This window comes from Mycobacterium palustre (assembly GCF_002101785.1).
In the GTDB taxonomy this organism is placed as follows: Bacteria; Actinomycetota; Actinomycetes; order Mycobacteriales; family Mycobacteriaceae; genus Mycobacterium; species Mycobacterium palustre.
Genome location: NZ_LQPJ01000116.1, coordinates 1 through 57671, shown reverse-complemented (window position 1 = coordinate 57671; position 57671 = coordinate 1). Strand labels below are relative to the sequence as shown.

At 61.7% G+C, this 57671-nt stretch carries 52 protein-coding genes and 1 pseudogene (1 of these 53 running past the window's edge); 25 read left to right on the top strand and 28 right to left on the bottom strand.

Features of this window, described 5'->3' with window-relative positions; translation table 11 throughout:
- Positions 1-758, bottom strand: partial view of a PDR/VanB family oxidoreductase gene (locus AWC19_RS18895; RefSeq protein ID WP_085079530.1) — the 5' portion only. It extends 208 nt beyond the left edge of the window; the window shows 758 of its 966 coding nt (coding positions 1-758); the start codon lies at positions 756-758; its stop codon lies beyond the left edge, outside the window.
- A 194-nt stretch (positions 759-952) separates the two neighbouring features.
- Between AWC19_RS18895 and AWC19_RS31425 the strand changes: the two genes are divergently transcribed.
- Together AWC19_RS31425 and AWC19_RS18885 are read left to right on the top strand one after the other, a co-directional pair.
- Positions 953-3547, top strand: coding sequence for an aldehyde dehydrogenase family protein (locus AWC19_RS31425; protein ID WP_085079529.1), 2595 nt, complete (start codon positions 953-955; stop codon positions 3545-3547).
- A 137-nt stretch (positions 3548-3684) separates the two neighbouring features.
- The gene (locus tag AWC19_RS18885; protein ID WP_085079528.1) at positions 3685-4113 is read left to right on the top strand and encodes a GlcG/HbpS family heme-binding protein; all 429 of its coding nucleotides are present in this window, start codon (positions 3685-3687) and stop codon (positions 4111-4113) included.
- 608 nt (positions 4114-4721) lie between these two features.
- Here AWC19_RS18885 and AWC19_RS18880 read toward each other — a convergent pair.
- On the bottom strand, positions 4722-5300 hold the full coding sequence (locus tag AWC19_RS18880) for a TetR/AcrR family transcriptional regulator (protein WP_085079527.1): 579 nt from the start codon (positions 5298-5300) through the stop codon (positions 4722-4724).
- Between the two features lie 439 nt (positions 5301-5739).
- A complete protein-coding gene (locus AWC19_RS18875; RefSeq protein ID WP_142281295.1) occupies positions 5740-6756 on the bottom strand; it encodes an HpcH/HpaI aldolase/citrate lyase family protein in 1017 nt (338 codons plus the stop codon).
- A 148-nt stretch (positions 6757-6904) separates the two neighbouring features.
- Here AWC19_RS18875 and fabG point away from each other — a divergent pair, with 148 nt between their 5' ends.
- On the top strand, positions 6905-7645 hold the full coding sequence (fabG, locus tag AWC19_RS18870; protein WP_085079525.1) for a 3-oxoacyl-ACP reductase FabG: 741 nt from the start codon (positions 6905-6907) through the stop codon (positions 7643-7645).
- A 40-nt stretch (positions 7646-7685) separates the two neighbouring features.
- Complete coding sequence (locus AWC19_RS18865; RefSeq protein WP_085079524.1) at positions 7686-8900, top strand: acetyl-CoA C-acetyltransferase; 1215 nt, start codon at positions 7686-7688, stop codon at positions 8898-8900.
- A gap of 200 nt (positions 8901-9100) precedes the next feature.
- Here the strand turns inward: AWC19_RS18865 and AWC19_RS18860 are convergent, their stop codons facing one another.
- Genes AWC19_RS18860 through AWC19_RS30100 form a run of 3 tightly spaced genes read right to left on the bottom strand, consistent with a single transcriptional unit; the run spans position 9101 to position 11687 of the window.
- Entirely contained in the window at positions 9101-10330 is a 1230-nt protein-coding gene (locus tag AWC19_RS18860; RefSeq protein ID WP_245849130.1) for a CaiB/BaiF CoA transferase family protein, read from the bottom strand.
- A complete protein-coding gene (locus tag AWC19_RS18855; protein ID WP_245849128.1) occupies positions 10327-11421 on the bottom strand; it encodes an NtaA/DmoA family FMN-dependent monooxygenase in 1095 nt (364 codons plus the stop codon). The genes AWC19_RS18860 and AWC19_RS18855 overlap by 4 nt, the downstream gene beginning before the upstream one ends.
- A 23-nt stretch (positions 11422-11444) precedes the next feature.
- The gene (locus tag AWC19_RS30100) at positions 11445-11687 is read right to left on the bottom strand and encodes a hypothetical protein (protein ID WP_211284951.1); all 243 of its coding nucleotides are present in this window, start codon (positions 11685-11687) and stop codon (positions 11445-11447) included.
- 182 nt (positions 11688-11869) lie between these two features.
- Here AWC19_RS30100 and AWC19_RS18850 point away from each other — a divergent pair, with 182 nt between their 5' ends.
- The 7 genes from AWC19_RS18850 (at position 11870) to AWC19_RS29305 (ending at position 20875) form a co-directional block, all read left to right on the top strand.
- A complete protein-coding gene (locus tag AWC19_RS18850; RefSeq protein WP_085079523.1) occupies positions 11870-13093 on the top strand; it encodes an amidohydrolase family protein in 1224 nt (407 codons plus the stop codon).
- A gap of 53 nt (positions 13094-13146) precedes the next feature.
- Positions 13147-13599 (top strand): hypothetical protein, encoded by a 453-nt coding sequence (locus AWC19_RS18845; RefSeq protein ID WP_085079522.1) that lies wholly within the window; start codon positions 13147-13149, stop codon positions 13597-13599.
- A 261-nt stretch (positions 13600-13860) separates the two neighbouring features.
- Entirely contained in the window at positions 13861-15069 is a 1209-nt protein-coding gene (locus tag AWC19_RS18840; protein ID WP_142281294.1) for a cytochrome P450, read from the top strand.
- Between the two features lie 164 nt (positions 15070-15233).
- Entirely contained in the window at positions 15234-16157 is a 924-nt protein-coding gene (locus AWC19_RS18835) for an HpcH/HpaI aldolase/citrate lyase family protein (protein ID WP_264072544.1), read from the top strand.
- 161 nt (positions 16158-16318) lie between these two features.
- Entirely contained in the window at positions 16319-18271 is a 1953-nt protein-coding gene (locus AWC19_RS18830; protein WP_085079519.1) for an AMP-binding protein, read from the top strand.
- 278 nt (positions 18272-18549) lie between these two features.
- Positions 18550-19713, top strand: a complete 1164-nt coding sequence (locus AWC19_RS18825; RefSeq protein WP_142281293.1) for a thiolase family protein — start codon at positions 18550-18552, stop codon at positions 19711-19713.
- Between the two features lie 667 nt (positions 19714-20380).
- A complete protein-coding gene (locus AWC19_RS29305; RefSeq protein WP_142281292.1) occupies positions 20381-20875 on the top strand; it encodes a cupin domain-containing protein in 495 nt (164 codons plus the stop codon).
- Between the two features lie 262 nt (positions 20876-21137).
- Here the strand turns inward: AWC19_RS29305 and AWC19_RS18820 are convergent, their stop codons facing one another.
- The 3 genes from AWC19_RS18820 to AWC19_RS29300 form a co-directional block, all read right to left on the bottom strand.
- Positions 21138-21839, bottom strand: a complete 702-nt coding sequence (locus AWC19_RS18820) for a TetR/AcrR family transcriptional regulator (protein WP_085079517.1) — start codon at positions 21837-21839, stop codon at positions 21138-21140.
- 253 nt (positions 21840-22092) lie between these two features.
- Entirely contained in the window at positions 22093-23022 is a 930-nt protein-coding gene (locus tag AWC19_RS18815) for an alpha/beta hydrolase (protein ID WP_085079516.1), read from the bottom strand.
- Between the two features lie 222 nt (positions 23023-23244).
- Positions 23245-23718, bottom strand: a complete 474-nt coding sequence (locus AWC19_RS29300) for a cupin domain-containing protein (protein ID WP_142281291.1) — start codon at positions 23716-23718, stop codon at positions 23245-23247.
- Between the two features lie 622 nt (positions 23719-24340).
- Here AWC19_RS29300 and AWC19_RS18805 point away from each other — a divergent pair.
- Positions 24341-25186, top strand: a complete 846-nt coding sequence (locus tag AWC19_RS18805) for an amidohydrolase family protein (protein WP_085079547.1) — start codon at positions 24341-24343, stop codon at positions 25184-25186.
- Positions 25187-25242: 56 nt separating this feature from the next.
- Complete coding sequence (locus tag AWC19_RS18800) at positions 25243-28416, top strand: ATP-binding protein (RefSeq protein ID WP_085079514.1); 3174 nt, start codon at positions 25243-25245, stop codon at positions 28414-28416.
- Between the two features lie 52 nt (positions 28417-28468).
- On the opposite strand, the gene AWC19_RS18795 is transcribed toward AWC19_RS18800, so the two are convergent.
- From AWC19_RS18795 to AWC19_RS18740, 14 genes are all read right to left on the bottom strand, one after another.
- Positions 28469-30754, bottom strand: coding sequence for an MMPL family transporter (locus AWC19_RS18795; protein ID WP_245849126.1), 2286 nt, complete (start codon positions 30752-30754; stop codon positions 28469-28471).
- Between the two features lie 789 nt (positions 30755-31543).
- Entirely contained in the window at positions 31544-32023 is a 480-nt protein-coding gene (locus AWC19_RS29295) for a hypothetical protein (RefSeq protein ID WP_142281290.1), read from the bottom strand.
- Between the two features lie 111 nt (positions 32024-32134).
- Complete coding sequence (locus tag AWC19_RS18790) at positions 32135-32527, bottom strand: hypothetical protein (RefSeq protein ID WP_245849132.1); 393 nt, start codon at positions 32525-32527, stop codon at positions 32135-32137.
- Between the two features lie 144 nt (positions 32528-32671).
- Entirely contained in the window at positions 32672-33136 is a 465-nt protein-coding gene (locus AWC19_RS29290) for a hypothetical protein (protein ID WP_142281289.1), read from the bottom strand.
- Between the two features lie 126 nt (positions 33137-33262).
- Positions 33263-33955, bottom strand: coding sequence for a hypothetical protein (locus AWC19_RS18785; protein WP_245849124.1), 693 nt, complete (start codon positions 33953-33955; stop codon positions 33263-33265).
- 26 nt (positions 33956-33981) lie between these two features.
- Positions 33982-34722, bottom strand: coding sequence for a hypothetical protein (locus AWC19_RS18780; protein ID WP_245849122.1), 741 nt, complete (start codon positions 34720-34722; stop codon positions 33982-33984).
- 46 nt (positions 34723-34768) lie between these two features.
- Positions 34769-36004: an MlaD family protein gene (locus tag AWC19_RS18775; RefSeq protein ID WP_245849120.1), complete on the bottom strand. Its 1236-nt coding sequence runs from the start codon at positions 36002-36004 to the stop codon at positions 34769-34771.
- Positions 36005-36027: 23 nt separating this feature from the next.
- Positions 36028-37020 carry an MlaD family protein gene (locus tag AWC19_RS18770; protein WP_085079510.1) on the bottom strand — a complete coding sequence of 331 codons (993 nt, stop codon included), beginning with the start codon at positions 37018-37020 and terminating at the stop codon, positions 36028-36030.
- Positions 37020-38105 carry an MlaD family protein gene (locus AWC19_RS18765; protein WP_245849118.1) on the bottom strand — a complete coding sequence of 362 codons (1086 nt, stop codon included), beginning with the start codon at positions 38103-38105 and terminating at the stop codon, positions 37020-37022. Before AWC19_RS18765 ends, AWC19_RS18770 begins: the two co-directional genes overlap by 1 nt.
- A 23-nt stretch (positions 38106-38128) precedes the next feature.
- Positions 38129-39070 (bottom strand): MlaD family protein, encoded by a 942-nt coding sequence (locus AWC19_RS18760; protein ID WP_245849116.1) that lies wholly within the window; start codon positions 39068-39070, stop codon positions 38129-38131.
- 17 nt (positions 39071-39087) lie between these two features.
- Positions 39088-40089 (bottom strand): MlaD family protein, encoded by a 1002-nt coding sequence (locus AWC19_RS18755; protein ID WP_085079508.1) that lies wholly within the window; start codon positions 40087-40089, stop codon positions 39088-39090.
- Positions 40086-41063, bottom strand: coding sequence for a Mammalian cell entry related domain protein (locus AWC19_RS18750; RefSeq protein WP_245849114.1), 978 nt, complete (start codon positions 41061-41063; stop codon positions 40086-40088). Before AWC19_RS18750 ends, AWC19_RS18755 begins: the two co-directional genes overlap by 4 nt.
- 54 nt (positions 41064-41117) lie before the next feature.
- On the bottom strand, positions 41118-41900 hold the full coding sequence (locus AWC19_RS18745; protein WP_245849112.1) for an ABC transporter permease: 783 nt from the start codon (positions 41898-41900) through the stop codon (positions 41118-41120).
- 65 nt (positions 41901-41965) lie between these two features.
- Positions 41966-42889 carry an ABC transporter permease gene (locus AWC19_RS18740; protein WP_085079542.1) on the bottom strand — a complete coding sequence of 308 codons (924 nt, stop codon included), beginning with the start codon at positions 42887-42889 and terminating at the stop codon, positions 41966-41968.
- An 848-nt stretch (positions 42890-43737) separates the two neighbouring features.
- Here AWC19_RS18740 and AWC19_RS18735 point away from each other — a divergent pair.
- Positions 43738-44136 carry a hypothetical protein gene (locus tag AWC19_RS18735; RefSeq protein WP_142281288.1) on the top strand — a complete coding sequence of 133 codons (399 nt, stop codon included), beginning with the start codon at positions 43738-43740 and terminating at the stop codon, positions 44134-44136.
- Between the two features lie 148 nt (positions 44137-44284).
- Here AWC19_RS18735 and AWC19_RS18730 read toward each other — a convergent pair whose 3' ends face one another.
- A complete protein-coding gene (locus AWC19_RS18730) occupies positions 44285-45154 on the bottom strand; it encodes an SGNH/GDSL hydrolase family protein (protein ID WP_085079505.1) in 870 nt (289 codons plus the stop codon).
- The gene (locus AWC19_RS18725; RefSeq protein WP_085079504.1) at positions 45151-45894 is read right to left on the bottom strand and encodes an SDR family oxidoreductase; all 744 of its coding nucleotides are present in this window, start codon (positions 45892-45894) and stop codon (positions 45151-45153) included. Before AWC19_RS18725 ends, AWC19_RS18730 begins: the two co-directional genes overlap by 4 nt.
- A gap of 292 nt (positions 45895-46186) precedes the next feature.
- On the opposite strand from AWC19_RS18725, the gene AWC19_RS18720 reads away from it, so the two are divergent.
- The 4 genes from AWC19_RS18720 (at position 46187) to AWC19_RS18705 (ending at position 51330) form a co-directional block, all read left to right on the top strand.
- The gene (locus tag AWC19_RS18720) at positions 46187-46777 is read left to right on the top strand and encodes a TetR family transcriptional regulator (RefSeq protein ID WP_085079503.1); all 591 of its coding nucleotides are present in this window, start codon (positions 46187-46189) and stop codon (positions 46775-46777) included.
- Between the two features lie 159 nt (positions 46778-46936).
- Positions 46937-47986 (top strand): zinc-binding alcohol dehydrogenase family protein, encoded by a 1050-nt coding sequence (locus tag AWC19_RS18715; RefSeq protein ID WP_085079502.1) that lies wholly within the window; start codon positions 46937-46939, stop codon positions 47984-47986.
- A gap of 106 nt (positions 47987-48092) precedes the next feature.
- Positions 48093-49694, top strand: coding sequence for a CocE/NonD family hydrolase (locus AWC19_RS18710; protein ID WP_158090909.1), 1602 nt, complete (start codon positions 48093-48095; stop codon positions 49692-49694).
- Positions 49695-49785: 91 nt separating this feature from the next.
- A complete protein-coding gene (locus AWC19_RS18705) occupies positions 49786-51330 on the top strand; it encodes an acyl-CoA synthetase (RefSeq protein WP_085079500.1) in 1545 nt (514 codons plus the stop codon).
- A gap of 424 nt (positions 51331-51754) precedes the next feature.
- Here the strand turns inward: AWC19_RS18705 and AWC19_RS18700 are convergent, their stop codons facing one another.
- The gene (locus AWC19_RS18700) at positions 51755-52456 is read right to left on the bottom strand and encodes a hypothetical protein (protein WP_142281286.1); all 702 of its coding nucleotides are present in this window, start codon (positions 52454-52456) and stop codon (positions 51755-51757) included.
- Positions 52457-52575: 119 nt separating this feature from the next.
- Here AWC19_RS18700 and AWC19_RS18695 point away from each other — a divergent pair.
- Together AWC19_RS18695 and AWC19_RS18690 are read left to right on the top strand one after the other, a co-directional pair.
- A pseudogene (locus AWC19_RS18695) lies at positions 52576-52769 on the top strand (hypothetical protein); the annotation flags it as partial.
- Positions 52770-52879: 110 nt separating this feature from the next.
- Positions 52880-53518 (top strand): TetR/AcrR family transcriptional regulator, encoded by a 639-nt coding sequence (locus AWC19_RS18690; RefSeq protein WP_085079498.1) that lies wholly within the window; start codon positions 52880-52882, stop codon positions 53516-53518.
- Positions 53519-53757: 239 nt separating this feature from the next.
- On the opposite strand, the gene AWC19_RS18685 is transcribed toward AWC19_RS18690, so the two are convergent.
- Entirely contained in the window at positions 53758-54243 is a 486-nt protein-coding gene (locus AWC19_RS18685) for a MarR family winged helix-turn-helix transcriptional regulator (RefSeq protein ID WP_085079497.1), read from the bottom strand.
- Between the two features lie 110 nt (positions 54244-54353).
- On the bottom strand, positions 54354-54608 hold the full coding sequence (locus tag AWC19_RS18680) for a carbonic anhydrase (protein WP_085079496.1): 255 nt from the start codon (positions 54606-54608) through the stop codon (positions 54354-54356).
- Between the two features lie 205 nt (positions 54609-54813).
- Here AWC19_RS18680 and AWC19_RS18675 point away from each other — a divergent pair, with 205 nt between their 5' ends.
- From AWC19_RS18675 to AWC19_RS18655, 5 genes are all read left to right on the top strand, one after another.
- Complete coding sequence (locus tag AWC19_RS18675) at positions 54814-56322, top strand: aromatic/alkene/methane monooxygenase hydroxylase/oxygenase subunit alpha (RefSeq protein ID WP_085079495.1); 1509 nt, start codon at positions 54814-54816, stop codon at positions 56320-56322.
- 5 nt (positions 56323-56327) lie between these two features.
- On the top strand, positions 56328-56573 hold the full coding sequence (locus tag AWC19_RS18670) for a toluene-4-monooxygenase system B family protein (RefSeq protein ID WP_085079541.1): 246 nt from the start codon (positions 56328-56330) through the stop codon (positions 56571-56573).
- A complete protein-coding gene (locus tag AWC19_RS18665) occupies positions 56566-56901 on the top strand; it encodes a Rieske 2Fe-2S domain-containing protein (protein ID WP_085079494.1) in 336 nt (111 codons plus the stop codon). The genes AWC19_RS18670 and AWC19_RS18665 overlap by 8 nt, the downstream gene beginning before the upstream one ends.
- Positions 56898-57209: an MmoB/DmpM family protein gene (locus tag AWC19_RS18660; protein WP_085079493.1), complete on the top strand. Its 312-nt coding sequence runs from the start codon at positions 56898-56900 to the stop codon at positions 57207-57209. Before AWC19_RS18665 ends, AWC19_RS18660 begins: the two co-directional genes overlap by 4 nt.
- A 3-nt stretch (positions 57210-57212) precedes the next feature.
- The coding region (locus AWC19_RS18655; protein ID WP_483869937.1) for a ferritin family protein at positions 57213-57671 on the top strand (459 nt) is incomplete at its 3' end.

Below are 57671 nucleotides of genomic sequence, written 5' to 3'. Positions count from 1 at the left end.
TTGTCTGCCGGGATGGTCACTCGCTTACCCGACTTGGAAAGGACGAGCTCAAACGGTTCATTGTGTTCATCCCGGTCGCAACCAATCGGTTGGGCACGCGCCTTGAAGCGCTCGACGTGTGGTTCCGCGCGCCCCAATTCGGAACAGGTGGCTTCAACCGCGGCGATCAGCGGCTCTGGCCCACAGCAGTAGACCGCAGCATGAGTCGGAAGTGGATCGATCGCAGCCTTGAGGTCGAGCAGCCCGCATTCGTCTTGCGGGGTGACCACCACTTTCGAGCCGTACTGGCTGAGTTCGTCGAGGAATGCCATCGATGCTCGGCGCCGTCCCCCGTAGAGCAGGGCCCAGTTTTTGCTTTGGCGCTCGACCTCCGCGACCATGGGAAGTATTGGGGTGATGCCGATTCCGCCAGCGATGAAAAGATACTGCTCGGCGTCAACGAGCGGGAAGTTGTTTCTGGGACCAGTAGCAGAGACGAGCATCCCGGGCCGAAGGACGCTATGCACATACGTTGAGCCGCCCCGACTCTCGCGCTCGAGCAGCACAGCGATCGTCCACTCCGTTTTCTTGGCCGGGTCGCTGCACAGTGAGTACTGGCGGATGAGATCGGGCCGCAAAATCAGGTCAATATGAGCTCCGCAGGAGAAGGGCGGTAGATCCGCTCGGTCGTCGGAGCCCAGCACGATCGAGAGCACGTCGTCGGCTTCCCAACTCATCCTGCGGACACGTAGCGCCTGTGTCTGCGGGTCCGATTCCATACGACGCTCCTCACCATCGGGTTGTGGTGTCGGTCAGGACGATGGGGTTGCGCATCTACTGCATAGTATAGAAACCATCGTTAACGCGATGCTACAGTGCCGAGAAGACTCCTCTAATCTGGGGTGGAGTCCATGCCGAGCCAACACCGGCTGAACTGATGTTAACAACCTCTACGACGGATGAAGGGACTCCCATGGCGAATCGGAGCGCTTTCTACATTGGCGGCAGCTGGACGGCGCCGTCTTCGAAGAAGAAGATCGAGGTCATATCCCCTCACTCCGGGCAAGTCATCGCGGTAGTTCCGGAAGCCCAGCCCGCGGACGTCGATGCCGCGGTTGCCGCCGCCAGGACGGCGTTCGACACTTGGAGCGCAACACCTTTCGACGAGCGCGTGGCTATCGTGGAACGATTCTCGGCGGGTTACGCGGCGCGCATGCCCGAACTTGCCGAAGTCATTACAGCCGAAATAGGAACTCCCAGCTCATTAGCTCAGGCCGTCCATACCGCGAGCACCTGGATGGCCCTCAACACCTTCATCGATATTGCCAAGCAATACCCGTGGGAGGAGACGCGGAGCGGTGTCTTCGGCTCCGATGTGATCGTCCGGCGTGAAGCCGTTGGCGTAGTGGGGGCAATCGTTCCGTGGAATGGTCCACAGTACCTGACCATGGCCAAGCTGGCTCCTGCGCTCCTTACCGGATGTACGGTAGTTCTCAAGCCGTCACCGGAAGCACCGTTGGACGCGTTTGTGTTGGCCGAAATCCTCGATGAGGCCGGTGTGCCGGCTGGCGTCGTTAACGTCATTCCTGGTGGCACGGCGGCCGGTGAACATCTCGTCCGTCATCCCGGTGTCGACAAGATCTCCTTTACGGGCTCGACAGTGGTCGGCCGTCGAATCGCCAAGCTCTGCGGGAAGGGCCTGAAGCGGTGCAGTCTCGAACTCGGCGGCAAGTCGGCTGCGATCATTCTCGACGATGCGGACCTCGATTCCACGGTCGAGAGCCTGAAATTAGTGTCCTTGGTCAATTCGGGTCAGGCCTGCGGTGCCCAGACCCGGATCTTGGCTAGCCGCAGTCGCTCCGCGGAGGTCGTCGACAGGCTTGCCGCGATGATTGAGGGGCTGAAAGTCGGTGATCCAACTGATCCGGAAACCTATATCGGGCCGCTCGTAAGCAAGCGCCAGTGGGAGCGGGTGGAGGACTACATCGCCATCGGAGAGATCCAGGGCGCGCGCATGGTCGTGGGTGGTCGAGGTCGCCCCGACGGGCTGAACACAGGCTGGTATGTCAAGCCCACATTGTTCGCCGACGCGACCAACGACATGCGAATCGCCCGTGAAGAGATCTTCGGTCCGGTGTTGACGGTCATACCGTTCGATTCAGTTGATGGCGCGGTGAGCATCGCCAACGACAGCGATTACGGACTCGGCGGGTCGGTCTGGACGGCCGACATCGACTTGGGCCTGGAAATCGCACGTCGCGTGCGAACCGGGACTTACGGCGTCAACCAGTACATGCCCGATCTAGTCGCGCCGTTCGGCGGCTACAAGTCCTCGGGCATCGGGCGCGAGTTTGGACGCGAGGGCCTCGACCAGTACACCGAGATCAAAAGCATCTCCGTTCCGGCCGGGTCCCACACCTCGCCGGTAGCTGCAGGATCGTTGAAGGAGGGTGTCTTGCGCACCGAGGCTGCGATCTGCTGGGCGCAAAACGAGCCGTGGAGCGTCGAGGCCATCGAGTTGGATCCTCCGAAGGCCGGTGAGGTACGCATCCAATACATTGCGGCGGGCCTATGCCATTCCGATGACCACCTGGTGACTGGCGACATGGGCTTCTTCTGGCCGATCATCGGCGGACACGAGGGCGCCGGCATCGTCGTCGATGTGGGACCGGGCGTGACGCGCGTAGCGCCCGGCGACCACGTGGTGCCCGGATTCGTCGCGGCATGCGGTCGATGCCCGTCGTGCGTCAAGGGGCATTCGGGCCTGTGCGACAACGGGGCTCTTATCGCAACTGGCATGCAGTTGGACGGGACCACCCGCCACCACGCCAAGGGCCAAGACATCCCGACGATGGCCAGTTTGGCCACTTTCGCAAAGTACGGCGTCATCCCCGAGCTGAACTGTGTGAAGATCGATCACGACATTCCGTTGGAGGTCGCCGCGTTGGTCGGTTGCGGAGTGTCTACCGGATGGGGGTCGGCGGTGTACGCCGCCGAGGTGCAGCCGGGCGAGACCGTTGCGGTGATCGGTGTTGGTGGTATCGGCGCTGCGGCGATCCAGGGAGCGCGGATGGCTGGCGCTGACCGAATCATCGCCATCGACCCCGTAGACCTCAAGCGCGAACTGGCGCCCAGGTTCGGCGCCACCCACACCTATCCATCGGTCGAAGAGGCCACCGAGGCTATTCGAGAAGAGACGTGGGGCCGGATGTGCGACAAGGTGATCTGCTCCATCGGCGTCGGGCGGGGCGACCTGATGGCTTCGATCATGGGCATCGTCGGCAAGCGCGGCCGATGCGTGGTCACCAATATCCACCCGATCCACGAGACACAGGTGTCGCTGAGTATGGCGGACCTCACCCTGATGGAGAAGCAGATCGTGGGCGCTCTGTTCGGTTCGGCAAGGCCCAACTTCGACATCCCCAATTTGCTGCGGCTCTACCAGCGCGGGCACCTCGATCTGGAAGGGATGATCACCAATCGCTACAAGCTGGGTGACATCAACCAGGGCTATAAGGACATGAAAGACGGCAAAAACATCCGCGGCATCATCGTCCACGATCACTGACGGCGGCAGGCTGCAACGACGGTATGCATGACTCACCAACGCGTGCCTGCGCTTCCGTGGGAAAGCGACGGTTGACGCGTAAACCCCGCCATGCATCGGCATAGACCGACGAACTCTCCAGGAGCCTGAAGGACCCCATGCTTGAACTCAACCTCGCACTGGCCGAGGCGATTCTCGACGCCGCGCTCGCCCGCGCGATCGAGCACGACCTCAACCCGGTCGCCGTCGCAGTCCTCGATTCACGCGGATGCACGAAGGTGCTGGCGGCCCAGGATGGCGTCAGCCTCCTTCGAACCCAGATCGCACACGCAAAAGCATTCGGCGCGCTTGCCATGGGAATGGGTTCACGGGGGCTGTATGTCCGCGCGCAGGAACAGACTTACTTCGTCGGTGCTGTGAACACGCTCGCCGGAGGCCAGTTGGTTCCTGTTCCTGGCGGCGTCCTCATCTACGCGGACCGCGTGTTGCTCGGGGCTGTTGGCGTCAGCGGCGACAGCTCGGACAACGACGAGATGTGCGCCGTCGCAGCCATCGAATCGGCTGGTCTACAGGCTGATACCGGTTAAGCGCGACAACCGATTTTTCCGATCCACGTGCGCGCCAATCAATAGTCCGTTGACCACCAGGCCGGCGTGCCGCGGTGTGCTCTCACATCGCAGCCGCCAGTCGCCAGATGCGCTGTACCGCAGCGTGGTCCGATCGAATCGGGTACAAGATGAGATCGCTCGCGCGTGCGGCTCGGAAGCGATCAAGGCCCGCTACAACCGTCGCCTCGTCGCCGGCGATAGCCAGGCCAGCGGGCGGCGGTCGGCTCTTCGCGATCGAGTACCCGCCGGTAGGACCGCACGTGGTCGCAGCCGGGCAGCTTGGCACGAGCGGTAGCACGTGTCGACTCTGTGTGGTCGGTCACCGACACCGGCGCCATCGCGATGATGCGCGGTTGTGGCCTACCGGCGTCGGCGGCTGCCTCATCAATCGCGGGCTTGATGAAATTCGGGATCGTTCTTGGCCCGGCTACAACGGGATCGTACCGTCGTTCAGCGTCGGCGATTCGCTGAAGTTAACAACTGCGAACCGAATTTCTTGGACTCTACAGGACGGTGATTCGTGCGTTTCGGTTCACTGGGGCAACGGACGCACGGCAGCTACTGGCGGCGACGACCGAGGCTATCACTCAAGCGAACAATGCGGCACGCACCATACCGGCGATGTGGGTGCGCACCTCGTCAATGTCATCGACGTGTTCTTCCAGCGCGATGTATCCGATGAAGATGTGCACGGCATAGACCGCACGCCGAAGGACGGGCGTGGGCACTCCCGGTCGCAGTGCCGCCAGCGCTCGCAACCATTCAGCCCAGTAGAGTTCCTCAAGTGCTGCCACCTTACGCAGCGCGACGCGCGAAACGTTGTCATGTTCATTGCGCCGGATCACAAAGGCATATCGGTTAGGTCCGAACGCGAAGTCCAATCGTTTCTCGATAAGCATATCGAGCGTCCTACTGGCGCCAACATCTTGCGCAGCGACTCCCTGCATCGTGTTCACCAGGCGTTGCATGCCCTCAATGATGAGAGCATCGAGGATCGCTTGTTTGTTCGCGAAGTGTCGATACAGAGCCGGACCGGTAATCCCGGCCGCCTGACCGATCTCGTCCACGCCCGTTCCAGCGAAACCGCGGCGGGCGAACATCTCTGAGGCGATCTGTAACAACTGCTGGCGCCGCGGCACGCGCGCCTCAACGGGCTGGGCGATCACTGAGGCGATACCCCGCCGTAGAAGCCGGACGTGTTGCGCCGTCTATGGGAGTGCCGAGGCTCAAACGGCGGGTCCTGATGGTCGTAAGACCGTACGAGCAGTGCTGTCGCATGGTCGACGGCTTCCACTGATTTTTCCTTGTTAACCAATATTGCGGTATCGCTATCCACACCGCGAGACAGCGTGAACTTGGTCTGTGCGAACCGAAGCCGGGAACCTCTCATAAGAATCGACCCCATGATCGCCGATGACCTGTGAACATCAGTAAACTAACACATATTGCCGTCATCGGTGAGTCTAGCCCTTTACGCCTCACTGCCCCCACCGCTCAGCTACCGATCGAGGGGGGTTAGGCTCGAGTTGGCGTACGCTGCGACCGCATCTGCCGCGGAACCGGTGATGTCGCCCGTATCATTGTGGCTCGGTCGACCGAATACCGCTACGTCCCGTTCGTTGGAGTACTGCCCGGCCCGTCCACTGAACCTGTGGCCGGCTGCACCAGCGCTCGAACGTGAGTCGTCAACCCACCGACGTGTTCGGCGGTCAACCGCGCCCGATCTTCACTGGGCACCAGGCCGTAATATGCCGCTAGCTGCAGCCGACGACGGCCCCATTTCGCCTTGTTCGGAGGCAGAACCTGGCCACCCACCACCACGTCAGTCTTCGCGGCGTCGACAATCGGCACGATCTCCGCCCAGTAGTCGACCTCCTCCTGGCTGGGGGTGAAGACTCGATTGATGACCTCGACGTGTTCAGCGACCGGCATACACGTCAGGCCCACATAACCGATTTGACGGCTTTGAATGGCAAACTTCTCCAGCCCTTCCAGATCGTCAACCGGGTTCCAGTTACCGCTCACGGGCCACTGGACTCCGGCGCTGCGAACGTCGAGCAACACCTTCTGGCGGATATAGGAGGTCTCCTGCATCTCGCGTGTCCACTCGAACCCGATGGACAAAGCGGGATCCCCGTTGCGGGAGACCATCCCGCCCATGTAGGCCACTCGTGGCGATGCCGAGGCGATTTCGTATGCCAGTCGATTTCCCGAGGCAGATTCTAGAAGCGGCGTGATGAATATACGTCCCTCTTCTACCCCGGCACGCTTCTCGAACAATGTCAGCAGACCATCGAGCAGCAGCACGTCTTTCGGGCTTTCCACCTTGGGAACAAGGACAGCGTGTAACTCCGGACAGACAACCGCGTCGAGGTCGGACAGGAGCTCCGGCGAATCCAGCCGGTTGATTCGAACAAACGTGGGTTTGCTCGGACCGAGCTCTTCCAAAACCTGACGGATATTGGCACGCGCCGTCGGTTTCATCTTGGGCGGAACATGGTCTTCAAGTTCGAAACTCACTGCATCGGAGCCCAACTCGTAGGCACTACGCATCATGCCGATGTCATCGTGCTCATCGAAGTTGTAGGAGATGCTCCGTAGGGGTCGATGATCCCGGGCCACTGGTCTCCATCCGCAACTTGTGTTAACGTACGTTTACCCTAGACTGGTTGTGGGATTGAGTCAAACTTCATTCCCGTTGTGGCCGACGACCACAGGTGGCCGATCCAGGTCAGAGGCCGTTAACCGATCACGCAGGACGGAGGCCAGGTTGTCGTTGCTAGCGGGCCGCGTGGCGGTAATTACCGGTGCTTCGCAAGGCCTCGGATACGCAATCGCGTCGCGGTTCGTCGCCGAGGGCGCAAGCGTGGTGCTGGGCGATCTTGATCTCGCTTCGACCACCTCAGCTGCCGAGCGGCTCGGCGGCGACGACGGCGCCCTGGCAGTGCGTTGCGACGTGACGGATTCATCCGAGGTGCAGCAGCTCGTCGGCGCTGCCGTCGAGCGATTCGGCCGGTTGGACATCATGGTCAACAACGCCGGCATTACCCGTGACGTGACCATGCGCAGGATGACTGAAGCGGACTTCGATCAAGTGATCGACGTTCACCTCAAAGGCACCTGGAATGGTACCCGTGCGGCGGCGGCCATCATGCGGGAGAACCAACGCGGCACCATCCTGAATATGTCATCTCTGTCCGGCAAAGTCGGAAATCCCGGTCAGACCAACTACTCGGCAGCCAAGGCCGGCATCGTCGGATTGACGAAGGCCGCCGCGAAAGAGCTAGGCCGCCGGGGCATTCGGGTCAACGCCATTGCGCCAGGCCTGATCCGCACCCCGATGACCGAGGCTCTGCCCCAGCCGCTTTGGGACTCGAAGGTCGCTGACATTCCCCTTGGTCGGGCGGGAGAGCCTGAGGAGATTGGCAGCGTAGCGGTATTTCTCGCTTCGGAGATGTCGTCGTACGTGACGGGGGCCGTCATCGAGGTCGGGGGCGGTCGATTTATGTGAAGTGCGCGCTTTGCGTTGAACCGCAACGGTAGAGGGAGAAATGACCGAAGCTGTAATCTGTGAGCCTGTCCGCACGCCGATCGGGCGGTATGGTGGAATGCTTAAATCACTGACCGCCGTTGACCTTGCGGTGACGGCACTTAAAGGCCTTCTCGATCGAGTCCGAATACCCGTTGACGCCGTCCAGGATGTCGTACTGGGTCAGTGCTATCCCAACAGCGACGGACCTGCGATTGGGCGCCTCGCGGCGCTCGACGCGGGCCTTCCGGTAACCGTGCCTGGCATGCAGGTAGACCGGCGCTGCGGATCCGGTTTGCAAGCGGTCATCCAGTCCTGCCTTCAAGTCGTCACCGGTGCAAATGATGTCGTGATCGCGGGCGGTGTGGAGAGCATGAGCAACGTTGCCTTCTACTCGACCGACATGAGGTGGGGAGGATCGCGCGGCGGCGTAAAGGTGCATGATGGGTTGATCCGGTCGCGGACAACCTCGGGTGGCCGCAATCACCCAGTGCCGGGCGGCATGCTCGAAACGGCAGAGAATCTCCGACGGATGTACGCGATTTCGCGCGTCGAGCAGGACGAGCTCGCCTTAGAATCTCACCGGCGTGCGGTCACGGCACAGGCCGCCGGCATTCTCGCTGAGGAGATCATCCCGACTGTTGTGCAGACCCGTGACGGCGAGTGGTTGATCGACTCCGACGAGCATCCCCGTGCCGATACGTCCATGGAATCGTTGAGCAAGCTCAATCCGGTTATGATCGCCGAGGATCCAGAATCGACTGTGACGGCGGGGAATTCAAGCGGAATGAATGACGCGGCTTCGATGTGCCTCGTCACGACACCTGAAAAGGCAGCTGAACTCGGGCTTACCCCTCTGGTGCGCCTGGTCAGTTGGGCCGCAGCGGGGGTCGAACCGAAAATTATGGGTATCGGTCCGGTTCCTGCCACAGAGGCCGCACTCGCAAAGGCGGGCCTGACCCTTGCCGACATCGATCTGATCGAACTCAATGAAGCCTTTGCGGCACAGGCACTTGCCGTCATGCGCGAATGGAAGTTCAGCGACGCCGATCGAGAGCGCACCAATGTCCACGGCTCCGGAATCTCTCTCGGGCATCCGGTTGGCGCTACCGGGGGGCGGATGCTGGCCACCCTTGCGCGTGAACTCCATCGGCGTGATGCCCGCTATGGGTTGGAAACCATGTGTATCGGCGGTGGACAAGGACTCGCCGCGGTCTTCGAACGCGTGGACCCGTAGCGCGGCCTCGGGATTACCCTCGGCGCACTTACCTTCGGCGGGTGTTGCGTGCGTGCCTAGATAACTGTGCGATTCCCTCTACTGAATTGACGGTATGGCGTGTGCACAGCGGACTATGCGGCTGGCCTCATTGGGTTGAGACGGGCGGGCGTGCTTTGGGTGGCAACCCGGCGATTTGTCCAGTAGGCAGCGTTGCTTCGTCAGATGACGCCAGCGTCACGGAGCCGACCGAGCTCGGCGTCGTCGAGTCCGAGGCGCTCGCGCAGTACGGCCTCGGTGTCAGCCCCTAGCCGTGGTCCGAGGTGGCGGATCATGCCAGGAGTCTCACTCAGGTGCGTCGGCGTATTGTGTACCAGCACTTCGCCGAGCTCGTCGTCAGGGATCTTCACGAACATCCCGCGCGCGACCGCCTGCGGATCGGCGATCAGCATGTCGACCGAATAGACGGGTGCGGCGGCTACCTCATGTTCCTCGAAGGTCTTCATAACCTCTTCGAGCGTTCGCGCGCCGATCCACTCGGCAAAGGCCGCGTCGATCTCGTCTGCTCTCGCCAGCCTGCCCTGTGCAGAGGCCATTACCGGGTCTTCGAGCCAATCGGCCCGGCCGATCGCTCGCATGCCACGCTCAGCGATCGAGGGAGAGCTGCCCGACATTGCGACCCAGTGGTCGTCTGACGTGCGATAGGCATTGCGCGGCACGGTTATGTTCCAACGGTTTCCGGTTCGGCGCTGGATGATGCCGAGCTGGTCGTAATCGGTGGCCGCTTGCTCGAGCATCCGGCTCAGCGGCTCAAGCAGGCTGACGTCGATGAGTTGACCGCGGCCGCCGTTGCGACCCCGGTGGTGCAACGCCGTGAGGCAGGCGATCGTTCCCTGCATTGCCGCGACCGAGTCCGCCAGGGGGATGGCGGGAAGCGTTGGTGGTCCGTCGGCCTCGCCAGTGATGTAGGCGAACCCGCTCATCGCCTCCACCAGGGTTCCGAAGCCTGGGCGCTGTGCGTAGGGCCCGGTCAAGCCAAACGCTGTCACGTGAACGACGATCAATGCGGGGTTGATCTTAGCCAGCTCCTCGTAGGGCAGGCCCCACTTCTCCATCCGACCGGGTCGGAAGTTCAGCAGCAGCACATCGACGTGCTCGATCAGCCGTCTGAACAGCTGCTGCCCCTCCTCTTGGTGGAGGTCGACAGTGACCGAGCGCTTGTTGCGGGCGGCACTCTTCCATGCCAGGCCGACTCCGTCGCGCTGAAACCCCCAGCCGCGCAGCGGGTCTCCCCTACGAGGCTGCTCGAGCTTGATGACCTCAGCGCCGAACTCGCCCAGGTATGTGGCGATCCATGGCGCGGCGCCCAGCGTAGCCGCATCGAGAATCACAATATCTTGCAGAGCCCCGGTGCGCTCCGCGCCTGTGTTCGGTACGCCTGCTGCACTCACAGGGAATCCGCGGCGGCCAACGTTAACCGTTCAGGCATTGGGAGACCGAGGTTTTCGCGCAGGGTCGTTCCGCGGTAGTCGGCGTCCACCAGCCCGCGACGCCGCAGAATCGGCGTTACCAGGCGACCGAAGTCCTCGTATGCACCCGGCACAGTAGCGGCGGTCACGACGAATCCGTCGCAGCAGACGTTGTGCCACTCCTCCATTTCGTCCGCCACCTGGTCCGGCGTCCCGATGAAACAAGGGAGCTCGTCGAGCGTGCCCCGGCCGGAGAAGCGAACGAAGTCATCGGCGGTCGGGTTGGACTTGCCACTCAGGCGGATAACCGCATCGCGGTAGCCGTGCCATGACATGGCCGCCAGTTCGTCATCTGCAAAAGGTAGATCCCCGGGCCGTCCCGAGAAGTCGATGTTGAGGATCTCACCAAGCAGGGCTTGGGCGTCCTCGGGGCGGGCAAGCCCACGGATGATTTCGGCCTTGTGGTGCACCAGCTCCTCCGTCTCCCCCGTGACCACGGTGACCGCCGGCGCGATTGTCACTAGGTCTGGATCCCTGCCGGCCGATTCGACGGCTGCCCGCAGGGCACGATATTGGTCGGCGCCGGCCTGCTTGTTCTTGTACAGCGCAAAGACGATGTCAGCCCCGGCGCCAGCGAATTGCATGCCCCGTCCGCTGGCTCCCGCCTGCAGAAGTACCGGGTGTCCCTGCGGCGACTGTGGCACCGTGAATGTCCCTCGCACCCGGAAGTACTTTCCGTCGAAGTCCGTCGTATGCACTTTGGAGGGGTCGGCGAACATGCCGTCGGGCTTATCGACGATCAGCGCGTCGCGGTCCCATGCCGTCCACAGGTCGCGCACGATCTCCACGAACTCGTCGGCGCGGTCATAGCGCTCGTCGTGGGCGACATGGACTGAGCGCCCGAAGTTTGCAGCCTCCGAGTCGTTGAGCGAAGTGACGATGTTCCAGGCGATTCGACCGCCGCTCATGAGGTCGAGAGTCTGGAAATGACGAGCGACGTGGAACGGCTCGTAGTACGTGGTGGAGTAGGTCGCCCCGAGACCCAAGTGTGTCGTGGCCATCGCCATGGCCATAAGCACGACGGTAGGATCCATCTTCACGGATCGGACGCCGTGGGCACGGCGAGCTCAGGACTGCCGCCCCACACCTCAGGCATCGCCAGCCGGTCGTCGAAGAACGCGAGATCGAATCGGGCAGCCTCGAGGGCCCGCGCGATTCGCTGGTAGTAGGCGGCCGACGTGAAGTCAACCGCCGACGCGGGGTGGCGCCAGGACCCGGGGTAGTTCGAGCAGTTCTGCGCCTGCAAGAAGGCGATCATTTTCATCTTGCGATCGGCCACCACGGGTCCCTCCGTCGATTTACGCGCGCCGTTTGCGCAGCCTCAGAATATGAACCTTGACATCGAATGCGTAACGAAGGTTAACCGACTTTGCCCCCTTGACACAAGGGATCTATGCTGCGCGAATAGCGTGCGCACGCCACTACTTGACCTGCTTGGTGAGGCGCTGTTAACATGACTTCATGAGCTATGGCAACGATCAAGCGGCAGATAGTTCCTGGGTCATCGTCGACACCGACTCGCACATCACCGAACCGCCCGATGTGTGGACTGCGCGTGTTCCCAAGAAGTACGTCGACGTGGTCCCGCGCGTCGGTATCCACCCGAAGACCGGTCGCCGGCATTGGCGTGTTGGCGATGTTTGGTATTGGCCGGTGGCCGGTGCCGGCACAAGCCAGGCAGGCTGGAAGGAGTTCCTTCCCTCCAGCCCATGGGAATACGACGAGGTGGATCCGGCGGTGTATCGGGCTGAGGACCGGCTGCGCCGGCTCGACGAGTACGGGATCGAGATCCAGCTCATCTATCCCAACATTATTGGCTTCGTCTCGGGCGCACTGCTTCCGCTCGGCAAAGAAGTGGCGACGCTTTGCGTACAGGCATGGAACGACTTTGTCTGGGAGTGGTGCTCAGCCGATCGCCGGCGCCTGGTCTCGATGGCGGCACTACCTTTCTGGGACATCGATGCGTCGTTGACCGAAATGGAGAGGTGCGTAAACCTGGGCTTCAAGGGCGTCCTTTTCGCGAACAAGTTCGAGAAAATTGGTATGCCGTCGTTCGTTTCTGAGCACTGGGACCGGGTTTACGCCGCAGCGCAGGACTTCGAGGTACCAATCAACTACCACCTCGGATTCGATAGTCAAGAGGAGCGGTTGGCCGAGGACGGAGGGCAGCGATCCGCCGTCAGGGACGGAACGCAGGAGGCGCGCGAATACGTCGTCAAGGGCATCGACGCCTTCATGACGCAGCCCGGGGTACTCGGTCGCCTACTAACCAGCGGCATCTGCGAACGCTTCCCTAACCTCAAGTTCGTCAGCGTCGAGACCGGCTTCGGGCAGTTCCCGTTCTATCTTGAAATGCTCGACTGGTACTGGAAGCAGTACAACGGGAGCAAGATCTTGCCGCTGCTGCCCAGCGAGTACTTCCGCCGCCAGTGCTTTGCCACCTATTGGTTCGAGCGGTCAACTCTAGATCACCTGCCGCTGTACCCGGACAACTTCATGTTCTCCACCGACTTCCCTCACGGGACGAGCCTGTCGCCCGGGCCTTGTGGCGGAACCACCCTGACGCCCGCCGAGTACGCTGCAGCCGGCCACAGCGTGTTGGACCCCGCCACCCGCACCAAAGCGCTCTCGGGCAACGCCGCCGCTATATACAAGCTCGACCTGACGGCTCCGGTTCGGAGTTAGATACCACCTGCGCGAGAACGACACTGCCGGAACCAGATCGGTCGGGAGCTGTCATGACGGATCACGATGTCGTTGGGCAAAGGCACGTCCGCGTTGCCCTGATCAATGGCGACAATCTGTGGATCGACTCAACGCGTCAGTTCATCCGCGTGCGCGGCGGCGACTTACGGCAGGTCGCGCAGAATGCGGCTTCGGCGCACGAGGACCACCCCGGCTTGGACGTCCTCGTCGATATCGACGTGCTGATCGACACCAGCTCCGCGCGCGCACGCCATCGAATGACCGTCGAGCACGTCATTGCGCGGGTCGACACAATCACCTACGTCGGCACACCCACGGGACTGGTGGGACTGGTTGCCGACATCCATGCCCTCGGGATGTGCGACGGGGCGGTGCTGCGCCCACTGTTGCCAGGGGTCATCGATCTGATCCGTGAGCGAGTCATGCCCGAACTGAGCGCTATTCGTCGCGATCGACCACTGTCGGACCAAATGTGGCCGGCATGAATGTGGCGTCGGACGCTCACCAGCGGGCCTTGCGGCGTCATTTCGGCCGCGGCTGGCACGGTTCACGGATGATCGTGCGTTTACATGGTTCCTCTGGCGCCAGAGCACTCGTATTGCGTTGTAAACAAGGATAAAGAGGGAGCTATCGAAGCACTGCTCTTCAAATGTAAACCGTCGTTGACTCACATTCTGGCGATTGATACTGTCGATGGCGATGTCTTCCCATGGAGGTAAGTGCGGAATGTTGGGTGGTGGGTGGTCTTGAGCGCGACCGATATCGCAGAGCTTGAGGAGCATTTCGACCATACCGCCGAGGACTATGCCGTCGATGTGCTCGAGCGTTACCGCGCGCTGCGGTCCCGCTGCCCCGTGGCGCATTCGGACCGCCATGGCGGGTTCTGGGTGATCAGCAAGTACGACACCATCATCAAGATCCTGCGCCAGCCCGACATCTTCATATCAGGTGAGGGCATCATGATCCCACCGCTGCCGTTTCCCGTTCGCGGGATCCCGACCGAGTCCGACGGTGCGCTGCACACCGACTACCGGGCCGTGTTCATGCCCTACTTGACCCCCGGGGCTGTGGCCGGTTACGAGCCAGTCGTGCGCCAACGAACCACAGCGCTGCTGGACACCTTTATCGAGGATGGCCGTGCCGACTTCGTGGCGCAGTTCGCCAAGCGGTTACCCGGACAAGTAGTTGCCGGGTTCTTTGGGTTCGACCCTGAGGACGGCGAACGCTGTTATGAATGGAGCGCAACCATTCTAGCTCCGGGAGAAGGGGATTCAGCGGCGGTTGCGGACGCGGCCCAGCAGCTGGCCGTCTTCATTTCTGACGCACTCTCACGGGCCCGCGCCAACCCCAGCGATGACTTGATCTCGGCGATCGTTACGCACAAGAACCCCGAGGGTAAACATTTCTCGGAGGAGGAGTGCGTCGGCCTGCTCTTCACTGCCATCGGAGGGGCGCTGGAGACCACGGTCAGCGGATTGTCCTCCACATTGATGCTTGTCGACCGCTTCCCTAATGTGCGGGCTGAGCTGATCGCAGATCTCTCGTTGGCCGGCCGCGCGGTCGAAGAAGTGCTGCGGATGGAGTCTCCGGTCCATAGCCCATCACGCACCGTGGCCCGCGACGTCGTGGTCGATGGTGTCCAACTCCGCAAAGGTGATCGTGTGCTGTTGCTATTCGGGGCCGGGAACTACGACGATGAGAAATTCGCAGATCCAGAGGAATTCAGCCTCCACCGCGCCCACAACCCCCACCTTACGTTCGGGCACGGCGTCCACCGCTGCGTCGGCGCACCATTGGCCCAGTTGGAGATGCGCATAGCCCTCGAAGAGGTCATCCGGCGCATCCCGGACTTCCGCGTTTGCGCCAAGACCGGACCGTCGGTGCACGCCGGTGGCACTTGGGGCCTGAGTTCGCTCGAGATCGAATTCACACCGGGCCCCAAGCTCGGCGCGTAGGTGCAACATCTTAGGAGGCCCGTATCCGCACCACCGGTGCTCCCGGGTCGCGAAGCTGAACAGGGGGCGCAGCGAGATATCTGTCGACTTTCGACCCAGTCGAGCTTCTCAGCGCTAACGGAGAGGATCCCGTGTCTACTCAGCGCTCCGAGGCGGTCAACCAAATGAGCGGACGACTGCGGCGCTCAGTGCTAGCCACCCCAGCGAGCAATCCCAGAATGATCGGGCGCGCACTGGCGAGCGCCGCCGACGGGGTGTTCTTGGATCTCGAGGACGCGGTCGCTCCCGACGAGAAGGACTCCGCCCGCGAACGGTGTATTGAAGCGTTACGAAATCCCGAGTGGGGCGCCAAAGCACGCTCGGTCCGCATCAACCAAATCGGCTCCCCACACAGTATCGACGACATTCTGGAGATCGTCGGCCGCTGCGGGAGCAACCTCGATTCCTTGATCATTCCCAAAATCCAACGAACACAAGATCTTACGTACATAGACACGCTCCTGACAGAGCTCGAGCGCAAATGGAGGCTAGCGCCGGGGCGGATTCGGCTCGAAGTTCTCATCGAGGATGCGGTCGCGCTGTCACGGATCGAAGACATCGCTCAATGCTGTGCCCGTCTCGACGCGATGGTCCTCGGTTATGGAGACCTCTCGGCAAGTCTGCGCACGCGTGAAGCGGTAATGGCGTCCTCGCCAATTCCGGACATGTGGCACTACGCACGCGCACGGTTCGTCACCGCCTGCCGAGCTTCGGGGATCCAGCCGATCGATGGCGCGCACCCGGACTTCCGCGATTTGACAGCCGTTCTCCGCGATGCGCGATGGTCAGCGGCGATGGGAATGGCCGGAAAGTGGGTCATCCACCCCGCCCAGATCGACGTCGTAAACCGCGTCTTTACGCCTAGTCCTGCCGAGGTCGACCACGCGAGACGCGCGCTAGCCGCGCTGAAAGCAGCCATACGCGCCGGCCGTGGATCGGCGGAATTCGAGGGGTCGATGATCGACGCCGCATCGGTCCGAACGTATCAAGACCTCATCGACTTCGCGGACGCCACGACCCGATCTGACGCCGTTGCAGCGACTCCGTGACCAACCGACGCTTCTCGCGTCTCGATGTTCCACAAGAAAGCACGTGCGCCGCCTCGCTGCCCCTGCGGTCCAACCGAATTGGTTGCGGCGGGCCGGCAGGGGCCTGCTCTTGCAAAGGGTGTTAACATTCGTTTACTTGAAGCCACCGAAATGAGGACGGGATGGTCGATCAGCTGACTCCTGAGTTTGTCCACGACCGTTGGCGGCCGGATCCGGGTCGTATCGGCACGTATCAGGTCAGCAGATTCATGACATCGGCGGGCTTGGACAGCTATACCGAGTTAGTACAACGGGCCGCCGCCGAACCGGAGTGGTTTTACCCAGCGGCGATGGAATTCCTTGATCTGCAATGGATGCGACCGTGGACACGACTCGTCGACGACTCCCGGGGCCCAGAATTCACCCAATGGTTCCCTGATGGCGGGACCAATGTGGCCTGGTTGGCGACTCGGCGACTCAGCCCCGATGCATGCGCTGTGGCATGGGAGGGCGACGACGGCCAGACGCGGTCGATCAGCACTCTCCAACTCGACACGATGATCGCGCGGGCGGCTGCGGGTTTACGGTCGCTAGGAGTCGGGCGCGGCGACGTCGTCACCATGTACTTGCCTATGATCCCCGAAGCCGTTGTCGCGATCCTTGCCGTTGCCCGAATCGGTGCACTCATCGCGCCCGCGTTTAGTGGGTACGGCGTCGAAGCGCTGTCTGAACGCATTGAGCTTGCACGGGCTTCGGCAGTGATCACCGCTGACGGATTTTTGCGGCGCGGAGCGACGGTACCGATGTTGGGGGTGGCTGTTGAAGCAGTGCGCCGCGTCTCACATAACCCCCACATCATCGTCGTACCTCGGTTGAATGCCGATAGGTCGGTGCCGGGGACGCTGACCTGGTCCGAACTACTCGACCGGGGCGTCGACGGCTCCCCCGAGACATTCGACTCCGCCCACCCCTTCTGCCTGGCATTCACCTCCGGATCAAGCGGCCCACCGAAAGGCGTCTTGCACACCCACGGTGGAATGCCGTACGGCGCCGCAATCGACCTTGCCTTCACCATGGATCTCTCTCCAGGCGACCGGCTGTGCTGGCCCAGCGACATGGGATGGCTGGTGGGCCCGCTCACCTCGGTCGTCACCCTGGCCCTGGGAGCGACGCTGGTGCTCTTCGAAGGTGTGATGGATTACCCTGGGCCCGACCGGCTTTGGCAACTTGTCGAACGGTACCAGCTGACGCACCTCGGCATCGCACCAACCTCGGCGCGTATCCTTGCGTTGGCGGGAGACCAGTGGGTGGATCGATACTCGTTGGACTCGCTGCGAATCCTTCCCTCCACGGGTGAACCGTGGACCATACCCGCCTGGCGGTGGCTTCATCGGCACGTCGGACGTGGGCGGGCCGCGATCATCAACTGGTCGGGCGGAACCGAGATTGGCGGCGGCATTCTAGGCGGAAGCCCCATCGTCGAGACCGCCGAAGGGCGTTTTGCCGGACCAGTACCGGGCATGTCGGCCGACGTTGTTGACGACGAAGGCGCGTCTATCACTGACGAAATCGGCGAGTTAGTGCTGAATCGCACCACGCCCTCGATGACCAACAACCTCTGGCACGACAGTGACCGATACTTGAAGACGTATTGGTCGCGGTTTCCCGGTCGGTGGCAGCAGGGCGACCAGGCAATCCGCCACAACGATGGCAGCTGGGAGCTGCCGGGGAGATCTGACGACGTCATCAAAGTGGCGGGCAAGCGCGTCGGTCCGGCAGAACTTGAGGCACTGGCACTCGGCGTGCCCGGTGTAGCGCTCGCCGGCGCCGTCGGACTGCCACATCACCGCAAGGGTCTGGTGCCAGTCATCGCAATCACGTTGAGCGACACCGCCGGGGCGCCTACCGACGTCGCCGCGGCGGTGTCCGCCGCGGTCGAACGTGCGATGGGAAAGCCGATGCGCCCCGAAGCGGTCGTGGTGGTGGACGAGCTGCCGGTGACTCGTTCCAACAAGGTTCATCGACGGGCGCTGCGCTGCTGGCTGGCCGACACCGACGCCGGTGACCTCGCGGCATTGGCCAATCCCCAGTGCCAAAACGCGGTGCGTGAAGCTGGACGCGCCTGCATGTCCTAGGTCTACCAAACTGTGGCCCACAACTGCCGCGGTATGCCTCGGAAGTTGGTGAGCTGTAACGAGCGCACCGAACTGGGGGCACCCCCAGGCCTTTAGCCACACTACATGGGCTGCGAGTTAATTGGCCTCACGAGCGGATCCAATCAACCGCATTGCTCAGCCCTAGTAAACCAATGTTAACATTGGGATACTAGGAGTGCTGCCGCATCGGTTGCGAGCTGGCGCGGCGGACCCGGTCATCCCATACATGGAGGTGGGCCACAATAAAGGTTGTATTGGTGGAGGCGGTGCGATCGCCGATGTGCCTACCGACGGCCGGCGGCCTGTCCGCGATGAGCCCGATGGATTTAGTACGCCAGATCGTTGATGCACTGCTTCAGCGAGCTGGAGTCCACGCCAGTGACATCGACCGACTGCTGGTGGAATGCGACACCGAGACGGGCGGTCAGCCATACGTCGCTGGCCAACCCCGCCAGCCCGGCGACCCTGTGCAGGTTCACATTCCCGCTATTACGATCGGTCAGCGGTGTGGTACGGGCCAGCAGATCCTGCATCTCGCGGCGCAGGAGGTTGCCCAGGGACGATACGGCAGCGTTGTGGTCGCGGGAGCCGGCTCGATGTACGGGTCGAGCCCAACAGGCGATCACTCCGAAACTTCCGCGACGCCAGCCCCTTTCGATAAATCCGCTGGCGTACATCCGCGCGTGCTGGCTGCTGAGTTGCTGGCTGCAAAATGGGGTATTCGGCGCGAACACCTCGACGCGTACACGGTGCGGTCCCACCAGCGGGCATCCGAGGTTGCCGCCGCGGGCGAGTTTGAGCCCGAGATCGTGCCGATCACCGTCGCAAGCGACGGCCTCCTACGACAGGTCTTGCACGACGAGGCTATTGACATTGACTTGACGACCGCACGACTCCGCACACTTGGCCCAACGGTTCTCGATCCCGTGGTAGCCCGCCAGCACCCAGAGATCTCCTGCTCCATCACCGTGGGCAACTCAGCCCGACGGGTTGCGGGGGCGTCGGCGCTACTGCTGATGAACGAACATCACGCTGCCCGCCTCGGGGTGCGGCCACGGGCGTATTTCTGCGGATTCTCCGTCGCGCGCCCAGATCCTGCACTGCCGCTGGCGGCGCCATTGCAGGCAACGAAGCAGATCCTGGCGGACAGACAGATGTCTGTTGGGCAACTGGACCACGTCGAGGTGGATGAAGAGTTCGCTTGTGTACCTTTGGCTTGGACAGCGGAATTCCCCGTCAGCCCAGACCTTTTTAACCCGCGCGGCGGTGCGTTGGCGCTCGGCATCCCGCGTGCGTGCGGCGGTCTGCGGCAGATCACGACGATGCTGAACGCGCTGGAGGCGACCGGAGGACGGTTCGGCTTACAGACCATGAGCGCAGATGCCGGCGGTGCATATGCTTGCCTCATCGAGTGCCGCTGACGCGAACCGGTTAAAGGCCAACTGCTTGTGCCTCTTAAGTCAAGGCGTTTGCACCCCGTCGGGCCGAATGTTGCGACCGCTCGCCGCCTGCCTTTCATCCAAGCGGCAGTTTGGCAATACCGGCCTGATGTCAATCGTTGTTGTCCAGCCAACCGTATGGCCTGCCGACTGATGAGACTCGGCCGCCGGATGGGTGCTGCACTTTTGTGTTGATCCAGGCTATGGGTGCAGAATGGTGTCGCTTTCGCCGGGCCGTCGAGCCCGATTACCTGCGGTCGGCCCAACGCTAAGGAACATGATCGAGCCGAGTCGGCCGCGCGAATCGCCCCGATGCGCACCGCTATGCGCCTCAGCCGCACAGTGAACATCTTCCCCGGTTGTAGCCACTACGCGACCCGGTTGTACTTGCCGCCTTCACTGTCGGCGGCCAGTTCACCGGCTTCTGCCAGAGGGTTTGGCGATCGGAGGAGCCAATGACGAAATAGGCTCGCCGCCCAAAGCCACGGTGCTCGCCGAGCCCTAGAACCTAATCTCTTGGGCGGGCGTCGATTTGACAGCGTGCTTGTGGATGACACCCCATACCAAGAATTAGAATCGACTAGTACACTCTGGTACTTAACCAGCATTAACCTCCAGCAACGCATCTCGCTACGAAGGGCAACCTCTCATGAAGATCTGGCACGTCAACGACGACGACTACTGGGGCATCATCCCAAGGGATTTGGACTGGGCTGCGGCCGTGGCAGCAGCCGGTGAGCAGCAAGGACTGAAGACAACGATGCATCTCATCGGAGATCCCACCGATGAACGAAGCCCCGTTGCTGCCGTCGTTGCGTACCCGCCCAACTACGTCCTGCCACGGCATTCGCATGACAGTGACCGGCTCGAACTCGTCATTAGAGGATCAGTTGAAGTTGACGGACAGTGGCTTGGGCCCGGTGACATCTGGAGCTCGCCCGCCAACCAGTTCTATGGACCACACAATGTCGGCGAGCAGGGCTGCACCACATTGGAATTGATGTCTGCCTCGGGAGGCCGACGGTTGAGTTTCGACGCCGGCGACAAGTCGATCAACGTGGATTTCGGCGACCCCGCCTCACTGGCGGCAGCGGCGGATATCCTTCAGCCCACATTCGGAAGCAACCACGCCCCGGCGCGCTAAAGCCAAACCGATGTAAGCGACGATGTCAAGAGATCGCTCTTCTTCGCCCGCAATAGCATCAGCGCGCCAAGCGATTGTGGTCAAACTCCGCGCCATGCTCTGGCCCAGCGGGCATCCGTGGGTGGATCCGACGTTGGCTGCCTGTCCGGGTTCCGATGCTTCGGATTGTTCGGATCGTCTGTGCGCGCAACCCGGTGCCGCGAGGGCCGTCACCGGCCTTTAGCGACTTTGCGGGTGGCTGCCGTCAGCCGCTTCTGGGGAATTACTCCTTGCGCCCGGACCGCCCTGACCGAGAGACCGCCGATCGTGCATTTTTGCTAGGAGCGGTCCTGCGCGGTGGTTGCTTGCGTGCAGGCTGGTCTGCGGTTGCGGGATGCGTTTCGACCGGGTCAGCGAACAGGGCGGCCCGGACCATGGCAGCGATGTGAGCCCGCACATCGCCGATGTCGTCAAGATCTTCCTCGAGCGCAAGGTAGCCCATGAAGACATGCACGGCATAGATTGCGCGCCGAAGGATGGTCGTCGGCACAGATGGCCGCAGCGCCGCCATGACACGCAACCAGTCGGCCCAATAAATCTCCTCCATGGCCGCCAGCTTCCGCAGGGCAGTTTTGGAGATTTTGTCTTGTTCGTTGCGGCGCACCACAAATGCATAGCGATCGGGACCGAACGCGAAGTCGAGCCGCACTTCGATCAGCTGATCCAACCACTTGCTGGCTTCAGCCTCGGAGAGAGCAATGCCTTGAATTGACTTCAGCAGCCGCTGCATGCCCTCAACGATCAGGGCATCAAGGATGGCCTGCTTATTGGCAAAGTGTCGGTATAGGGCCGGACCCGTAATCCCGGCAGCCTCCCCAATTTCGTCGACACCTGTGCCGGCGAAACCCTGCCGGGAAAACATCTGGCCCGCGATGCCCAACAGCTGCTGGCGCCGCGGCAGCTGTGATTCGTCGCTCTTATCCACTATTTCTCCACCAGCCACTCACAATGACATCGTCTCACATTCCGAGGTAAGCATGGCCAAACCCGGATCCCACACGCCGAGCTTGGCGAGCAGCCAACGATGCTAGAACGGCTATCTGTCTTGCCTCCAGCTGCGGGCAGTGCGCGGCTCGCTACGCCACGGCGGGATCTGGACGTCGTCGCGGGCGTGTTGAGCTTGCCGACTAGCGGTACTGTCCGCGGCGTGCCCAGGCTAGCGTGCAGAAGTCCCTGCATTACGAGATGTTTCTCAGCCAATCGATGATGAAGGCATGGTGCATAGGCGCGGTTATGTGCAGGCAGAGATTATGGCCCGTCGCCGGAACCACCGCGATGTCATAGGTGCGGGCGCTGTTGTAGTAGCGGCGCTCGGACGTCGCCAGGAGACCGCCGGCCGTGATCGGTTCTGGAGCGGCCGTGATATCCCGCTCCCCGATGACAGTTAGTACTCGGGTGGACACGGCTCCGCTCACCGACGGAGATCGCGCTAAGTCGATCGTCTCGAGTTCCGACATGGTGACCGTCTCCTTGGTCGCCTCGTCGAACCGCAGGATGGCATCCTCAACCGTCTCCCTCCAATAGAAGCAAGCAAGGCGACCGCCCGGACTGCTGGTGATGTATCCCTCGGGGGGAGGATCGTGTGTGAAGCGCCGGTCGTGGACAGCGGGGTGAAAGTAACGAATGAACTCGGCTCTCGCGTCTTCAGTGTGCAGCAGCCCGGTGGCAACCACTCCGTCGACGTCGTCATATGTCGCGGCTTCCAGCAGCGAAATTAACGATCCCATGCTGTGGCCGACAACGAATACGCGACTCCACCTCCGTCGTAGGTGCTGCACAACCTGATGCACGACATAGGCATTCACGGGCAATGTCACTGCTGCTGCCGGGGGCCGATCACTACCGCCAATGCCGATGCGATCAAGTGCCACGGCGTCATAGCCAGCCCGGTTCAACCAACGCACCAGCGAATAGATGTCTGGCCGGTACGGTGCATCCCAATATTGGTGCCCGTACGTCGCCCCGGCAACCAACAGAACCACGTCCGATCTCGACGGCGTGGCTTCGCTGAGTCGGCCGCGCACGCAATATTCGCGATCTGTCTCGGGATCAAGGCGCACGGCGAAGTTGCGGAAAGCCTCTTTCAGCGCCGTCTCGGCTAACTCCATGCGTCGTTACCTCTCTGGCGGTGATTCTTCGCCCACAGCCGCGGCGACCAACCATATTTCCCACGATCGATGTCGTACGACTGACGTGAGAGTCCCTGTGTATTGGGCTGCCGAAGCCGTTGTTCTGTGGCTCCATCACTTGGCGGACAACTGATCTCACGCGGCGGCTTGCACGTCGGACCGACGGCCGAACGTCATACCGGCGTGGATATCACAGGGGCCTCAACCTGTTAACTGCTGCAGGAATTCGGCGGCGTTGGCCACCGAGGTGGGATCACCAAAATCGACGTCGACGCGACGATCGCCCACGTCGAACGTCAGCCTTCGCGTTCCCGACACTGGCACAAGTTCCAATGTGGTGCAGCCTTCCGGCCCGACGTTATGGGGTCCATAGAACTGGTTTGCGCCTGAGGTCCAGATGTCCCCCGGGCCGAGCCATTGGCCTTCGACTTCAACTGAGCCGCTGATGATGATCTCGAGTCGCTCGCCGTCATGGCAGTGACGCGGTAGTACGTAATTGGGTGGGTACGCCACCACGGCGGCTGCAGGGCTTCGCTCATCGGTTGCATCCCCAAGAACGTGGATCGATGACTTCAATCCCTGCTGCTCGCCTGCTGCTGCCACCGCTGCCGCCCAGTCGGTTCCGGATGGCATGACACCCCAGTATTTGTCGTCTGCGATGCGCCATAACTTCATCGGAGACTTCCTTTCTCCGAGCCAAGCAGGGCTCGATGCCATGGACTAACCTGACTATCGTAGTTCACGCTCGTTTACTTAGGGAAGTCCGGCACGATGCGAGAGATGATGTGCGCACGATCGCAAGTGACCACCGCGCCCCTCTCCCCGACGCCTTGTTCGATTCGTGGGAGCCCGCCGCAGTACACATGCTCACCCTCCGGTACCCGAGCAATCGCCGGTGTCGATGGGTGTCGCGGTATTCCGTCAGGATTTCGCGATCGGTCGGTACGGCCGAAGCGTATGCAACATCGTGCAGTGCAGCGACGCCGACACCCGTAACCACTTCGCCGCGTTGGAAACGCCTGGGTTGCTTGTCGAGGACATCCCGTGCATTCTTTTCCACTTTCCACTTTTGAGGTGAGCAACACCGCGGTTTGAGTCGACCTGTCGGCATTGGTAGACGATGATGGCGAATCGTCCCCGTTGCTAGGGGGCGTTGCGCCACCGGCGTGCGACGCGTGGGTTGCGTATGTGATAGGCGAGACGTGGAAGGCCAGCATGCCCCCGGAAACGTTAACCCCGCACGTTGCAGTTAGCGATTGTTTACATCGGAGGATCGGTGCGCTTAGACTCAGTCCTCGTGGGTGCAATAGACACGTGGTGCAACGCTTTTACGACCGAGGCGTTCGATAAGTATTGGCGCGGTGCGCCAGAAATCGCCGAAGTCGTCGCCTGGTGGCATATGGAGTCCCGACTGGTAGGTCGGACGGCGGGCGAGTTCGTTGATTACATGAATGATAGCGGCGTGGACGTCGTGCTGGTGCCATCCGTGAAGATGCGTGCATACAACACCGGCCGGATGATTTGGGACGTCCCAGATCAGGAAGTAGCTGAGCTGACCGCCGCTGCGCCCGATCGCATCATGGGACTGTGTGGGATCAACCCGACCGAGGGAATGGACGGCGTACGCCGACTCGAAAGGTGCATTCGCGATGCGAAATTCGTCGGAGCCCATTTGCACACCTACGGATTCGGTATCCCGCTTAACGACCGGCGTTACTACCCCTACTACGCCAAATGTGTGGAGATGGACGTTCCGATTGTGATGCAGGTTGGCCACTCGGCCGAGCTGATGCCATCGCACCTCGGCCGGCCTATCCTGCTCGACGAGATCGCCCTCGATATGCCGGAACTGAAAATTGTTGCTGCCCATACTGGTTGGCCGTGGGTTGAGGAACTCATCGCCCTAGCCTGGAAGCACCGCAACATATTCATCGGGACCTCAGCGCACCATCCCCGGTACTGGGACCAAGACTTGCTTCGCTTCGCGAATGGGCGGGGTCGGGGCAAGGTGCTGTTCGGAACCGATTTCCCGGTTGTTGAATACGGTGAAGCGCTGCAAGCGATCGAGGAATTAGACCTCAAACCGGACGCCCGGGATCTGTTGCTCGGCGGGGCAGCGCGGACTCTGTTCAAGATCGGATGAGGTCAGCGACTGGCTAGTCGCGATAGTTTCCACGCAGCTATACGGGTGGTGCCGGCATGACAGCCACGTTGGTATGCAGGACATGCCGCACGCAGTTGCGCTCGCATGCGAAGTTCTGCGATGAATGCGGTGCGGCGACTGAGATGTCGGCCCTGGCGGCGGAATACAAGCAGGTTACCGTGCTATTCGCCGACGTTGTGCGTTCGATGGACATCGCCGCCGCGGTGGGCCCCGAGCGGTTACGCGAAATCATGGCGCGACTTGTCGATTGCGCGGCCGGGGTGGTCCGCCGGTTCAGTGGCACACTAGATAAGTTCACCGGAGACGGGATCATGGCAGTGTTCGGCGCACCATTTGCTTTGGAGGACCATGCGCTACGGGCCTGCCGCGCCGGGCTGGAAATCCAGCGCGAAATCGCAGTCCTGTCAGGCGAGGTCGCTAGGTTGGATGGTGTCGATCTTCGCGTGCGGATCGGACTGAGTTCTGGGAAGGTCATTGCCGGTGAGATCGGCACTACCGCGGCCGGTTATACCGCGATCGGTGAGCAGGTCGGTATGGCCCAACGGATGGAGTCGGCCGCTCCACCGGGCGGGGTCATGCTCAGCGGGTCCACCGCTCGACTCGTCGAGAACATTGCTGTGCTGGCGGAGCCGCAGAAGGTATACATCAAGGGTGGCGACGTTCCGGTGTGGGCACGCCGGTTGCTGGAGGTAGACGCGGGACGCCGGCCAAACCGTGCATGGGAATCGTCGTTGATAGGTCGCAGCAGAGACCTCGCCGCGCTGGCTTCGATGCTCGACCGTGCGATGAGCGGACACACGTCGATAGCTGCGGTGGTCGGTACAGCAGGTATTGGCAAGACCCGACTGGTCGGCGAAGCTGCGCAGCAAGCCAAAAGTGTTGGTATGGACGTTATTTCGACTTTCTGTGAGTCACACGCCACCGATGTTCCGTTTGGTGTGGTGACACGCCTGTTGCGCGCAGTCCTTCAGGTGGAGGGGCTGGACGCTGCGACGGCGCGGACACGAGTGCGAGATCAGCTCCCCGATGCCGATCCGCTGGACCTGCTGCTGCTGAATGACCTTCTCGGCGTGAGCCAATTGGATGTGGAGATGCCCGCAATTGACTCAGATGCCCGCCGGCAACGGTTGACCGCGCTGATCACGACCGCCCAGGTTGCCCGCAGCCAACCCACGCTCATTGTCGTGGAGGATGCGCATTGGATCGACGAGGCCAGCGAATCGATGCTCGCCGACCTTCTCGCTATCGAGGCTCGCGCCCAGTCGATGGTGATATTGACCTACCGGCCCGAGTACCAGGGGGCGCTGCGGAACATTCAAGGCGCATTGACGATCGCCCTGGAGCCGCTGACGGAATCGGAAACGTCGATGCTGGTTGGGGAACTGGTGGGCTCGGATCCGTCGGTGGCTGAGATCAGCAAGGTCATCAGCGAGCGCGCCGCGGGCAACCCTTTTTTCGCTCAGGAAATTATCCGTGACCTCACCGAACGCGATGTGCTGCGGGGCGAGCGGGGCCGTTACACGTGCTCGACGGATGTCAGAGAGACTCAGGTGCCCGCGACATTGCAGGCGACGCTGGCCGCCCGCATCGACCGACTAAGTCGCGCTGCCAAACTCACGCTGTGTGCTGCTGCGGTCGTTGGGTTTCGCTTCCATGCTGACGTGCTGTCCCGGTTGGAAATCGAAGGTGGTATCGAGGAGCTGATCGCCGTCGAGCTTATCGATCGGGTGGGTTCCAGCGCGCAATCTGAGTACGCGTTTCGGCACCCGCTCATCCGCAGCGTGGCTTACGAGTCACAATTGACATCTGACCGCGCTCAGCTGCACCGGCGAGTGGCGGCCGCGATCGAGGCCCAGCAGCCGAAGGCGGCCGACCAAAATGCTGCACTGATTGCCGAACATCTCGAAGCGGCAGGGGATCTGCACTCCGCGTACGGCTGGCACATGCGAGCGGCCACCTGGGCAACCAACCGCGACATCGCTGCGGCAAGACTGAGTTGGGAGCGCGCCCGACGCATTGCGGATGCCCTGCCGGCCGATGACCCACAACGAGCGACCATGCAGATTGCCCCACGAACCAGGCTGTGCGGGATCGCCTACCGGATCGGCGTCGACACCGCCGCCGATCGTTTCGAGGAGTTGCGGGAACTGTGCGCCGCTGCCGGTGACAAGGTATCGCTATTCGTCGCAATGGCGGGGTTGGTGATGGACCATGCGCACCGGGGGCGTATCCGGGAGGGTTCACAATTGGCGCGGGAAGCAATGGCCCTCATCGAGTCTATTGACGATGCAGGCCTGACGGTCGACCCGTCCGTCTCGGCGATCGAACCCCTGGATCAAGGTCATGACAAGCTTGACGCGCCGCAATGGTCAGCACACGTCGCCGGCCTGGTCGACGGCGATCTTTCGACCAGCAACGGGATTATCAGTTGTCCCTTTGCTCTCGCACTAGGTCAGCGGGCGAGAGTGCGCTACTGGCTGGGTCGTCCGGGATGGCGTGACGACTTGGACCACAGCCTGGCCATGGCTCGCAGCGCTGATCCGATGTCGTATGCCAGAGTTGTTAGTCATATCTATCTTCCGGGGATTCCGGTGGGCGTTCTGGCGTCCGACGACCGAACGCTGCTCGAGGTTGAGAAGGCATTACGCGCTGTCGAAGAATCGGATGATGAGCTCGCAGTGGGCTTGGCCAGGGTGACCTTGGGGATCGCGTTGGTGCACCGCGAAACAGATGCAGAACGTCACCGAGGAAACCGGTTATTGGCCCAGGTCGGTGAAGTGTTCCTCAGCAGGGAATACATCACATCCGAGCTGCCGATCGTCACCCTGTATTTGGCACGGGAAGAGGCTCGTCATGGGGATCGCGGCGCCGCGCTATCGCTCATGCGCGATGTCGTCGAACGTTTGGCCAGCGAGGGAAAACTGGCCTCGTGGGGCGCTCCCGCGACAGCTGTTCTGGTGGAATCACTACTTGATCGTGACGCTGATGGTGACTTGGCCGCAGCGCGGGCCGCAGTGGATCGGCTGGTGAAGGCACCCAGCGACGACCCGCTGGCCGTGCGTGATGTCTGGCTGACCCGACTTGAAGCGAAACTAGCTTGGGCCTGTGACGAGACCCGGACGTACTTGCGCCTGCGGGACCAGTATCGCGACATGGCGAAGCGACTTGGCTTCGATGGTCATATCGGTTGGGCCGAGGCGATGCCGTGATCGACGATCTCTTCGTGCTGTCCGCGACCGGCTTCAGCAGCTAAGGCCGCATTTAGCTTGCAAGGCGGGCCTTTCGCTCAACAAAGGCGATCCCGTCGCAACGACTATCTTTGTTTAGCTCTTCGGCCGGCAGTGGTCCGCCGCGAGCCACGCTGCGGTGCAGCAGTCGTTTCCAACGTCGCGGCGCCCACCAATTTGCGGCGCCGAGAATGTGCATGAATGCGGGGACAAGACACATGCGAACCAGAGTGGCGTCGACGATGACTGCCAGTGCCAGACCCAGGCCAATCATCCGCACGATCGATACGTGTGCAGCGCTTAGCGCCACGAATGATATCGACATCACCAACGCAGCGGCGGTCACTACCCGGCCGGTGCGAGCCAGGCCAACCGCGATGCTTTCGTCGTTGTCCTTTTTCGTCCGCGTAGAGGCTCGCCACTGTTCATGGATTCGCGCCATGAGGAATACTTCATAGTCCATCGACAAGCCGAACGCGATGCAAAACAGTAGCACCGGGATGCTGGCCACCAGCGCTCCTGTGGTGGTGGTGCCAACGCCGCCAAGGTGCCCGTCCTGAAAGATCCATACCAGCGCACCGAAGGCGGCGGTCAACGAAAGCAGGTTGAGCAGCAGCGCTTTTGCAGGAATTACGACGCTGCCCGTTAGGGCCAACAACAACACAAACATCACCGCCGCAACGACCGCAAACACCAGGGGAACGCGGGAGACGATCGCCCCGGCGGTGTCACGGCTGACCTGGGCGAGGCCGGTGATCAGCGCGGATCTTCCGCCCGGTCCTATCGTTTCGTGAAGGCGCTGCAACTGGGCGTCGGAGGCGGCGGTTGACACGGCAGTGCTGTGCAGAGTGAAATACGCGCTGCCGTCCTTCACGCCCGCCGGGCCCGACGGTTGCCCGATGAGCTGGCCGCGCGCAAAGGTCCCTTCCGCTGATGACACCGACGCGACATCGGGAATCGTGGATACCCGTGCGGCATAACGGCCTAGGTCGTCGTCGGTCAGACCAGTCACGTCAGGGACCACGACGGCCATGTCCAGCATCGGGTTAACCGCGAACCCTTCACGTAGCCGATCACCGACCTGTCGAGCTGAGGTTGATTTTGGTAGCACACGGTCGTCCGGGAAACCCCATTTCACACCGATGAAGGGAGAGCCAACCACCACAAGCAGCGCTACTATCGGCAGCCCGATCGAATAAGCGTGTCGCATAACGACTTTGGTGGTGCGATACCAGAATGACCGCTCAATCGGAACCGCAACCGGTCCCCCACGTCGCAGTAGCCGCCACATGAGACGGCGAACGTCAAACGAATCGAGCCGGTCGCCATACACTGCGAGCGCCGCAGGCGTGACCACCAGTGAGACCGTAGCGGTCAGCGCAACCACCGCGACGCCGGCAAAAGCGAATGACCGCATGAAGTACATGGGAAATAAGGTAAGCGCAGTCATCGACATCGCTACGGTCAACGACGAGAAGAGCACGGTTCGGCCCGCCGTCATCATCGTCGCCATCAGTGCGTGCGCTCGATCATCGTTGCCAGCCAGCTCATCTCGAAACCGGCTCACGATTAAAAGCGTGTAGTCCACCGCCAACGCCAGACCCATGGCGATCGTGAAGTTGAGAGCGAAGGTCGATACCTGCGTTGCGGCGGTGATCAGGCGCAGCAGCGCGGTGACGCCGATGATCGCCACAATGCCGACTCCAAGCGGTAGCGCGGCGGCCAGCAGCCCGCCGAACACCCACACCAACGCCCCGAAGCACAGCGGAATCGCAATGGTCTCGATCGTGACTAGGTCGCTCTGTGACTGGCGGTTGAGCTGCGCATACGTCATGGCGGGTCCGCCGGCGGTGACGGCCACACCGTCACGGGTGGTCACCAGCGCGGCGGCGAGCTCGTTCGCGTGCTTTTGGCCTTCGGTCCCGCCTCCGCGAATCCCGGCGACCACCAGGCCCGTCTTACCGTCCTTGCTGATGAGACCGCCGGCAGTCGGAGGGGGCGACGTCCACGCCGAGACCACCCCCGATACATACTCAGAAGTGCTTAGCCGGTAGGCGATTTCGCGGCCGAGACTCTGGGCTGCAGTGCTGAGTGCACCCTGATCGGAAGTCACCGCGAGGACCATCTGCAGATCACCCCGGCCGAACTTGGTCGTCAACAGATCTGCGGCGCGCGACGACTCGGCTGCGGGGTCTTCGAATCCGCCAGACGACAGGTGGTCGATGACAGGAAACCCGAAGATTCCCGCGGCAACCGTAATGAGCGCCACCACCTCGAGAATTCGGCGCGGGTCGGCAAGGACCAATCGCGTGAGGCGCACAAGCGCACCTCCACTTGCGGGCACCCCTGATTGTGCTCGATGCCGTGGCAGCCGACGGTCGCACCGGTTGAACGCAAGGGGGCCTACGCTGCGTCGTTCCTCTGATATCGGGAATTGACGAGTGCATTTCGTTTCGTCCCTGAGACAGCTCGCTCGCGGCGGTTGATCGGTTGATCCCCCGCGGATGTGGTCCGTTCTCAGCAGGGCCGGCCAAAAGCCGTGCCATCGTGTACGTCTGAGCTGCCTCAAGGCTGCCGCCAGCATAATCTTGGAGTCACCGATATGCCCTGCAGGTGTAGCGTCGCCTGACTCTCACGCTGACTTGGCGAACGGTGGGGGCGATGCCGGTTCTCGTGATGGGGCGGCCGATGCTTGCTGGGCGGGCCTGCGCGGTCGATCGGTGCCCGGCCCGTTTCACCGCGGCCGCCTTCCAGCGACGATCTTCTTGTACACATCTGGCCTCGGTGCATGAACGCCTAGTCGCGCTGCAATTGCGTCGGCGCACAACCATGGCCGCGCTCTGTTCATCGCCTCGTTGGCGTTTGCACAGCATTCGCAGACAGCGCGCGTCGCCGGTCATCCCCCCTGTCATGCTGCCTTCGGCCATGACGGGGTCACGCTGCGGAACCCGCACGCGCGCAGGAAACGTTGTCCGACCACGTGGCTGTATCAAAATGGTCCCCGGTCGAACAAATTCATTAATGGAGGCCGCTCTGCTCGAAGTAAAACTAGTGCCATCATTCATGAACCGAACACGCAACGCGCAGATCCGCCGCCAGCAAGTTAATTTCACTGGCTGACCGCCGTAAAACTAGGTGTAACAAAGAACCGAAACATACCGCGATGACAGTACGTGCTGGTATCTGCCATGATCGCGCAAGTCGTTTCATTCCAGTTGATATAAGTGCGAGGCGGCAATACACGCGCCGCCCGCACGTTCGGAAAGCCGATGGCAATAAACGGATCGTAGTGTGCCCTGGTATCATCGTTGAACCAGCCGACGTGTTCGGTCCCGGGGGGAGTCCCGGGAAGAAAACCTTCGCAGCCAAAACTTCCCCTGAGCCAAATTCCGCAGTTAAGCCCCGTGGGCGTCAAAAAATAAACACCGTAAACACCGGGCATAAAATAATCGGCAGGGTCGGCCTGAGTATAGGTCGTCAGCACGAGGCTGTCCGACGGGTACGGATTGGGAGCAGCCGGCTGATCGATCGGGTCAGCCCATGCTGCCGTGGTGCACCACCAAAGACCCATCACCGACACCATCGCCACCGGCCACCGGCGAACAGTGCTGCCTCTAGATGGCTCTGACCGTTTGCGTCGATTCATCCGAGCGCCTCCATTTCTACGCCTCGTCCACCGGCCGACGTGCAAGGTACGTGTTCATCCACCGCCGGTTTGAGGGAAGTTCCGGTGTGGCGTGCTGCCGTAGCATGTCGCGTCGCCAACATCGAGCGTGCTTTCACAGAGAAGGTGATCTCCACGGTAAATGCGTACCGTCACGTATTTGTACGGCCAGCGATATGGTCGCCAGTCGGCGCGAATCTCGGCACCTTTATTTGTCGGGCTGACCGCGTCTGGCACATCGACGGTCAGTCGCCATGGCAGCGCAACCTGCTGTGCTGCTTTGCGCACCGAGCGCTCGTTATACTCAACATTTGCTGCCGGCACATTGTCTTGATCCGCAATGATCTCATAGGTCACGCTTTCGTCAGCGCGGGCCGTGGGTGGAAATGCCAGCGGCGCGGCGCTCGTGATGACGGCCAACCCGAACACGTGAATTCTATTCATGGTGTTCCCGAAGATAGGAGGAGTGCGCCGCACTCTTCGAGAGCGTGGATTCCGTACCGGGCCTGCCGGCCGCTCGGTCGCGGTCTGCATAACCGGAACGTCGAATCTGGCATATTTCGGCGAGCGCACCTAGGAGCCCGCCAAGACTAGTGCGGTGAGAAAATACCCATCCGGGTTGTCATTCGGTAGCACGGCCATACCGTATTCGGTGTAGGAGCAATTGGGGATGTCCCTATACCCGGTTATTACTGTCGACTTAATCGCGTCGGCTTGCGTTTTGCCGGCACCTTCTATGGATTTTGCGCTGCTCGCCTTGGATCCGAGATCTTTGAGCATCGGAAGCGGGTCCACGATGAGCTGACCCTGCGCGTTGACGCGGCCGGGGGCTACGCGTGCCGTGTGGTTAAGGTATTTGTTCGTCGTCTGCACTACGAACACGGCTGTTTGGTCGGCTGATGGGTCACGGCGCAATTGTCCGCACGACGTGCCACGCGCTTGCATGACCGCGTTCGCGAGATCGCCGGCAAAGTCTGCCGACGCCGCTGGCGCCTGGGCGACGCTTGCAGCGACAAATGCGACGATCGCAGTCGGCATTGAAATCCTATGTCGGCGGTCTTCAAGCGGTCGGTGCAGCCACTGCTGTTGCGGTCGGCGAGGGCGCGGGCGTGGGTGCGTGTCGTCGTTGGGCACCGAAGGGGCGAAACGCATACAGTGATCCTTTTAATCGCAGACATGTGAACGGTGGATTTCGCTGGCCAATCTCTTCATCCGGAGATATGAGGGCCCCGTGAACCAGTCGGGTTGATGGGCTTTTATCCCATCGCTCACGTTGGATAGCTGCTGCCAAAGGCCATAGAAAGCCTCGCCCTCATAAATTGGAAAATAGTTGTCACCCGCGAAGTCTTTACTTTGGGTCAGGGCTTGGGCGCGTGGCGCCAGAAAAGCGGTGGCCTGATCGATATTTGCGATGACGATGTCAACCTGCTGCTGAAGCCCGTCGACGCTATAGTCGAAGTCCGTTCCGTTTGGGTTGATGCGGTCGAATTGTAGTCTTCCTATTTGGTCATTGAGTATCTGGTACTGTGCGGTAAACCACTGACACATTTCATCCTCGGCCTGGATATCGGCGTCGGTGACGTGATTTTTGGTCTGATCGTATGGAAATGGGAATTTGGGCTTCCAATTCGTCGGCTTCGGAATCATCACGGGAAGAGGGCGTATCAGTTGGTCGGTTGGCGGGGGTTGCGGGTCGGCCTGTGCCGTTGAATCACAGGCGATAATCAGCGCCGATAGGGCAATCGTCAGAACTGCCCAAATGTCAGCGCGGTGGCGGATGTTCTGCCCGCGGACCGAAGCCGCCGTCGCGGCTCTATGCCTCAATACCTTGTCGACGCTCATCACGGATAACGCCACGCCTATTTCCCTCGGGTTTGGCCAAGCTATCTTTGCCCGACGACCGCACCAATTCCGCCGACGTCGGTGATCTGCCAATTCTTATTGCTGTCGATCGTGAGACTGTATGTGGCCGTGGACTGCAGGGCATCTGGGGCTTGGGCAGTTTTGGTTTGGACGCTGACAAAACAGTCAACGACGTAGACGCCGTTGTCATGCGAGTGAACCTTGGCGACAAGCGGTTGCGCAGTCGAGTTCCATTGCAGCGGGATCAGGATCTGTTCCATGGAACCCGCCGCTTTCGTAAGCTTGTCAGTCAGTTCTGGACTAGTGCCGGCGACGAGTTTGGCTTTCCACCCATTGAGGTCTTGAAAATTCATCGTTGCGGCGCTGACCGCGTAGTCGAGTGCAACCTTCTCGGCGTGTGCATAACTACTTTGTCTGCGGCTCTGGTCGTCTAGCTTGTGACGAGCGTCGACATACAGCCAGGCGAATGTGGCGACCGCGCCCAGCAGAGCGGCAATCAGGACTGCATGGGCCAAGTTCCGAGCACTAATGGAGATCGACAGGCGCCGGGGCGGGCGGCCACCAAAGGTTCCAAGCTTTTCGGTTTTTTGTTCGCCTCCTACCTCGATACCGCTTTCGTCGTCGCTGGCGTTGGTGACTTCGGCGTCGGGCAAATCATCGGCATTCGTAATCGTCGGATCATCCACGCGGCCAGCTTCTGGGTCCGGTGAGTCCGTCAGAGCGGACTCCAATTTGCGGGTATCGGTCTTGGTAGCTGCCATCATCGTGACCTTTCTCGGTACATAGCTCGCATCTGATGGATCCCGGCTAGTTCCCCGGAATGGCGGGCGTAGAAACTGCTTGACGGTGCGTTCTTGGGGTTGCGTCAGCGTGTGGCGCAGGCGTGGTGGCTGTTGGGAAAACAGGTTTGCAGGCAGGGATCTGAAGAATGGATTCGGGAGGAGCATCGTCTGCGGTTTCGCCGGTTGGCGGAGCGATAGTTGGGCCATTCGCGCTCGTGCCGTGTGGAGGAGCCGTGGGTGCTCCTGTCAGGACCGGTTCCTGTGCGGGCGCTCCGGCATTGGAAGGTGGGGCGGCCCCAGGGCCCTGCGGAGCTGCGGATGGGTGTTCTCCAGCCCCCGCGTCAGGGACGGTGACATGCAGTGTGATCGCGCCGTCCTCGGGGACTGCGGCCAACATGTTGCTGAGCACTTGGCTGGTGTCGAGGTTCATAAGTGAGCCGGAGATATCGTTGAGGTAGGGCAGCATCGACTGAAGTATGATCTTGATATCTCCATGCGAATTGTCCAGAAGATGTTCAATTCGGGCGACAAAGTGCGCGAAGTTTTTGATCGATTGTGGTCCCCCGCGGTTATATCCCTCACTGACGCAGCTGAACAGCGGATCAAGAACTTGGCCGATTCGGCTGACATACGGGGCGTTGAAGGCCAGCACGGGACCGACGAAACCAGCGTTACGGAACAGTGCCTGGAAGTTGTCGAGCAAATCCCAACCCTTTCCGTTCATGGTCGCTGCGCTGTCTCTTAGTAGGGTCGCGGCACGCGATAGATTGGGCAGGACCGCCGTCGGGCTCGGCAGCGCCGCGTCGACCTCGGCAACGATGTTTTTCAGCGCTCGCGGGTCTAGCTGATTGAGAATCCGAACAACACTTGCCGCGAGTTCAGAGATCGACGGTGGCTGGGTTATCGCCGCGGTGGCAATGCGCTGGCCATTCCGCCATACAGGGCCGCCTTCACTGAGCGGCACCAGTTCGATGTAGGATTCACCGAGGGCGGATAAATTTTCCAGACGCACGTTGCTATCAGTTGGAACTTTGTAGCGACTATCGATATAAAAATCGATAGTCGCGCCCGCCACGCCCGTCGTTATGTTGCTCACTTCGCCAATCGGCACCCCGCGCAACTGCACGCTGGAACCGACAACAAGGCCGTTGATATCCGATACTTCCATCGAGATGTGGGTGCGTTGAGAGGGAGGGGCGACCGGTACAACCATGGCCTTGAAGTAGCTCAAGGCAAACACGATGATGGCGGCGAAAGCCACCAATGATAATGCTCCCCGTATTCTCATGGCATGCCACCGAGCATCCGCAGCACGTCTTTTATATTGTCCACCAGTTCCCGTCCGTCGGGCCCGACGATGGACGTGATGTTGATAGCCGGATATTTATCTTGCGGCAGAAAATAATTGATGAAGAGGTCTCGCCATTTAGGCACTTCGCTTTCGAAGGCCCATTTCGATCGCCGTACAGCGTCGAGGGCATTGGCCAACGAATTCAATAGAGGGACCAGCCAAAACCCGCCGGAGTAGACACTGCCCACGCTCGGGAAACCGGTGCTGACCAGTTTGAGAAGCCCGATCGCATTATCCCAGCCAACCATGCCTTGCGGTGACAATTCGGCCTTCAAGTCGGGCATTCGGTTGTGCAGAACCTCAGTAGTTTGTGAGATGCCGGTGAGCAGTTTGTCGACCGTCTCGATATTGTTCGATAGGTCCGAGATGTCGGCAGCGAATTGTGAGGCGATCTTACGTACCTCGGAGGAAGGCGGTGTTATGCGGTTCAGGCGGATAATAGTGTTCTGCAAACGTTGAATGGATCCGCTGCCGATGAAATCCGCCATGTGAACGATGGTGTCTTCGAGCTGTGGCGGGGACGTCGTTTGGGTGATAGGTATTCTCGACCCCGGCAGTAGCGCGGGTGCGGTCGGCGTACTGTCGGCGGGGCGGTCCAATGCGACGTATATGTCGCCGAGGACCGTCGCTTGCTGCAACTCGGCGTGTATGTTCGACGGAATTGAGACCGTTGGGTCGATGCGCGACGTGACGTCGACGTGGCTGCCCGCGACCGCGACGCTTGTGACGACTCCCACGAGGATGCCATTCAGCGTGACTTTCGCGCGAGCCGGCAGGTTGAGCACGTTGTCGAATTCCATGACGAGTGTGTAGCCGCCGGAGAACGAGTTACCTGGGGCGGGCAGAGCGTTCACGTCGAGCGATGCACAGGACGAAACCGTGACAACGGTCGCGGTCACGATCGCCAGGAGCTTGGTGCGGTGCATCATCGCTGCGCCGCCTGAGTCAGCACGTACTGTAGGAGCGCAACATCAACCGCGTAAGGTTTCCCGGCCACGTCAGTACAGCTACCGGGGCTTGCGGCGTTCATCGCGCCGCAGGTGACAAGCCCGTTGACAGGCGTCGCGACGCGATACAGCGGCGGTCGGTATCTGATGGTGAAGAAGTTCTTGTCGTTTGCGTGTCTTTCCAGCCAGTTAATTAACACCGGGAAAGGCTTTAGCAGGGAGGCAAAAAGGGCGGAGTGTGCGCCGAACTTCCGAAGCGCATATTCCAGGTCGTTGTACACGGTCTGGAATTCGTCGCCCAAATATATTTCCAGGTCGGAGACTAAGGTTACCAGCTCGGTGACGGAGTTAAATACCCCGTAGCCGCCGTACAGTCCTCGGTCGACGTCCGCCGTCGTCTGATAGGTCGCAAGGAGCGCATCCTTTAGCGGCCCTTCGACGTCCCTTAATGTGGATGTTAGAACAGCTAAATTGGTGATAATGGAACGGAGGTCACTAATCGCTTGGTCGGGAGCGTCAAGCACCGCCGACGACGTCGTCAGGAGTTTGTTTATCTGCAGGCCTTCGTTTCCAAGAGCTCGGTCGATTCCCGCAACGACGCCGCCGATATTTGTCGAGCCATCAGGGTTGATCGCGTTCAGGAAACTGGTTGCGGAGCCGATGATGTCGGACAGACTTTTGGGTGTCGATGATCTCGAAAGCGGAATGCACGCCTTGCTGGGCAATCGCGGACCGGACTTGTAGTTGCCGACGAGTTCCAACACTCGATCGGTAAGGATCGACGCCGACCTGGTCACAGCCCTAACCTGATCGGGCAACGGGCGGTTCTCGATGACTTTGAAGTCAACGCGAACGGACTTGAGCCCGGGGGTAATGGCGCTGATCTCGCCGACCTTCGCCCCCATCTGTGTCACGGGATTACCTACATAGAGGCCAACGCTGTCGGGCATGATCGCGCAGTAAGTTGTGTATCGATGCTGCGTGGGCGCCCGCACTGCGCCGGTGAGCACAGCCGCCGCCGCAACGCAGAGGACGAAGTTGAGCGCTGCGGTCGCCCAGCGCACACGACGTTTCGCTGATCTCGTCACTAGCAGGCACTCCCCGGCATCGGAATACACAGATCGGTCGCCAATAGTTCTGGCGGCGCCTGTTGGACGTCGAGCACCCGTTCGATGTGGCGCTGGATATCCCGCAGGCCTCGAACGATCGCTCCGTTGTGGTTAATCCAAATTCGTCCCTTCGCTAAGAATTCACGCATCTTCTCGATAACTTCCGCGCGATGGTGGTCATAAAATACGCCGACCGGCTTGAGCGCCTGTAACGCGCGGCCCATGCCGAAAAGCGCTGCGCCGAATCCCTTGCTGAAAATTTCGAGCGAGGCCTGAATGATTGCGATTTTTTCAATCATATGCTCCAGGACTCCTCGAACATCTTTTAATTGCTCTAGATATTCATCGCTGAGGTTCAAGATCGTGGTGATCTGTCCTCGCTGCCTGTCTACTGTGGACATGAGCTGATTGCCGGCATCAACCACGGCGTTGAGCGTCTCTAAATTTTGGCCGGTGTTAAGCCCTGTTTGTATCTGCTTGAGCGACTCGTTGATCGGCTTCGTATCAATGTTTTCGGTGATCTTCGCCGTGTCATTGAGGGCGCGTACTAGGTTGTAAGGCATGGTCACGCGTTCCAGTGGAATCGTATTGCTGCCTAGCGGGGTGTCTCCCAGCGAAACGAGGTTGACGTAGTAGCCACCTACGACGGTGAGCATTCGGACTTCGATCTGTGACTTGTCCCCCACGAATGCGCTGTCATCGATGCGGGCCTGTACGCGCACGCGATCGGCTTCGAGCGCAATGTCCTTGACCTTGCCGACAGCGATGCCGGCGATCCGCACCTGATCTCCCTTCCGGATCGACGCCGCATCGTCGGTGTAGAAGGAGATCGTCTTCTGCCCTGGTGGGCTGGCATAGAGCACCGCCGCGACGAGCGCCACCACGGTGAGGACTGCCAGTGCCGCGGCACCCCAGGTCATGGGATTACGGAACAGCCTCAACGGTTGCATAGCACCACCCGTTGCCCGTTCAACAGGACGTCCATGCTGATCGGCAGCCGGGCGCGCCCGCGCGCGCACGGCTGCGGCTCCCCGGCCGCGGGCGGAGGGGGAATGTTTTCCCACATGACCGGAATCAGCTTGAACGCATCGAAGGTTCTGTCGAGGTTGTTGAACGCCGTGTCCATAGCGGTATCGATCTCGATCCGATTATTAAGTCCGGCATTGCTCAACAGGCGGACAAGCGCACTGGAGAATCCCGGCCCGTAGAGCTGCGATTTCCGGAATTCGTCCAGCACGGTTAAGGCTTCGTCCACTGGTTCGTTCGCCATGCGGATGAGATGCGCCAAATCCGTCGCGTGTCCTCCCATAACCTCTGCGACGTCAGACAGGTTGCGCATTAACGTCGCCACAACTTGCTGACGATCCGCCAAGAACTCGGTCAGTTTACGGATACTGTCCAGCACCGGCGCCAAGCCATTTCCGTCTCCTTCCAGGAAGTTAGCGGTATTCGCCGCGAACGCATTGAGCTCCTCGGGACTCAGCGTTGCGAACACCGGTTGAAGTCCGTTAAACAACCTGGTCACGTCAAAGGATGGCTCCGTCATCGTCGTGGGCACAGTCGTTACTAGACTCGCCGGTGAGTAGCCCTCCCCCGGGTTGATTACATCGAGGTACCTGGCGCCGGTAAGAGTCTGGAATTTCACGGCAATTCGCGTGTTGGACAAAACGCCATATTTCTTGTCCAGCGTAAAGTCGACAGAGGCAACACTTTGTCCCCGTCTTCGCTCCAGAGCCATGGAAACCACCCGCCCCGCAAGGACACCGCGGACACGCACGTCAGCGCCTTCGTGCAGGCCGGAAATATCCGTGAATTTTGCCGTGTAGGCCCGTGTCGGTGCCTTCAATGGCTCGGAAACACCGCTTAAGAGCAATATGAAAAGAGCAAATGCGATTGCCGCGCTGATCGCAAGACGCCACAGCGCAGCCCTGGAGTTCACTGCGGACCGCCCATCGCGCCGAGCGGAGCCTGTACACCGGGCAGGCTATCTAGCACGATTTTCACTTGAAGTGCCCGCTGTTCACCGTTACCGGCGAAAAGCTTCTCATATCGTGTCCGCAGTTGCACCAGTGTATTCGCAAAATCGTCTGGTCTGAATAAATTCGGCACCGGGTCCGAGAGGAGTTTCACGCTATCGATTACCGGCATCAAATCGTCGATGTAATTTACCAGTATCCGGCTTGCGCCTCCGAAGAAATCCGTCGAACCGAAGCGGATATATTCCTGCGGACCACTCTTCCATACGTCTGCAGGGAATCTGCGCGGCTTATCGATGATGTTAAAGATGGTGCCGACCACCGCATCGGTGAAAGAAGGAAATGCAACACCAACTCCCGTCGCATTAGTTAATAAGCGTGCTGTGGGGACTGTTTGGACATCGGCGACCGTATGCGTAACAATAAGTAGGGTCTCGACCAGGGGATTGAGCCCGTCAGTGTATTGAACGGCCCGATCGATCACCGATATCAGCTTGGGCGTTAACGCGGCGGTGGACACCTGTCCGAGGCGGTTTAAAAGGGCCTGAAGCGTGGAATTGGCTTGCGGCACTGTAGTCACCCGCATGCCGTCGTGGAGTTCATGCCCACCGCGACTTGCAACAATGTTGACACCGGTGACACCGAAGTAATTAATGGGCCGGAAATCAATCTTCATCGTGTCGGTCAGGCCGGCGATCGGGCCCCGTTGCAAGTCGGTGACCAGTCGAACGCCACCGCTGGGCAGAGTAGTTTTGGCTTTGACGACGCCCACCTGGACACCGTGCATGACTAGCGCAGTCCCGGCCCGAACGCCCTGGCCCACGTAAGGCGTGTCGATGGCAATCGAAATTTGGTCAGATCGGCGGCCGCTGAATGGATCGGACACAATGATCCACCCGGCAACAACGCCGCACAACACCAGCACGGTGCCGACCATTGTCAAGGTCCGTTGCTGAGACTCCTGGGAACCTCTTAACAACATACGTTGCGCCTACCCCTTGAAAATAAACTGCGGTTGAAGGCCCCAGAGCATCACAGTCAGCGTGAAATCCAGGAACATAATTGTGACCAAGCTTGCCCGCACCGCGCGGCCCGATGCCCGACCCACCCCAGCGGGTCCTCCGGACGTGAAATATCCGTAATAGCAGTGAATCAAAGTGACCGCCATGCAGAAGACGCTTGCCTTTAGTAGCGAATACGCAAGATCTGTCGGTGTGACAAACATATCGAGGTAATGGTCATACGTCCCCACCGGCTGGCCGTAAAACTGTTTAATTACGGTGTTCTGCACGAAAAATGCTGTGACTAATGTCAGCAGGTACCCGGGGATCACCACCATCAGTCCGCCGATGAGACGAGTACCGACCACGAAGGGAATTGGCCGCAGACCCATCGCGTCCACAGCGTCGATCTCCTCAGAAATGCGCATAGCACCAATTTCCGCAGTCATACGGCACCCGGCCTGTGCGGTGAATGCGATACCACCGACCAGTGGGCCGATCTCCCGGACGGTGCCAACGCCGCCAATGATGCCCGACAAGGACCCAAAACCGATGAGGTTGAGCACGGCGAACCCCTCAATCGCTATTGAGGCACCTATCGCTATGCCGAGGATGATCAGTACACTGATCGTTCCACCATCCACGATGATCGAGCCTCTCCCCCAGGCGAGGCTGTTCATCGCTTGCAACGTTTGACGCGAATACCGCCGGACTGTCAGCGACAGAGACCAGAAGACCTGCCCAATAAACACAGCCCATTGCCCGGCCTCCATCAATGGCGTTCTGATACGCCGCACCGCTAACGACCCGGCGCCATAGAGTGTTGACGGAGTAGCCATCATGCGACTGCCGAAGGAAAGAACATCACTTGAATTTGTGTGATGGCGAGGTTCGTGACAACAACGCAGACGACGTTGAGGACTACGGCTGAGTTGACCGCATCGGCTACACCGCGCGGGCCGTGTACCGCCTCCATTCCTCGCAATGAGGAAATTATCGCTACGATTGCGGCGAAAACGATGGCCTTCGCCATCGTGAACCAGACATCGACTCGATGTGCGAACAAGCCAAACGATTGCCAGAAGCTTCCAGGTGTCACATCGCTGAACACCACTGCGAGAACGTATGACGAGCCGGCGCCCGAAATGAGAATAACGGTAATCAAGATCGGGGCGATCCCAACCAACGCCAAAAATCGCGGCACGACCAATCGGCGGACCGGGTCTACCCCCATTACCCGTAGCGCCTCAAGCTCCTCACGAATCGCCCGGGCGCCGAAGTCAGAGGCAATGGCAGAAGCCGCCGCGCCCCCCGTCAACAGCCCCGCGGTAATGGGCGCACCCTGGCGAACAACTCCGACGCCACTCGCCGCGCCCAGCAGTGAACTTGCACCGACCTGGTTAACAAACCCAGATGCAACGACCGACACCATCGCGCCAAACGGTATGGCCATCAGGATGGCTGGCAACGCCGTCACTGTGAGCAACAGCCATGCCTGCACTAACAATTCACCAACGGGCAGTCTCAATCTAAGTGAGTCAATGACCGAATAACGCACCACCGCAACCGCCAGCGCCGCGCCGCGGCCTGTCGTGGCGAGCGATCGCATTGGGATCGAGCGAATCCGCGATGTCGCTCCGCCGACCGTCGACAAGCTCGCAGTCAACGCCTGCTGCGCGCGACCGGGCTCGGCATGCGCCAAGATGTCTGGCCCGTTCGACGATTCTGCCCTCGCCGGCCTGTCGTTGAGGCGGGTCGTCATCACTGGCCTCCACAGACAGCCGACTGGTGCGCGGGCGCGGCAACCATCGCCCGCATTGCGATGCGCCGACCACCGTGGTAAGTGATCGAGCGCAGCCACATCTGCCAAACCTCTCTGCAGACCATCTCGTCCGTAGACCACCTCTCCGCTAAACCCCACCCCGCGCGGCGCCGCAGTTAACGTTTGTTCATGGCAGCGTGACATGGCTCACGCGGTTGGTCAAGTGTGACTGCAGATACACCGACACGCTGACGCGTGTTGAAGTGGCGTGCATTCGCGTGATCATCGCAATAATCTGCAAGTATGGTCATTCCGACCAAAGGGTGCTCCGCGTTCAGCGCCAGCCACCTATAAACGCCCAGACGGGCGCGCGAGCTGACGGTGGAGGTAAGTATTGGTTCACTCGGTGAATTCGGCTCGGACCGGCGTCCCTTTTTGGTGCCGCTCGCACACACTTTCTGGTTCGCGCCGTTTGTTGACACGAGGACACAGTGCCAATCGAGCGGTGGCTGCCCGGTGGGCCGATCAAGTGAGATCTCAGCCGTCGAGTGGCTTTTGGTTTGGCCGCGCGGTTGCCTCGGCGTCTTCGCCTCTCGAACTGAAGTGGTCTTCCGCCAATTGACATGGTCATCGCGCAGACGCAGAACGTCCTACTACATTGTTGTGATCGGGTCGGCGGCTGGCCTACGACCCTTGCAAGATCCGCCCGCGGGTGTCGGAAACTGGCCGGTATCAGCGTGCTACTGATCTACAGCTGCTGGCGCGCTTCGCGCAGGTAGGTTGCACCTGCTGATTCAATGGATTTGGGTGGCGGGGCCATGACGTTAAGACGCCCTCGACTTCGCGCAGTGAGCGAGCATGGCTGGCCGGCAATCACCCTGCGGCGCGCACGGCGCCGCTGTGCTGCCGGCGCGTGCGGAGTGACGGTGTTCGTCTTGAGCACCATCATCGACGGCTATGTCTTAGCGATTCATGACCAACCGCAACCCAATCCGACCTTCGGGTCTCGTGACGAGGATGCGTTCTCCCTGCCGCGCTGGTATGCCTCGCAAACGGCGGACTTTACCTGGAGGCTGTTCGGCTACGGCTCGGTGCAAGTGGTGAGCCTGCGTCTGCGTGCCCGCGCGGCGATTCAGCGACGCTCGCCTTGGGACATCTGCCTTTTGATGCTGGGAACGGTGTTTGTTGCGGTCATCTTCCGGGTGGCCGCAGGGATTCGCGCCGACAGCGTGTCAACGGTCATGTAGTTCTCCCCACTGGTGGTCAGGAGATCTCCCCCTGGTGGCCGTATGCGTTGCAGAAGCGTCACCATGTGCCAAGGTCCGCCACATCAGTTGGGAATTCATGTGTTTAACACCTTTCAGGATCGAATGCGCCTAGGGTGTGTCGTGTTCGCTACCGAATGTAGTCAGCCAGGGCGTTTCCTATTGCGGCCTCCCCTGATGCGTTCGGGTGCAAGGGCAGTGCCGGATGCATGACGGTGTAGCCCTCGATGTATCGCTCGGCTGGCGGCGCGCACACGTCGTGGCCGATGGTTAGGGGTCTAGTGTCGAAGTATTCGATTTTCTTGTCGGCAGCGAGTTCCCTTTGCCGGTCGTCGATCTCGTCAATCTTTGATTGAAGGTAGACGCCGTCTTGCGGGAGAATTGGCTGCTCGGGAAAGCACCCTCCCGGGCGCATATACGTCCCGTAACCGACGATGATAATGCGCGCGTTCGGCGCCTTGGCTTTTAGGGCATCAACCATCGCAGCCCATGCCGGCACCTGGGCGTCAATTCCTGCGGAAAGCTGATCGCCTCCGCCACGGTATTGATCGGTGCACGGCGCGGCCTCAGGCGAGGATGTCCTGCAGTGCATCACAATCGGCCACAGCCCTATGTCGGCGCCGCCGATGCTGACTGTGATCAGTGTGGTGTCACTGCTCACCGCATCGATCTGCGATGGCACCGGACCCGCCGGTGTCTGTTCTGCTTGGTGCATGATGTCATTCGTGGTTGCGCCGCCGCAGGTTACGTCGGTGAAGTTGCTCGGAGCGAGTCGGCGCGCCAGAACCGATGGGTAGTCGTTGGTCGATTTGCCGCAGCCCAGCGGCGGGGCGGGCTCTGGAACCGATGGCGCCGCCGCGTAGGAGTCACCCATGGCGACGTATTTGAGCTCCTTGGCCGCCGGTTGCGCGGTCGCCGAAGACGCGGCGGTGCAGGCGATTGCGAGTGTCGCGGCCAGCGCTGAGCCGGTCCGCATCAGACATGCTGACGCCAGTTTCATAGTTGGGATACGCCTCCGTCGACTGGGAGTTCGGCTCCGGTGGTGTACGTGGCTTCAAACGCGAGGAAAACCACCGCCTTGGCGACCTCATCGGGATGACCGAGGCGTTTCATCGGATTATCTTGAGCCATCTGGTATTTCGTCTGCTCTGCGTCCTCCGGAGGCATCGCTTTGGCGAGGATCGTTGTGTCGATGGGACCGGGGCTTACGGCGTTGACGCGGATGCCGCGCGGCAGCAGTTCGACGGCCAAGGTGCGCGCCATCGAGCGCAGCGCCGCCTTGCTGGCCGAGTAGGCGCTGACCAGTGGCAGGCCCATTACATTCACGACCGAGGTGGTCAGCACTACCGCACTGCCCTCGGCCATGAGCGGGACGAATCTCTGCACGGTGAAATATGGCGCCTTGGTGTTGAGGGTCAACAGGCCGTCGTAGACCGCCTCGGTCATATCCTCGAACGGCACGAAGTGGGTCGAGCCGGCGTTCACGAACAGCAGGTCGATACTGCCGAATTCGGCTTTCGCCCGGTCGGCGAGGGCGTCGATGTCGAGCATTGAAGTGGCGTCGCTTTGGATTGCAATCGCATTCGGTCCGAGGGTGCCACGGGCGGACTGCAGTGCGGCCTCGGACCGCCCAGTGACTAGGACGCGAGCTCCCCTGTCGAGCAGGAGCTTTGCAGTGGCTAACCCCATTCCGCTTGTCCCGCCGGTGATTACCACGCGCCGTCCGTCATATTGCGTCATCTTTAGCCCTCCTTGAGATCGTTCGCGGAGTCAGGGCTGGACCGAGCCCACCGATCGAACTGCCCTTTTCCCATCAAGCCTGGATGCGATGTCAGTATCTGACGTCAGAGTATCAGTGATAGCAGTAGCTGTCATCATTAGCGATCTACACCGGTGGTTCACTGACGCGCAGGCGTCAGCGAAACGTCCGCTACACGATGTCTTCCCCCGCGGCGGGCTCGGCCGACCGTCTTAAGGACAGACATGATGATGTAGTGATATCAGCTGCTGTCATCAACTAGAGTCGGCAAATATGGGCCGGTGGGAACCCAACGCGCGTGGCCGCCTCGAGCAAGCGGCCTTAGAGCTCTACAGCCACCGCGGGTTCGACCAGACCACCGTTGCGGAGATTGCTCGGCGTGCAGGGTTGACGGAGCGCACGTTTTATCGGTACTTCGCCGACAAGCGCGAGGTGTTGTTTTGGGGTGAAGACGCCCTACGTGACTCGTTCGTCCAGACCGTTGCCGGGGCCCCTGACAACGCAGCACCGCTCGAGGCGGTCGTTGCTGGGCTCAAGGTTATCGGCATCCTGTTCGAGGGGCGCTCGCGCGAGCAGCCCAGGCAGCGCCAAGCAGTCATTGCCGCCAACACGGCGCTTCAGGAACGCGAGTTGATGAAGCTCGCAAGACTCGCTTCGGGTATCGCCGAGGCGCTCCGTCAGCGAGGCGCCGCAGAACCGGCCGCGAGCTTGGCCGCAGAAACTGGGGTCTTGGTCTTCAAAATCGCCTTCGACCGCTGGGTCGACGACGTCAATGAGCGCACGTTGGCACAGCTGATCGACGAATCGCTGGGCGAACTCAAGGCATTGGCCGCGGGCCGAACATCGGCTTCGGGCCGGCACTGACCGCAGCGCGCAGGGGTCGTCCACGTTCACGATAGGCATCGACCGAGTTGATGACAGTTTCTGTCATAGATGCTATGTTGACGTCAGAGTTTGACATCAGCGATGCGCTGGGTGCGGTCTGAGCTGCCCAGACGGTCGATAACGCAAGGAGTACCCGAGATGACTCCCGAGAACATGGCTCTGTGGCTGCCGAAGGCCCGAGGCCGGTTCGAGGTCGGACCCGCCCCCTACACGAAGCCTGCAGCCAACGAGGTGGTCGTGCGCGCCCATGCCATTGCGGTGAATCCGATCGACGCGGCCCCCGGGTTCGCCTATCGGGTGATTCTGCCGTGGTTGACGTTTCCCGCCGTCGTCGGCTCCGACGTCGCCGGCGAAGTTGTCGAGGTTGGCTCCGAAGTGAGTCGGCTGCGGCCAGGCGATCGCGTCGTCGGCCATGCGGCAGGGATAGAGCGCGACCGCAACCGGGCCGCAGAAGGCGCCTTCCAACTCTACGTCGTGCTCATGCAGCACCTGGTCAGCCCCATTCCTGACGATCTGTCCTTCGAGCGGGCTGCTGTGCTTCCGATGGCAGTTTCGACGGCGGCGTCGGGCATGTTTCAGCACGACCAGCTCGCGCTACGGCTGCCCACCACTGATCCCAAGGACCGCAGCGAGACAGTCCTGGTGTGGGGCGGGTCCACCAGCGTAGGCAGCAACGCGATCCAGCTGGCGCGCCATGCCGGCTACCGCGTCGTTGCCACCTCCTCGCCGCACAACTTCGGCTACCTCCGCTCGCTGGGTGCCGACGCGGCCGTTGATTACCACAGCCGAACCGCCGTCCGGGAGCTCATCGACAAAATCGGTGTCGGTCCCCTCGCCGGCACGCTCGCAATCGGCAACGGCTCTCTGGCACCGACCCTGTCGATCGCGGCGAAAGTACCCGGTAGCCGCCGTATCGCCTCCGCACAGCCCGCTCTGCTCACGCGGATCGAGTTGGCACGCCGACGCCGCCACGGTGTTCGGGTGAGCTCCATTTGGGGCGTAAGCCTCAAAGACAACGAGGTTGGCCCGGCCATCTACGAGGACTTCCTGCCGCGCGCGCTGGCGAATGGCACCTACCGGGCCGCACCCGACCCGGTGGTGGTCGGCGAGGGACTCGAGAAGCTCCCCAATGCGCTTGACCAGCTACGGAAAGGCGTCTCTGCCAAGAAACTCGTCGTTAAGGTCTGACCGCTACGAAGGCGATGCCGCCGAAATGCGCAGTTGCCTAACTGATTTCCCGTCAAAGAGGTGTAGCAGGATGGTAAAGGCAATAAAGCCCGGCTTCGGCGCGTCGTTGCTCGACCGAGCCGTCGCATCGCATTGGAAGCTGCCCAAGGCAACACATCGTTTCCGGATTGAACGTGACCTCGCCGTGCCTATGAGGGATGGGGTCGCGCTGTTAGCCGACCACTATGTTCCGGCCGGAACGCGGGGCCGCGGAACGATCCTGATACGCACGCCGTATGGGCGGGGCCTGCCCATCAAAATGGATGCGCGACTGTTTGCCGGGCAGGGCTATCACGTGGTGGTGCAGAGCTGCCGCGGCTCGTTTGGTTCCGGTGGCCAGTTCGCGCCGATGGCCGCCGACATCGACGACGGCCAAGACACCATGGTTTGGCTGCGCACGCAGCCGTGGTTCGACGGGCGCCTGGCCACCTATGGGGCGTCTGCGGTGGGATGGACGCAGTGGGCCCTGCTGGTCGATCCGCCGCCAGAGCTGCGCACGGCGGTGATTATCGCCGGTTTTCATAATGGCGTCGAGTTCGGCTTGGGTACAGGGGCTTTGCGTCTGCACGACTTACTCACGTGGTCGAGGGTGATTTTGAACCAAGAGCGGTTCGGGTTTTTGGGTGCCATGTGGGTCTTCGCCCGGGCCGCCAAACTCAATGCCCGCACCGTCGCGGCCCTGCCGCTGGCCGAGGCCGCCGACATTGCACTCCGACATCAGGCCCCGTGGTTTCGCAAGTGGCTGTGTAACCAAGACCTCAGCGACCCGTTTTGGGAGCCCTACGACGCCAGCGCCGCGTTGGAAAAGGTGTCGGTGCCGATCCGGCTGGTCGTCGGTTGGCAAGACCTTATCCTCACCCACACCATGCACCAGTATGAGGTGCTGCATGAACGCGGACTCGATGTCACGCTCACCGTCGGGCCATGGATACACCAGCAAGTAGTCCGCGGCGCGAACGGGCAGCTCGCCGCCGGCAACCTTGACTGGATGGCCGAGCACCTGGCGGGTGAACCCGTCGCCCGCAGGCACCAGCCCGTCCGGTTCGCCGTCACCGGCACTGACGAATGGCGTGAACACCCGCACTGGCCGCCACCGAGCACCGAACAGGTCCACTATTTGGGTCCGGGCGGGCAGCTCACCAGGCAGCAGCCGCAGACCGGCACCTCCTCGTTCACCTACGATCCCGCTCATCCCACACCGACGGTTGCCGGGCCCTTGATCGACAACGATGCCGGAGCGCGCGACAACCGCGACCTCGAGGCACGCTCAGACGTGCTGACCTTTACCACCCCCGCGCTGGCCGAAACGCTGGAAATTATCGGCACTCCCGTCGTGGAGCTCCACCACAGCACGAGCAATCCGCACGCCGACGTGTTCGTCCGGCTCTGCGATGTCGACACGAAAGGCTGCTCCCGCAACTTCTCTGAGGCATTCCTACGGCTTGAGCCCGCCGCCGGGGACCGGCTGCTGCGGCTACGTCTGCACCCCTGCGCACACCGGCTAGCCCCGGGCCACCGGCTACGGCTACAAGTAGCGGGCGGCTCGTTCCCCCAGTACACGCGCAACGAAGGCACCGGCGCGCCACCAGGCACCGGCACCGAACTGCGCCCGTGCCGACACACCATCCACCACGGCAAGTCCCGACTGATACTTCCCATCTCCGCATAACGCGATGTGGGCGCGGGCGTCGCCCGCATCGCACCGTGTGCGGATCGGATCAGTTGTCGCACTGAGAACTTGCCACAAGAAGGAGTACCTGATGTACCTGACTCAGGGTCTGCACCGCGCCGTCCAGGAAACGCCGGACGACGTGATGACGATCTGCGGACCTCGCCAGCACACCGTCCGGGAAGTGGCCAGCCGAGTGGCCCGGCTGGCGGGCGCCCTGCGAACCTTAGGCGTCGAAACCGAAGACCGCGTAGCGATTCTGGCCCTGAACTCCGACCGCTATCACGAGTACCTGTTTGCCGTACCGTGGGCGGACGCGGTGCTCAACCCGATCAACATTCGCTGGAGCGCCGAAGAGATCGCCTACTGCCTGCGTGACTCCGCATCCCGGGTCCTGCTGATCGACGACGCGTTTCTACCGATGCTGCCCAGTCTGTACGAAGCCGTGCCGACGCTGAGCGAAGTGATCCACATCGGTGACGGTCCCACACCCAGCGGCATGCACGCATACGAGGATCTGATTGCCGGGGCGGAGCCGATTCCCGATGTGCGCCGCGACGGGCGCGCGCTCGCCGGACTGTTCTACACCGGGGGCACCACTGGCCGCTCCAAGGGCGTCATGCTCTCCCATGCCAACTTGCACGTGTCCTGGCTCGGCTCGGCGGCCACAGGTTACGGCTGCCAGCGCGGCTCACGAACCTTGCACGCCGCACCGATGTTTCACCTCGGTGACCTCGCCACCTGGGGTGCGACCGTGCTCGTCGGCGGTAGCCATGTGTTCCTGTCGACCTTCAGCCCACTCGGCACGCTATCGGCGATCGCCACGCACCAGGTCACCGACGTGATGCTGGTGCCCGCGATGATCCAGATGCTCATCGATCATCCAGAAATCGGAAAGCACGACCTGAGCAGTCTGCGGCGCGTGATGTATGGCGCTGCGCCCATCCCGCAAGCTCTGCTCGAACGTGCCATGAAGGCCGTCCCGAGCGCGTCGTTCATCCAGGCCTATGGCATGACTGAACTATCCGCTGTCGCAAGCCTGCTCAGCCCGGCCGACCACGACAACGGCCTGTTGCAATCCGCGGGCCGAGCGGCCCCGCACTCCGAAGTCCGGGTGGTCAATCCTCAGGGAACACCCATGCCCCCGGGTGCGGTCGGAGAGATCGTCGTGCGCGGCGGGCACGTCATGCTGGGCTATTGGAACAAACCCGACGAGACAGCCGCCGCGGTCCGCGACGGATGGATGCATACCGGTGACGCCGGCTATCTCGACGAGCAAGGCTATCTTTATGTCGTCGACCGCATCAAAGACATGATCATCACCGGCGGCGAGAACGTTTATTCCGCGGAGGTCGAGAACGCCGTCGCCCGTCACCCCGCCGTCGCTCAATGCGCGGTGATCGGCGTTCCCGATCCCGATTGGGGCGAGCGTGTCCATGCCGTCATCGTCTTGCACCCGCAGACAACACTCACCCTCGATGAATTGCGTGCCCACACCAAGACACATATCGCCGGATACAAAGCCCCCCGCAGCATGGAAATCGTCGAGACATTGCCGCTTTCGGGAGCCGGCAAAGTCATCAAATTTAAGCTGCGCGAACACTACTGGAGCAACGTCGACCGCCACATCAACTGATGCTCGGCCAGACGAACATGCCTCCCCACCGCAAGGTCGGACGCACCGTGGCCGTCCCAAATGCAAAGGGCCGCGCATGAGCCAACGCCAGAAGGTGTGGTTTATCACCGGTACCTCGCGCGGCTAGCCCATAACCATAGGACTGGAATATGACTTCGTTTTGTACGGCCTGCTGACCGTGATAGGCCTTGTGCTTGCACTGGTGTTGCCTCTATTGCCGAAGTCGCGCGACGAGGTGGCAGGCGAGCTCGGTGTGTCGCGCTCGTCTGCCGCATTTCACCTCGGCTGGCCCGTGTGACTGCTCGAAGTCGCTTTCGTTCGACCACCCGGAAAGGCTGGCCCCGGTGCGGGCCCGCCCACCAAGAGTTGCGAAGCCACACAGGAAATCGCACCAAAAGCGGATCGGGCGCCGGGCTTTCCGGATTCAGGAGATGTGGGGCGTTTCGGGGAATGTCGCCGTCCCGCTGTGCGTTTGGGGGCTGCCGAGTCTGCCGATCGCTTCGCCGGTGACTGCGTCGTACCACACCGTCGCCGCGTCCCCGGGTCGCGGGATGTTCAGCCGCGGCACCACTTCGATTGTCTCGACCTGCGCGGTGGTGCCATCCGACCGTGTGTAGCTGATCGTGATCGCGGCCTCGGGGTCGTTGTCGATCGTCGTGCCGGTATCTCGCAGCGCGACAACCTTGCCCGCGACCACGGTGGCCCGCTGCACAAATCGCGCTTGCTCGGCAATCCGCTCTTCGAAGGCCCGGCGCTTGGCGGTCGCACTCCGAACGGCGGCCGACCCTACGAAGATCCCCAGCGCCAGCAGCCCGAAACAGACGCCTGCGATGATGAACTCCCCGGCCTGCAGGTCGGCGGGAACGGTCTGCGAATACACGAGGGCGGCCACGCCGGCGGCCATGATCGCCATGCCAAGGCCCACACCCCAGGTCATGATCGACCCGACCGCGATGGCCAGGATCGCCCCGCCCATCAAGTAGAAGTCGTTTTCGATGCCCGGCGGGCACGGCGGGTCATAGCCGTTGCCGCAGTCACCGATCCGATTCATCGCTGTGATCGCCGCGACCAGGCCGACCCCGCCGCCCAAGCAAAGAATCCCGCCGACAATCCGCAATGGCCGCACCCACGTGACGATAGCCAACGCCAGCGTTGTCGGCGAACCAGCGGCCCGCGCTCGGTGCTATAAGTCACCACGGCGGCCAGATTGCGCCGCGAATAGCGAGCAGGCAGACAGAAAGATTCGCCCTCGACGGCATCGGCGAGCTTGCCGACCAAATATCAGGGCTCACAGTGGATCTCGATCGCCTGGATCGGCTGATGCCACAACTGCTGGCCGATTTCCCGAAACCATCGACTCGATGAAGACGATGCGCGACTTCATGCCGTCCGCCCACAGCACGATGGCCGGCATCCAGGCCCACCAGCAGGAGGGCGCAGTCGACGAGGCGCACACCGCGCCGATCCCACAGCCGGCGGCATGGTGAATCCGACCCGCCGCTCTGGCAAGCTGTCAACAACCACGTCGTTAGGTGACAGTTGCGGCCCCATGGCAGAACCGGGATCGAAGCTTCGGCAACGCACCGACGGGCGACTCGACCGCTCGCGGGATCCGGCAATCCTGGACGCTGCGTTGGCGGCCCTGGCAGAACACGGATACGACGCCGCCAACATGAACGACATCGCCGCGCGGGCCGGCGTGGGAAAGGCCGCCATTTATCGACGGTGGTCATCGAAGGCCGCCCTGATGGCCGACGCGCTTGTGTACTGGCGCCCCGATTTGCTCAGCGTCGATGCCCCCGACACCGGCAGCCTAGCCGGTGACCTCGATGCAATCGTCAAACGCGCCAAACAAAACGACGTTTCGTTGATCAGCAACGACATCGTGCTGCGGGTCGCCTTGGAGGCTGCGCACGATCCCGAACTCGCGACCGCGCTCGATGACTTGATCCTGTTCAAAGGCCGGCGTGTGCTCTCGGCGGTTTTGGCACAAGCCGCCGATCGTGGCGAAATAGGTGCCGGACGTGACTTGTCGCTGGTCGCCGACGTCCTTACCGCAATGGGGCTATTGCGCGTCATCAGCGGAGAGACCGTCGACGCGGATTTCGTGCGGCGGGTCATCGACACTTTGATCCTGCCCGCGGTGCAGACACCAATCAACGAGGAAAGGCGCAACAGCAAGCGCTAAAGCTCGGGTCACCCGCTGCGGACGATTGCGAGCCGAGGGGCGAGCTAGTGTCACGGCGGCTGGGCCGGTAGTGCGCGTCGGGGCCAGCTGCGACGTCGGCGCTGGCCGAGGCCCTCGAAAAGCCCTTGTCTCTACACCGCGCCGCTCCCGGCACCAGCAACGACAAGATAAGACGCCGCCGCGCTCAGCCACGCCGTCGACGGCAGCATTGACGAAACACGTTCGAGACCCCGCTGCAGCTAGGCCGTGACATGGTCGGCACAGTCGACTCGCAGGTCCGATTTCGACATCGGCGTGTCGTAAAGCCTACAGCGGTAGCTTCGCGTATCGGTCTGGGTAGTTTCGAGTTGGACGCAGGTGCTGCAGGCACGCACCACGGGAAGCAATTGCGCGTCATGGAGTTTGGCCATGATGACGAGCAGCGTGTCGAGCAGCTGTTCGGCCTCGGCGCGGTCCAGTTTGGATGTGGCGATCTCTGCGGGGGCGGTCCAGCGTGCGAGCTCGGCCGCGGTTTTGCGGCCGGCGGCGGTGAGGACGAGGTCGTGGCGGCGGCGGTCGTCGGGGTCCGGGGTGCGCACCACCAAGCCTTTGCGGACCAGCGCCGCGATCGCGTCGCTGACGGTGGGATCGGCGACATTGAGCTGGCGGGCCAACGTGGTGGTACGAGCCACCGGCGGCGGGCCGACGTAAAGCCAATTCAGTACGTGCATTTGGGTGCTCGACATATCGTGCCTTTCGGCGGCCCGCCTCGCTAGCACGTGCAGGGACTCACTGACCCGGTCGAGCGCGGCGACGATCTTGGAGTCAAGGCTTCGATGACGTGCGCCTTCGGACTTCAGGGCGCGACCCCGTTCAGCTTGCCGGTGGCGACGTGGAAGACGAAGCCGCGCAGCGACCTGTGCTTGGTGACGAACGGGCTGGCCCTCATACGCCGCAGCGACTGGCGCACATCGTGGGCCAGGTCGGGGACGGCTTCGGCGGCCACCACCGCGACGTGCTTGCTCGGCGGCGACGGCGAGGGTCTTGAGGGGCATTCGGACGTGCTCGCGTGGGCGGCGTTGTGCGCGAGGTATTCGTCGGTGACCGTCACTGCGACCTCTTCCTGCGCGTTTGCTGTCGTGCTGGTGTCTGCATCGGAGCCTAACTGCGGGACGCGCCGGGAACTGACGGCGCAAATCACCGTGATCTTAACGCTTAGGACTCCTTGGCGTTTATCGCATCATGGTCTCGTCCGCGTCATCAACGCCGCTCAACGCGGCTCAGATCACCGCCCCATGCCCGACCAAGGACCACAGATGCCCAAACTTTCCCGCAGTGATTGGTATGACCTGGCTCGCGACACCAACTGGACGTTTCGCTACGTGACCGAGGAGGAGGTGTTTCCCGAGGAGCTTTCGGGGACGCATCGCGTCTCGGCCGAGGGGTGGCTCAAATGGGACGAGCCCTACAAGATCGGTTACCGCGAGTATGTGCACAATCAGGTCACCAAGGACACCACCACGTACTCGCTGAAGAACGCAATCGGGCGCTCGAAGCTGTTCGAGCAACTCGACCCGGGCTGGAAATCGGTCATCGTGGCCCATTACGGCGCCATCACGATGCCCGAATACCTGGCCTCGATCGGTGAAGCCCGGATGGGACGGTTCGGTCGCTCGGCGGCCTGGCGCAACACCGCGACCTTCGGCACCCTCGACGAGGTCCGCCACGGCCAGATCCAGGCGTTCTTCCCCTATGGTCTGCTCGACAAGGAACCGCGAGGCGATTGGGCGCTCAAGGCTTTTCACACCAATAACTGGATCGTGCTCGCGGTGCGCTACCTGTTCGACGACATGTTCGTCGCCAATGACGCCTTGTCGATCGCGCTGCAGTTGACCTTCACGTTAGAGACGGGGTTCACCAACCTGCAGTTCCTCGGGATGGCCGCCGACGCCATCGACGTCGGCGACCTGGAGTTCGGCGCCCTGATCAGCTCGATTCAGACCGACGAGGCCCGCCACGCCCAGCAGGGTGAACCCACGATCAAGGTGCTCACCGAGAACGGCGAGACCGAGTGGGGCCAGTTCCTCATCGATCACATGTTTTGGCGGTCCTGGCGCATCTTCGCCCTGTTGACCGGCCTGTCGATGGATTACTACACCCCGCTGGAGAGCCGGCGGATGAGTTTCAAGGAGTTCATCGAGGACTGGGTGGTCAAGCAGTTCGCCGACCAGTTCCGCGACTACGGGCTTCAATTCCCTTGGTACTGGGAAGAATTCATTAACGAGCTGACGTGGTATCACCATGCCATCCACTTGGGTGTGTGGTATTACCGGCCCACGGTGTGGTGGAATCCCGACGCCGGTGTCTCCGACGCGGAGCGATTGTGGCTGGAGGAGAAGTACCCCGGCTGGAACCGCGACTTCGGCAAGCAGTGGGATGTCATCACCGACAACATCCGCAACGGTGACGTCGCCGCCACGCTGCCCGAAACCGTCCCGATCACTTGCAACCTGTGCCAGTTGCCGATCGTGCGCGCCGCCGGGGTGATCGTAGGCGCGCACACCGATGCGGCCCCGTTGACTCACGTGCACAACGGCCGCAAGTACCTGTTCTGCTCGGAGCCGTGCCGGTGGATCTTCACTCAACGGCCCGACCGCTTCGCCGGCCACCAATCCCTGATCGACCGCGTGCTCTCCGGGGAGATCAGCCCACCCGATCTGGGCACCGTCTTGGAGTACTTCGGCCTTTCGCCTGAGGAGCAGGGCCAAGACGCCAGCGGTTATGCGTGGGCGCTGAATCAATCGACCAACGGATCGAGGAGTTGACGATCGTGGCGCTACTCCCCCTGACCGCCCTGTTCGAGGGCGACGTGCTCGAACTGCTCATCCCCGTCGATGACGCCGACAGCGTCGAAGCGGTGACTGCGGCGATCGCCCATCACGTCGTCGGGCACCGCGTCCCCAGACGGGATGCACCGATCCGGTTGCGCCACAACGGCAACGTGCTTGATCCGCGGGCAGGGATCGGGGCGTCCGGTGTCGGGCCGCTAGACCACGTGGAGGCCTTCTATGACTAGCGCGAGCATCTGGACTCCGGTGGCCACCCTCGACGACCTGTGGGAGGGCGAGGTCGCCGAGTTCCAGGTTGGCGACCGGCCGATCCTGCTCGCTCACCTGCGCAGCGGAGAAATCCGCGCCTACGACGGCCTGTGCCCGCACGCCGGCTTCCCGCTGGCCGACGGCGACGTCGAAGACGACATCCTGACCTGCAGCGCACACAGCTGGGAGTTCGACCTGGCCACCGGTGCCGGGGTAAATCCCGCCAACTGCCGGCTGAACAGCCACCCGGTACGCCTGGACGGCGACCGGATCACCGTATCCCTGACCGAAGGAGATCACCGATGACCGCGGCCGCGGAACAGGACAAACTCGTCGGTCCCGTCGTACGCGGCTTCGATCCCGACATCGTCGCCGCGCTCACCGACGCCATCTACGCTGACAACCCCGACGCCGACATCACCATCGAGGATCACGCCGGCTACGTACGCATCCACGCACGGCGATTCCTGCGCGTGACCCGCGCGAGCCTGGAAGCGGCTGCGGGCCAGGCGTTCCCGCTGGCCACCCTGGAACCGGCACTGGTGGCGTTCGCCGGCCGGATCCGCTACGTCGGCGACGAGGAACTGCACTGGTACCTGGACCGAGAGGACTAACACGTGACCACCGCGAAGACCCGGCCGCTCAAGACCTGGAGCATCGCCGGGGATACCCGGCGTAAACCCACCGAGTACGAAGCCGTCACCGGAGGATTCCACTACCACTTCAACCGCCAGCCCGCCCCGTTCGACCTCGACCCCGGCAGCGCCATCAACCGCTGGTACGTCAAACACCGCGAAGGCTCGCCATTGCGGGCCGACGACTGGGAAGGCTTCCGCGACCCGGCCGCGCTGAACTACCGCCGCTACATCGCCCTGCAGCACGACCGCGAGGTCTACGCCGAGGGCGTGGTCGACCACTACGAGGCACGCGACGACGACGCCAAGCTCGATACCGCTTGGGTCGAGATCCTGGGCCGCATCTACGTGCCCGCGCGCTACTTGTTCCACGTGCTGCAAATCACCAGCCTCTACGTCGGCCAGGTGGCGCCGAGCGCGTACATCACCAACGCGGCGTTC

Bases quoted from the DNA above. Each gene is read 5' to 3' on its own strand.
- AWC19_RS31425 (WP_085079529.1), top strand. From the start codon at position 953: ATGGCGAATCGGAGCGCTTTCTACATTGGCGGCAGCTGGACGGCGCCG.
- AWC19_RS18885 (WP_085079528.1), top strand. From the start codon at position 3,685: ATGCTTGAACTCAACCTCGCACTGGCCGAGGCGATTCTCGACGCCGCG.
- AWC19_RS18865 (WP_085079524.1), top strand. From the start codon at position 7,686: ATGACCGAAGCTGTAATCTGTGAGCCTGTCCGCACGCCGATCGGGCGG.
- AWC19_RS18855 (WP_245849128.1), bottom strand. From the start codon at position 11,421: ATGGCCATGGCGATGGCCACGACACACTTGGGTCTCGGGGCGACCTAC.
- AWC19_RS18850 (WP_085079523.1), top strand. From the start codon at position 11,870: ATGAGCTATGGCAACGATCAAGCGGCAGATAGTTCCTGGGTCATCGTC.
- AWC19_RS18845 (WP_085079522.1), top strand. From the start codon at position 13,147: ATGACGGATCACGATGTCGTTGGGCAAAGGCACGTCCGCGTTGCCCTG.
- AWC19_RS18835 (WP_264072544.1), top strand. From the start codon at position 15,234: ATGAGCGGACGACTGCGGCGCTCAGTGCTAGCCACCCCAGCGAGCAAT.
- AWC19_RS18830 (WP_085079519.1), top strand. From the start codon at position 16,319: ATGGTCGATCAGCTGACTCCTGAGTTTGTCCACGACCGTTGGCGGCCG.
- AWC19_RS29305 (WP_142281292.1), top strand. From the start codon at position 20,381: ATGAAGATCTGGCACGTCAACGACGACGACTACTGGGGCATCATCCCA.
- AWC19_RS18815 (WP_085079516.1), bottom strand. From the start codon at position 23,022: ATGGAGTTAGCCGAGACGGCGCTGAAAGAGGCTTTCCGCAACTTCGCC.
- AWC19_RS29300 (WP_142281291.1), bottom strand. From the start codon at position 23,718: ATGAAGTTATGGCGCATCGCAGACGACAAATACTGGGGTGTCATGCCA.
- AWC19_RS18800 (WP_085079514.1), top strand. From the start codon at position 25,243: ATGACAGCCACGTTGGTATGCAGGACATGCCGCACGCAGTTGCGCTCG.
- AWC19_RS29290 (WP_142281289.1), bottom strand. From the start codon at position 33,136: ATGCCGACTGCGATCGTCGCATTTGTCGCTGCAAGCGTCGCCCAGGCG.
- AWC19_RS18780 (WP_245849122.1), bottom strand. From the start codon at position 34,722: ATGGCAGCTACCAAGACCGATACCCGCAAATTGGAGTCCGCTCTGACG.
- AWC19_RS18770 (WP_085079510.1), bottom strand. From the start codon at position 37,020: ATGCACCGCACCAAGCTCCTGGCGATCGTGACCGCGACCGTTGTCACG.
- AWC19_RS18760 (WP_245849116.1), bottom strand. From the start codon at position 39,070: ATGACCTGGGGTGCCGCGGCACTGGCAGTCCTCACCGTGGTGGCGCTC.
- AWC19_RS18750 (WP_245849114.1), bottom strand. From the start codon at position 41,063: ATGGTCGGCACCGTGCTGGTGTTGTGCGGCGTTGTTGCCGGGTGGATC.
- AWC19_RS18745 (WP_245849112.1), bottom strand. From the start codon at position 41,900: ATGGAGGCCGGGCAATGGGCTGTGTTTATTGGGCAGGTCTTCTGGTCT.
- AWC19_RS18740 (WP_085079542.1), bottom strand. From the start codon at position 42,889: ATGACGACCCGCCTCAACGACAGGCCGGCGAGGGCAGAATCGTCGAAC.
- AWC19_RS18730 (WP_085079505.1), bottom strand. From the start codon at position 45,154: ATGAAACTGGCGTCAGCATGTCTGATGCGGACCGGCTCAGCGCTGGCC.
- AWC19_RS18725 (WP_085079504.1), bottom strand. From the start codon at position 45,894: ATGACGCAATATGACGGACGGCGCGTGGTAATCACCGGCGGGACAAGC.
- AWC19_RS18720 (WP_085079503.1), top strand. From the start codon at position 46,187: ATGGGCCGGTGGGAACCCAACGCGCGTGGCCGCCTCGAGCAAGCGGCC.
- AWC19_RS18715 (WP_085079502.1), top strand. From the start codon at position 46,937: ATGACTCCCGAGAACATGGCTCTGTGGCTGCCGAAGGCCCGAGGCCGG.
- AWC19_RS18705 (WP_085079500.1), top strand. From the start codon at position 49,786: ATGTACCTGACTCAGGGTCTGCACCGCGCCGTCCAGGAAACGCCGGAC.
- AWC19_RS18690 (WP_085079498.1), top strand. From the start codon at position 52,880: ATGGCAGAACCGGGATCGAAGCTTCGGCAACGCACCGACGGGCGACTC.
- AWC19_RS18685 (WP_085079497.1), bottom strand. From the start codon at position 54,243: ATGTCGAGCACCCAAATGCACGTACTGAATTGGCTTTACGTCGGCCCG.
- AWC19_RS18675 (WP_085079495.1), top strand. From the start codon at position 54,814: ATGCCCAAACTTTCCCGCAGTGATTGGTATGACCTGGCTCGCGACACC.
- AWC19_RS18665 (WP_085079494.1), top strand. From the start codon at position 56,566: ATGACTAGCGCGAGCATCTGGACTCCGGTGGCCACCCTCGACGACCTG.
- AWC19_RS18660 (WP_085079493.1), top strand. From the start codon at position 56,898: ATGACCGCGGCCGCGGAACAGGACAAACTCGTCGGTCCCGTCGTACGC.